57 protein-coding genes and 2 pseudogenes (1 of these 59 running past the window's edge) are annotated in these 56,387 nt (G+C 47.7%); 41 read left to right on the top strand and 18 right to left on the bottom strand.

All coding sequences use genetic code 11. The annotated features are described in order from the left end of the window. The first annotated feature begins 128 nt into the window (after positions 1–128). Together PRUB_RS16435 and PRUB_RS16430 are read left to right on the top strand one after the other, a co-directional pair. Positions 129–1,049 carry a 2-hydroxyacid dehydrogenase gene (locus PRUB_RS16435; RefSeq protein ID WP_010382499.1) on the top strand — a complete coding sequence of 307 codons (921 nt, stop codon included), beginning with the start codon at positions 129–131 and terminating at the stop codon, positions 1,047–1,049. A gap of 213 nt (positions 1,050–1,262) precedes the next feature. Then, the gene (locus PRUB_RS16430; protein WP_010382497.1) at positions 1,263–1,418 is read left to right on the top strand and encodes a hypothetical protein; all 156 of its coding nucleotides are present in this window, start codon (positions 1,263–1,265) and stop codon (positions 1,416–1,418) included. Between the two features lie 25 nt (positions 1,419–1,443). Here PRUB_RS16430 and smrA read toward each other — a convergent pair whose 3' ends face one another. From smrA to PRUB_RS16415, 3 genes are all read right to left on the bottom strand, one after another. After that, complete coding sequence (smrA, locus tag PRUB_RS16425; RefSeq protein ID WP_010382495.1) at positions 1,444–2,025, bottom strand: DNA endonuclease SmrA; 582 nt, start codon at positions 2,023–2,025, stop codon at positions 1,444–1,446. Between the two features lie 126 nt (positions 2,026–2,151). Continuing rightward, entirely contained in the window at positions 2,152–2,391 is a 240-nt protein-coding gene (locus PRUB_RS16420; RefSeq protein ID WP_010382493.1) for a hypothetical protein, read from the bottom strand. Positions 2,392–2,493: 102 nt separating this feature from the next. Next, a complete protein-coding gene (locus tag PRUB_RS16415) occupies positions 2,494–2,961 on the bottom strand; it encodes a hypothetical protein (protein ID WP_010382491.1) in 468 nt (155 codons plus the stop codon). A gap of 89 nt (positions 2,962–3,050) precedes the next feature. Here PRUB_RS16415 and PRUB_RS16410 point away from each other — a divergent pair, with 89 nt between their 5' ends. Continuing rightward, the gene (locus tag PRUB_RS16410) at positions 3,051–3,434 is read left to right on the top strand and encodes a response regulator (RefSeq protein ID WP_010382489.1); all 384 of its coding nucleotides are present in this window, start codon (positions 3,051–3,053) and stop codon (positions 3,432–3,434) included. Between the two features lie 151 nt (positions 3,435–3,585). Here the strand turns inward: PRUB_RS16410 and rpsT are convergent, their stop codons facing one another. Further along, entirely contained in the window at positions 3,586–3,846 is a 261-nt protein-coding gene (rpsT, locus tag PRUB_RS16405) for a 30S ribosomal protein S20 (protein ID WP_010382487.1), read from the bottom strand. A gap of 454 nt (positions 3,847–4,300) precedes the next feature. Between rpsT and murJ the strand changes: the two genes are divergently transcribed. From murJ to PRUB_RS16325, 15 genes and pseudogenes are all read left to right on the top strand, one after another. Beyond that, positions 4,301–5,887: a murein biosynthesis integral membrane protein MurJ gene (gene murJ / locus PRUB_RS16400; RefSeq protein ID WP_010382484.1), complete on the top strand. Its 1,587-nt coding sequence runs from the start codon at positions 4,301–4,303 to the stop codon at positions 5,885–5,887. Between the two features lie 76 nt (positions 5,888–5,963). After that, positions 5,964–6,884, top strand: a complete 921-nt coding sequence (gene ribF / locus PRUB_RS16395) for a bifunctional riboflavin kinase/FAD synthetase (protein WP_010382482.1) — start codon at positions 5,964–5,966, stop codon at positions 6,882–6,884. Between the two features lie 31 nt (positions 6,885–6,915). Beyond that, the gene (gene ileS, locus PRUB_RS16390) at positions 6,916–9,744 is read left to right on the top strand and encodes an isoleucine--tRNA ligase (protein WP_010382480.1); all 2,829 of its coding nucleotides are present in this window, start codon (positions 6,916–6,918) and stop codon (positions 9,742–9,744) included. Between the two features lie 14 nt (positions 9,745–9,758). Then, positions 9,759–10,265, top strand: a complete 507-nt coding sequence (gene lspA, locus PRUB_RS16385; RefSeq protein WP_010382476.1) for a signal peptidase II — start codon at positions 9,759–9,761, stop codon at positions 10,263–10,265. Beyond that, entirely contained in the window at positions 10,262–10,702 is a 441-nt protein-coding gene (gene fkpB / locus PRUB_RS16380) for an FKBP-type peptidyl-prolyl cis-trans isomerase (RefSeq protein WP_010382474.1), read from the top strand. Before lspA ends, fkpB begins: the two co-directional genes overlap by 4 nt. Continuing rightward, positions 10,702–11,631, top strand: coding sequence for a 4-hydroxy-3-methylbut-2-enyl diphosphate reductase (ispH, locus tag PRUB_RS16375; protein WP_010382471.1), 930 nt, complete (start codon positions 10,702–10,704; stop codon positions 11,629–11,631). Before fkpB ends, ispH begins: the two co-directional genes overlap by 1 nt. A 12-nt stretch (positions 11,632–11,643) precedes the next feature. Next, positions 11,644–12,687 (top strand): sensor histidine kinase, encoded by a 1,044-nt coding sequence (locus PRUB_RS16370; RefSeq protein ID WP_010382469.1) that lies wholly within the window; start codon positions 11,644–11,646, stop codon positions 12,685–12,687. Then, on the top strand, positions 12,665–13,339 hold the full coding sequence (locus PRUB_RS16365) for a LytR/AlgR family response regulator transcription factor (RefSeq protein WP_010382467.1): 675 nt from the start codon (positions 12,665–12,667) through the stop codon (positions 13,337–13,339). Before PRUB_RS16370 ends, PRUB_RS16365 begins: the two co-directional genes overlap by 23 nt. A gap of 95 nt (positions 13,340–13,434) precedes the next feature. After that, positions 13,435–14,001: a type IV pilus modification protein PilV gene (gene pilV / locus PRUB_RS16360; RefSeq protein WP_010382465.1), complete on the top strand. Its 567-nt coding sequence runs from the start codon at positions 13,435–13,437 to the stop codon at positions 13,999–14,001. 1 nt (position 14,002) lies between these two features. Beyond that, complete coding sequence (locus PRUB_RS16355) at positions 14,003–14,980, top strand: PilW family protein (RefSeq protein WP_040645495.1); 978 nt, start codon at positions 14,003–14,005, stop codon at positions 14,978–14,980. Beyond that, complete coding sequence (locus PRUB_RS16350) at positions 14,974–15,468, top strand: pilus assembly PilX family protein (RefSeq protein ID WP_010382462.1); 495 nt, start codon at positions 14,974–14,976, stop codon at positions 15,466–15,468. Before PRUB_RS16355 ends, PRUB_RS16350 begins: the two co-directional genes overlap by 7 nt. 377 nt (positions 15,469–15,845) lie before the next feature. After that, a pseudogene (locus PRUB_RS16340) lies at positions 15,846–15,971 on the top strand (PilW family protein); the annotation flags it as partial. Next, the gene (locus PRUB_RS16335) at positions 15,965–16,459 is read left to right on the top strand and encodes a pilus assembly PilX family protein (protein WP_010382462.1); all 495 of its coding nucleotides are present in this window, start codon (positions 15,965–15,967) and stop codon (positions 16,457–16,459) included. The pseudogene PRUB_RS16340 and the gene PRUB_RS16335, both read left to right, overlap by 7 nt. Further along, complete coding sequence (locus PRUB_RS16330) at positions 16,459–19,593, top strand: pilus assembly protein (RefSeq protein WP_010382460.1); 3,135 nt, start codon at positions 16,459–16,461, stop codon at positions 19,591–19,593. The genes PRUB_RS16335 and PRUB_RS16330 overlap by 1 nt, the downstream gene beginning before the upstream one ends. Then, complete coding sequence (locus PRUB_RS16325) at positions 19,580–20,002, top strand: type IV pilin protein (RefSeq protein ID WP_010382457.1); 423 nt, start codon at positions 19,580–19,582, stop codon at positions 20,000–20,002. Before PRUB_RS16330 ends, PRUB_RS16325 begins: the two co-directional genes overlap by 14 nt. Positions 20,003–20,052: 50 nt before the next feature. Here PRUB_RS16325 and PRUB_RS16320 read toward each other — a convergent pair whose 3' ends face one another. Next, positions 20,053–20,568 carry a GspH/FimT family pseudopilin gene (locus tag PRUB_RS16320; RefSeq protein WP_010382455.1) on the bottom strand — a complete coding sequence of 172 codons (516 nt, stop codon included), beginning with the start codon at positions 20,566–20,568 and terminating at the stop codon, positions 20,053–20,055. Positions 20,569–20,743: 175 nt separating this feature from the next. Further along, on the bottom strand, positions 20,744–21,283 hold the full coding sequence (locus tag PRUB_RS16315) for a GspH/FimT family pseudopilin (protein WP_010382453.1): 540 nt from the start codon (positions 21,281–21,283) through the stop codon (positions 20,744–20,746). A 135-nt stretch (positions 21,284–21,418) separates the two neighbouring features. Between PRUB_RS16315 and glnB the strand changes: the two genes are divergently transcribed. Beyond that, positions 21,419–21,757 (top strand): nitrogen regulatory protein P-II, encoded by a 339-nt coding sequence (gene glnB, locus PRUB_RS16310; protein WP_010382451.1) that lies wholly within the window; start codon positions 21,419–21,421, stop codon positions 21,755–21,757. Between the two features lie 85 nt (positions 21,758–21,842). Here the strand turns inward: glnB and PRUB_RS16305 are convergent, their stop codons facing one another. After that, the gene (locus tag PRUB_RS16305) at positions 21,843–22,604 is read right to left on the bottom strand and encodes an outer membrane protein assembly factor BamD (RefSeq protein ID WP_010382449.1); all 762 of its coding nucleotides are present in this window, start codon (positions 22,602–22,604) and stop codon (positions 21,843–21,845) included. 121 nt (positions 22,605–22,725) lie between these two features. On the opposite strand from PRUB_RS16305, the gene rluD reads away from it, so the two are divergent. From rluD to PRUB_RS16275, 6 genes are all read left to right on the top strand, one after another. Next, positions 22,726–23,703, top strand: a complete 978-nt coding sequence (gene rluD / locus PRUB_RS16300) for a 23S rRNA pseudouridine(1911/1915/1917) synthase RluD (RefSeq protein WP_010382447.1) — start codon at positions 22,726–22,728, stop codon at positions 23,701–23,703. A gap of 1 nt (position 23,704) precedes the next feature. Next, positions 23,705–24,430, top strand: coding sequence for a peptidoglycan editing factor PgeF (gene pgeF, locus PRUB_RS16295; protein WP_010382445.1), 726 nt, complete (start codon positions 23,705–23,707; stop codon positions 24,428–24,430). A 253-nt stretch (positions 24,431–24,683) separates the two neighbouring features. After that, complete coding sequence (gene clpB / locus PRUB_RS16290; protein ID WP_010382442.1) at positions 24,684–27,257, top strand: ATP-dependent chaperone ClpB; 2,574 nt, start codon at positions 24,684–24,686, stop codon at positions 27,255–27,257. A gap of 118 nt (positions 27,258–27,375) precedes the next feature. Then, entirely contained in the window at positions 27,376–28,311 is a 936-nt protein-coding gene (locus tag PRUB_RS16285; RefSeq protein WP_010382440.1) for an NADP-dependent oxidoreductase, read from the top strand. A 69-nt stretch (positions 28,312–28,380) separates the two neighbouring features. Beyond that, positions 28,381–29,958, top strand: a complete 1,578-nt coding sequence (gene gshA, locus PRUB_RS16280) for a glutamate--cysteine ligase (protein WP_010382437.1) — start codon at positions 28,381–28,383, stop codon at positions 29,956–29,958. 116 nt (positions 29,959–30,074) lie between these two features. Continuing rightward, complete coding sequence (locus tag PRUB_RS16275; RefSeq protein ID WP_010382435.1) at positions 30,075–30,683, top strand: transglycosylase SLT domain-containing protein; 609 nt, start codon at positions 30,075–30,077, stop codon at positions 30,681–30,683. Between the two features lie 63 nt (positions 30,684–30,746). Here PRUB_RS16275 and PRUB_RS16270 read toward each other — a convergent pair whose 3' ends face one another. Then, positions 30,747–32,030 (bottom strand): HlyC/CorC family transporter, encoded by a 1,284-nt coding sequence (locus PRUB_RS16270; protein ID WP_010382433.1) that lies wholly within the window; start codon positions 32,028–32,030, stop codon positions 30,747–30,749. A gap of 93 nt (positions 32,031–32,123) precedes the next feature. After that, positions 32,124–32,930: a cytochrome C assembly family protein gene (locus PRUB_RS16265; protein WP_010382431.1), complete on the bottom strand. Its 807-nt coding sequence runs from the start codon at positions 32,928–32,930 to the stop codon at positions 32,124–32,126. A gap of 162 nt (positions 32,931–33,092) precedes the next feature. On the opposite strand from PRUB_RS16265, the gene ffh reads away from it, so the two are divergent. After that, on the top strand, positions 33,093–34,472 hold the full coding sequence (gene ffh / locus PRUB_RS16260; RefSeq protein WP_010382429.1) for a signal recognition particle protein: 1,380 nt from the start codon (positions 33,093–33,095) through the stop codon (positions 34,470–34,472). 60 nt (positions 34,473–34,532) lie between these two features. On the opposite strand, the gene PRUB_RS16255 is transcribed toward ffh, so the two are convergent. Genes PRUB_RS16255 through PRUB_RS16240 form a run of 4 tightly spaced genes read right to left on the bottom strand, consistent with a single transcriptional unit; the run spans position 34,533 to position 37,917 of the window. After that, positions 34,533–35,273 (bottom strand): HugZ family pyridoxamine 5'-phosphate oxidase, encoded by a 741-nt coding sequence (locus tag PRUB_RS16255; protein ID WP_010382425.1) that lies wholly within the window; start codon positions 35,271–35,273, stop codon positions 34,533–34,535. After that, positions 35,266–36,063, bottom strand: coding sequence for a heme ABC transporter ATP-binding protein (locus PRUB_RS16250; protein ID WP_010382422.1), 798 nt, complete (start codon positions 36,061–36,063; stop codon positions 35,266–35,268). Before PRUB_RS16250 ends, PRUB_RS16255 begins: the two co-directional genes overlap by 8 nt. Continuing rightward, positions 36,056–37,102, bottom strand: a complete 1,047-nt coding sequence (locus PRUB_RS16245) for a FecCD family ABC transporter permease (RefSeq protein ID WP_010382421.1) — start codon at positions 37,100–37,102, stop codon at positions 36,056–36,058. Before PRUB_RS16245 ends, PRUB_RS16250 begins: the two co-directional genes overlap by 8 nt. Beyond that, on the bottom strand, positions 37,099–37,917 hold the full coding sequence (locus PRUB_RS16240; protein WP_010382419.1) for a heme/hemin ABC transporter substrate-binding protein: 819 nt from the start codon (positions 37,915–37,917) through the stop codon (positions 37,099–37,101). Before PRUB_RS16240 ends, PRUB_RS16245 begins: the two co-directional genes overlap by 4 nt. A gap of 240 nt (positions 37,918–38,157) precedes the next feature. Here PRUB_RS16240 and PRUB_RS16235 point away from each other — a divergent pair, with 240 nt between their 5' ends. The 9 genes and pseudogenes from PRUB_RS16235 to tyrA all read left to right on the top strand — a co-directional run bounded on the left by PRUB_RS16235 (position 38,158) and on the right by tyrA (position 45,057). Further along, positions 38,158–40,248, top strand: coding sequence for a TonB-dependent hemoglobin/transferrin/lactoferrin family receptor (locus tag PRUB_RS16235; protein WP_010382417.1), 2,091 nt, complete (start codon positions 38,158–38,160; stop codon positions 40,246–40,248). Between the two features lie 286 nt (positions 40,249–40,534). Beyond that, positions 40,535–40,783 carry a 30S ribosomal protein S16 gene (rpsP, locus tag PRUB_RS16230; protein WP_010382415.1) on the top strand — a complete coding sequence of 83 codons (249 nt, stop codon included), beginning with the start codon at positions 40,535–40,537 and terminating at the stop codon, positions 40,781–40,783. Between the two features lie 17 nt (positions 40,784–40,800). Beyond that, positions 40,801–41,334, top strand: a complete 534-nt coding sequence (gene rimM / locus PRUB_RS16225) for a ribosome maturation factor RimM (RefSeq protein WP_010382412.1) — start codon at positions 40,801–40,803, stop codon at positions 41,332–41,334. Beyond that, positions 41,334–42,098, top strand: coding sequence for a tRNA (guanosine(37)-N1)-methyltransferase TrmD (trmD, locus tag PRUB_RS16220; protein WP_010382409.1), 765 nt, complete (start codon positions 41,334–41,336; stop codon positions 42,096–42,098). Before rimM (PRUB_RS16225) ends, trmD (PRUB_RS16220) begins: the two co-directional genes overlap by 1 nt. A 33-nt stretch (positions 42,099–42,131) precedes the next feature. After that, complete coding sequence (rplS, locus tag PRUB_RS16215; protein ID WP_010382405.1) at positions 42,132–42,491, top strand: 50S ribosomal protein L19; 360 nt, start codon at positions 42,132–42,134, stop codon at positions 42,489–42,491. 6 nt (positions 42,492–42,497) lie between these two features. Beyond that, positions 42,498–42,605: pseudogene (gene rimM, locus PRUB_RS26695) on the top strand (ribosome maturation factor RimM); the annotation flags it as partial. Further along, positions 42,605–43,369 carry a tRNA (guanosine(37)-N1)-methyltransferase TrmD gene (gene trmD, locus PRUB_RS16210; RefSeq protein ID WP_010382409.1) on the top strand — a complete coding sequence of 255 codons (765 nt, stop codon included), beginning with the start codon at positions 42,605–42,607 and terminating at the stop codon, positions 43,367–43,369. The pseudogene rimM (PRUB_RS26695) and the gene trmD (PRUB_RS16210), both read left to right, overlap by 1 nt. Before the next feature lie 33 nt (positions 43,370–43,402). After that, on the top strand, positions 43,403–43,762 hold the full coding sequence (rplS, locus tag PRUB_RS16205; protein ID WP_010382405.1) for a 50S ribosomal protein L19: 360 nt from the start codon (positions 43,403–43,405) through the stop codon (positions 43,760–43,762). Between the two features lie 161 nt (positions 43,763–43,923). Beyond that, complete coding sequence (gene tyrA, locus PRUB_RS16200) at positions 43,924–45,057, top strand: bifunctional chorismate mutase/prephenate dehydrogenase (RefSeq protein ID WP_010382402.1); 1,134 nt, start codon at positions 43,924–43,926, stop codon at positions 45,055–45,057. 41 nt (positions 45,058–45,098) lie between these two features. Here the strand turns inward: tyrA and PRUB_RS16195 are convergent, their stop codons facing one another. Further along, positions 45,099–46,253, bottom strand: a complete 1,155-nt coding sequence (locus PRUB_RS16195; RefSeq protein ID WP_010382400.1) for a chorismate mutase — start codon at positions 46,251–46,253, stop codon at positions 45,099–45,101. 316 nt (positions 46,254–46,569) lie between these two features. On the opposite strand from PRUB_RS16195, the gene PRUB_RS16190 reads away from it, so the two are divergent. Further along, the gene (locus PRUB_RS16190; protein ID WP_010382398.1) at positions 46,570–49,563 is read left to right on the top strand and encodes a bifunctional diguanylate cyclase/phosphodiesterase; all 2,994 of its coding nucleotides are present in this window, start codon (positions 46,570–46,572) and stop codon (positions 49,561–49,563) included. Positions 49,564–49,610: 47 nt separating this feature from the next. Here the strand turns inward: PRUB_RS16190 and PRUB_RS16185 are convergent, their stop codons facing one another. Continuing rightward, positions 49,611–49,940 (bottom strand): SUI1 family translation initiation factor, encoded by a 330-nt coding sequence (locus tag PRUB_RS16185; protein WP_010382397.1) that lies wholly within the window; start codon positions 49,938–49,940, stop codon positions 49,611–49,613. Between the two features lie 145 nt (positions 49,941–50,085). On the opposite strand from PRUB_RS16185, the gene PRUB_RS16180 reads away from it, so the two are divergent. The 4 genes from PRUB_RS16180 to PRUB_RS16165 all read left to right on the top strand — a co-directional run bounded on the left by PRUB_RS16180 (position 50,086) and on the right by PRUB_RS16165 (position 54,129). Beyond that, positions 50,086–50,391 carry an STAS domain-containing protein gene (locus tag PRUB_RS16180; protein ID WP_010382395.1) on the top strand — a complete coding sequence of 102 codons (306 nt, stop codon included), beginning with the start codon at positions 50,086–50,088 and terminating at the stop codon, positions 50,389–50,391. A gap of 18 nt (positions 50,392–50,409) precedes the next feature. After that, complete coding sequence (locus PRUB_RS16175) at positions 50,410–52,056, top strand: fused response regulator/phosphatase (RefSeq protein WP_010382393.1); 1,647 nt, start codon at positions 50,410–50,412, stop codon at positions 52,054–52,056. Positions 52,057–52,170: 114 nt separating this feature from the next. Then, positions 52,171–52,830, top strand: a complete 660-nt coding sequence (locus PRUB_RS16170; protein WP_010382392.1) for a GAF domain-containing protein — start codon at positions 52,171–52,173, stop codon at positions 52,828–52,830. A gap of 105 nt (positions 52,831–52,935) precedes the next feature. Next, entirely contained in the window at positions 52,936–54,129 is a 1,194-nt protein-coding gene (locus tag PRUB_RS16165) for an amino acid aminotransferase (protein ID WP_010382391.1), read from the top strand. Positions 54,130–54,197: 68 nt separating this feature from the next. On the opposite strand, the gene PRUB_RS16160 is transcribed toward PRUB_RS16165, so the two are convergent. After that, the gene (locus PRUB_RS16160) at positions 54,198–54,509 is read right to left on the bottom strand and encodes a YebG family protein (protein ID WP_010382390.1); all 312 of its coding nucleotides are present in this window, start codon (positions 54,507–54,509) and stop codon (positions 54,198–54,200) included. 371 nt (positions 54,510–54,880) lie between these two features. On the opposite strand from PRUB_RS16160, the gene PRUB_RS16155 reads away from it, so the two are divergent. Then, positions 54,881–55,174: a ComEA family DNA-binding protein gene (locus tag PRUB_RS16155; protein ID WP_010382387.1), complete on the top strand. Its 294-nt coding sequence runs from the start codon at positions 54,881–54,883 to the stop codon at positions 55,172–55,174. A 55-nt stretch (positions 55,175–55,229) separates the two neighbouring features. On the opposite strand, the gene PRUB_RS16150 is transcribed toward PRUB_RS16155, so the two are convergent. Then, entirely contained in the window at positions 55,230–56,141 is a 912-nt protein-coding gene (locus tag PRUB_RS16150; RefSeq protein ID WP_010382385.1) for a hypothetical protein, read from the bottom strand. A gap of 11 nt (positions 56,142–56,152) precedes the next feature. Continuing rightward, positions 56,153–56,387: the 3' portion of a TonB-dependent receptor gene (locus PRUB_RS16145; RefSeq protein WP_010382382.1), read on the bottom strand. Its footprint extends 2,117 nt past the window's final position; only the last 235 of its 2,352 coding nucleotides appear in the window; its start codon lies off the right edge, out of view — the gene reads right to left on this strand; its stop codon occupies positions 56,153–56,155.

Raw genomic sequence — 56,387 nt, 5'->3', positions numbered from 1 at the left:
AGATTAAGAACTCTCTATGACAAGCAAGTTGCAACTGTATGTCAGTTTGATGGCCATCGCGTAAGTACACGTATAGGCGAGAATTTTGATACAGTGATGTCAGATAAAAACAGAACAAAGGGGATCGCATGGCATTATTAGTCTGTGTAACAGGCAGAGACAACAGTAGACTGATCGCTGGATTACAGGAAAGTATGCCTGATACAGATATCAGAGAGTGGCCACAAACGGGTGATCTGGCAGAGATTGAGTTTGTGTTGGCCTGGAATGCGCCTGAGTCTTTGTGGCAACAGCTGCCCAATTTGAAAGTGGTTCAATCGTTTGGGGCGGGTGTAGATGGCATACCGTTAGCTGCGTTGCCTGCAGGGGTCCAGGTGTGTCGAATTGTGGATCCTGCGCTTGCGGATGATATGGCTGAGTATGTGTTGGGGCATGTGCTCGCGCATAAGCTACGTTTGAGTCTGTATTATCAACAACAGCAGCATCAGGTCTGGCGTCCTAAGCGGGCCTGCAGTGGCCGTCGTGTGGGTATACTGGGGCTTGGGCAACTTGGACAAGTGGCCGCTACAAAGTTGAAGCAAAATGGCTTTGAGGTACTGGGTTGGTCAAGGAGTGAAAAAAAAATCTCGGGTATCACCACGTTTTGGGGGCAGACGCAGTTGACTCGATTTGCCTCGCAGTGTGATTACCTGATCTGTTTGTTGCCCCTGACGGCTCAAACCCGCGGGATTTTAGATGGCTCGCTGTTTGAGGCGATGCCATCGCATGGTGTGCTGATAAATGTGGCCAGAGGCGCGCATCTCAATGAAGCCGATCTGCTCCATGCGCTGGATACTGAGCAAATAGCAGCGGCTACGCTGGATGTCTTTGTATCAGAGCCAGTCGAACCGGAGCATGCGTTTTGGCAGCATCCGAAAATCACGATGACGCCCCATGTGGCGGCGTTAACAAGTCTGAAAACGGCCACGGCACAAATCGTGTCGAACATGCAAGCGATGCAAAAAGGGGCGCCATTGTCGCATTGTGTGGATATTGGCCTGGGCTATTGAGCTGGCCATTGTGCATACTCATAAAAGCAAGTGAGTGTTGCTCTGAGCCCGTTGAGGCGTTAATGATTGCGTAACCCGGAGCGTGAGGGGATCATTTTCCGGGTCATTTGACGCTGGATTGGCGAGCTACAAAATACTGTATAAAAAAACATCTTGTGACATCTAATTACATTCAGTAAGTTATGAAAAAATAATAATAAAGAGTCGCTTTTCATGAATGGTAATCAAGGTGGCGTTAAGCTCTCCGTTGTTCTGTTTACAGTTATTATATTGGGTGTCATGGCGTGGTTTAATCAGGCCAAAGCGGAGTCTCCTGAAACGGCTCACCAAGATAATGAAGAAACAGTAATAACGCCCTCAGAAAGCTAACAAAGGATAGCAGCACGGGCTGCTATCATCGTTTTGCATGTCGTTCTCTGTTTTCTACTTTTTTCTCTTCGCTTTTTTTCAGCAGCACGTAGGTGGCGCCATTTCCCCCATGGCAACTCAGCGCTGAATGAAAGGCGAGTGTTTGCGGCATTTCCTGTAGCCATTTATTGCAGTAGCTTTTTAGGATAGCCGGAAAGGGTTTACTCTTCAGACCAATCCCATGTCTTATCAACAAAACCCGAATGCTGCGTTGGTGGCAGTCGATGATGAAATCAAAGAGCGACTTTCTGGCTTCACGGAAAGGTTTGCCGTGTAAATCCAGAGTAGCGTCAATTTGATACTTACCCAACCTGAGATTTTTGAATACACCTTGTTGCACCCCATCTTTTTTGTAACTAAGGAGGTCATGGGGATCAAGCAAGTCTACATACTCAGTGGAGAGAAAATTCGGGTCGAAATCTTGTTCCTGTTCAGCGGCTTCTCTACGTGCAAGTTGTGCCAGTGTGGGCTCGTTTTGTTGACGTTTGAGCTCTGCTTTTTTGTCTTGTGCTAAGGGGACGACGTCCCCCATTGAGGCGAGAAAAAGTTCTTCATCTGTCATGGCCATACTGCGTCTCCAAAACCAATGGGTGTGGCCAGATTGTAGCGCAGGCTCAGAAATTAGAAAATATCTTTAAGCTTCGTTGCTCAGTTTACGTCCTGCCGTCAAAATGATGCGGCAGGACTGCCTACACTAAGGCGTATTATACTGCTCGTGGGTAAAGAGCTTAAACAGATAAAATGAATTAATCAGAATCAAACCCAGGTTTGAGATCACCGACGTGTTCATCAGATCGAGGCTGAACAAAATAAACAGGATGCTACAGGTCGCCAATGCCGCGCCACGCAGCAAGGTTTTATGGTTAATAAAAAAGGCACCAAATCCTAGCACTAGCAGTAATAAATTAAGTAGCCAGTCAAATTCGTTCGGCATGATCGTCAAAGTACTCCAGGTTGTTCAATAAAGGGGCGCCATTATGCGCCCCAACCTGCGCCTATTCAAACGAGTATTTTTATATTTTTCGGATTAGTTTTTCTAATCAAAAATCAGCTTCATGAGGGCAGAGATAAAACCTTGCTGTTCGATGATTTGGTATTTCTGACAAGAATCCGGGTCGCGCTCATCCTGACACAGATAAAGTGTGTTTCTTTCCAGGGCTGGCCGGATGTGCAGGTTTGAGTCGAATAAAACGGGGTCGACCCCCGGTAAGCCGGGCCAATAGACACTTTGCGCGACCAGTCCGAGCTTTTCATAGGTAATAAGTTTAGGCTTGGGAAAAACAATTAGAAGGAGTAAGACCACAGCGGTGATTATCCAGCGGGTTTTGTTTGGTTTGGCCTCTTCTTGTTGTGCTGCGGCAAGTTGTGCTTGTTGTTGAAGTTGCTGTTGTTGTAATGCTCTTTGTTGTTGAGGTGATAAGCGTTTTTTTTGTGTAGGTCGTTTGTTTTTGGACCTGGCATCTACCTGATTGAGCAATGCCTGTTTTTTTGGTCTTTGTGCCATGCTTTGCTATAGCCTTTTGTTTGCAGGACTCTATAATAGTTCTATGCTAATAATAGCGCATTTCAATTGACTAGCCCACGGGAAAGGATATGGAACAACAAATCTCTATATTAATTGTTGATGACGTAGGCACTGTTCGCAGTTTCTTGCATCAGACTCTGATGCACTTGGGCATCGATAACGTAAAAGAAGCGTCAACGGCGAAGCAATGTATTACTGCCTGTGAAGAGCAGCACTTCGATATCGTGTTTTTGGATATTGAACTCCCGGATGGAGATGGTAAAGAGCTGATCGCAGAGCTGGCTGAAATTAATCCGGATATTAATGTAGTGATGGTGTCGGCACACTCAACGGTTGATAACGTGAAAGATGCGATCGAGCGCGGGGCCAAAGGGTTTGTGGTTAAACCATTTTCACCCAAGAAAATTGCCGCAATGTTGAAAAAGTTCTATCCCAAGCTTGAATTAGCTTAACCTGTATTGTTACAGGGTAGTGTGCATCATTCACCCTGTGACGCTGCCGATGGGCGGCGTGACTGCATTTGAGCTTTCATCTACTTCAAGCCCTGACACTCAGGCATAAAAAAACCGACTTACGTCGGCTTTTTCATATCCAAATCCACAATTATAGTGCTTTGATTTTAGCAGCTAGGCGGCTCTTATGACGAGCAGCTTTGTTTTTGTGGATAAGACCTTTAGTTGCGTAACGGTCCAGGATAGGTGTAGCAACAGCGAAAGCTTGCTGTGCAGCTTCTTTGTCACCAGCTTCAATTGCAGCGATTACTTTTTTGAAGTAAGTACGCATCATTGAACGACGGCTTGCGTTGTGCTGACGACGTTTTTCGCTAGTGATAGCGCGTTTTTTTGCAGACTTGATGTTAGCCAAGGTATGCTCCTAACAATCTTAAAATAAGCTTAGTTTAAAGGCCGAGGAATATGCCCTTTTTATTCTTTAAAGTCAATAAAAATTACCCTCGGCTGGTCAATTTGTTTGCATATCGTGCTTGTCCCTAGCCCCTCGCAGCCATAAGTGGCTAGTTGGGTTGCACGACAGCGAGTCTGAAACGATTGGGGCAACCGCAATCTCAGATCTTATACCAAGTTAGCACCTGTCAGGGCACACCACTTGGCACACTGCCGACATTGTAGCAAATCCCCTACCGCTCTACTAGAGTGTTTGTGTTGTTCCTTCAGAGCGGCTTGCGTTGGCATCGCTTATCAGACCCATATCTATGTCTATCCTGGGGGATTAAAGTTAGCTATGTCTAACAGGTGTATGAGTATTTATCTGGACTGGCTTATGGCATAATCCCGCGCAAAGAATACTGTGAGGAAATCGAGTGGCAAAGGGGTTGTTTAAATCGGGCATGATAGTGAGTGCCATGACCATGATATCCCGGGTGATGGGACTGGTCAGAGACGCTGTAGTGGCAAATTTGTTGGGGGCCGGGCTTGCGGCCGATGTATTTTTATTTGCTAATCGTATTCCGAATTTTATGCGTCGCCTTTTTGCCGAAGGTGCTTTTGCCCAGGCATTTGTGCCTGTACTCGCCGAGATAAAAGAACAACATGGGGATGACAAGGTTCGGCTGTTTGTTGCGCAAGCCGCAGGTACCTTGGGTACTATTCTCATGCTGGTGACCTTAATTGGTGTCATTGGTTCACCTGTCATAGCCGGGCTGTTTGGCACAAGCTGGTTTATTGATTGGTGGCAGGGGGGAGAAAATGCAGAGAAGTTTGTATTGGCCAGTGCTTTGTTAAAGCTGACCTTTCCCTATTTATTCTTTATTTCTCTGGTTGCACTGAGTGGTGCAGTACTGAATGTGTATAACCGCTTTTCTGTGGCAGCATTTACACCTGTGTTATTGAATATTTCTATCATTGCCAGTGCACTTTTGCTACATGACCAGTTTGAGCAGGGCGCTTATGCTTTGGCCATTGGGGTGTTTTTGGGTGGGCTGGTGCAATTTTTATTTCAACTGCCATTCCTAGCCCGGCTCGGGATGTTGTCGTGGCCCACATTTGCCTGGCATGCGCCCGAGGTAGTGAAAGTACGTAAACTGATGCTCCCGGCAATGTTTGGAGTATCGGTCAGCCAGATCAACTTGTTGCTTGACACTATTATAGCGGCGGCGTTGGCAACTGGCTCTATTGCCTGGTTGTACTATGCAGACAGGCTCATTGAGTTTCCACTCGGATTGTTCGGCATTGGTATTGCCACTGTGATTTTACCCGCATTATCTAAGCTCCATGCAAAAGATAGTATTCAGGAGTTTCAGCAAACACTAGACTGGGGTGTGCGGTTTGTCATCTTTTTGGGGATCCCTGCGATGGCGGGGTTGGTGCTCATCAGTCCGATCATTATTTCTGTTTTGTTTGGTCACGGTGCGTTTGTTGAGAGCGGGCAGGATAACATTGGCGCTGTAAGTGGTGCCGTTACGGCTTACTCGGTCGGTCTGGTCAGTTTCATGTTAATAAAAGTACTGGCCCCCGGTTTTTTTGCTCGCCAGGACACCAAAACACCCGTGAAAATCGGTATCATTGCAATGTCACTCAATATGCTGTTTAACCTGATGCTCGCGCCTTTTATTGGCTATATTGGACTAGCGCTGGCAACGGCATTATCAGCCACCTGCAATGCCGCTTTATTATATCGCTCCCTCAATCAGGCCGGTGTATATCGGGTGTCAGGCTTTACTCTGACATTTGCTGCCAAATGTTTGCTTGCAAGCCTTGTGATGTCGGGTGTGCTGATGTGGTTGGATCGGATGTTGCCGTGGCAGGGGCGAGCGTTCATGGAACAAGTCGGCATATTGGGTCTACAATTGGTGACCGCAATACTAACGTACTTCGTTGTTATGTACTTGACAGGGGTTCGGCTCAGCACGATTCGGGACAGTTCAGCAGTTCCTGCAAGCACTGCATAGGCATTATTCGCATTTGCCGGGAACTTGGGTATAATCGGGCTTTTATACTGCTTTAGTAATCACAGGTGTTAGTTGTATGCAATTGATCAGAGGGATCCACAATATTCGACCCCACCACTATGGCTGCGTGTTGACGATAGGGAACTTTGATGGCGTACACCTGGGGCACACCGAAGTACTAAAGGGCTTAGTGGAAGATGCTCGGGTGCATAACTTGCCAAGCACGGTTATGCTGTTTGAGCCACAACCACAAGAGTTTTTTGCTAAGCAGCAAGCACCAGCTAGATTGACCCGATTGCGAGATAAACTCGCGTTATTGGCAGACATTGGCATTGAACGTGTGATTTGTGTCAGTTTTAACGCGCGATTTGCTAACTTTCAGGCCGAAGACTTTGTCCGTGAAGTGCTGAGTGCAAAACTGGGAGTCAGGGCCCTGACCGTTGGTGATGATTTCCGCTTTGGTAAAGGCCGGGTCGGGGACTTTTCGATGTTGCAGCGACTGGGTCGCGAGCTGAACATGGAAGTGACGGACACGCAGAGTTTCAGACAAAGGAATAGCCGGGTCAGTAGCACATTGATCCGTGCTGCACTGGCCGAAGGTGATGTTGGGTTGGCCCATGAAATGCTTGGCCACACTTATGCGATTTCAGGACGGGTGATCCATGGCTGGAAGAAAGGTCGTGAGTTGGGATTTAAAACTGCCAATGTGGCGCTTAAACGCCAGGTCAGTCCCGTTCAGGGCGTGTTTGCAGTGCGTGCCAGGGTGCACGATACTGACTACTGCGGTGTTGCAAACGTTGGTACAAAGCCCACCTTGAATGGTAAGCGAGCCTTACTAGAGGTACATATTTTCGACTTTGACCAGGACATTTATGGTCAATTTATAAAAGTGGAGCTGCTCCATAAGCTCCGTGATGAACAAAAATTTGAGTCATTGCAGCAGTTAACTGAGCAAATTGCTCAGGACGTCATTGCTGCAAAACACTTTTTTCAATAATTTTAAGTAGCCGATACGGAAAGTAAAGTAAATGAGCGACTACAAGCATACGTTAAATCTACCGGAAACTGAGTTTCCAATGCGTGGCAATTTGGCACAACGCGAGCCCAAAATGCTTAAAAAATGGTACGAACAAGATCTGTATGGTCAGATCCGCAATGCCAAAAAAGGTAAAAAGCCATTTATTTTGCACGATGGTCCTCCTTACGCGAACGGTAATATTCACTTAGGTCACTCTGTAAATAAAATCCTTAAAGATATCATTATTAAGTCAAAGACACTTTCCGACTTCGATGCACCGTATGTACCGGGCTGGGATTGTCATGGATTACCGATTGAGCTACAGGTTGAGAAGAAAGTTGGCAAACCAGGTAAAAAAGTATCTGTTGCTGAGTTTCGTGAAAAGTGTCGTGACTACGCGCGCAAACAGGTAGACGGACAAAAGACAGACTTTAAACGTCTGGGCGTTTTGGGTGACTGGGATCGCCCCTACCTGACAATGAACTTCGATTTTGAAGCCAATGCACTACGTGTATTAGGTCGCATCATTAAAAATGGTCATCTGCATAAAGGGGCTAAGCCAGTTCATTGGTGTACAGACTGTGGCTCGGCATTGGCGGAAGCGGAAGTAGAGTATCAGGACAAACAGTCTCCTGCGATTGACGTAAAGTTCGACTTTGTTGATGAGCAGGCGCTGGTGAGCGCGTTTGCATTGGCTGACGAACATCAGGGTAAGGGTGCTGTCAGCACTGTGATCTGGACAACCACGCCTTGGACTCTGCCTGCTAACCGTGCAGTTGCTGTCCATGGCGGTCTGGAGTACGCGCTGGTGCAAATCGAAGATGAAGGCCAAGAGCAGCGTATGGTGCTGGGTTCTGAACTGGTTAAAGATGCGATGGACCGATTTGGTTTTAATCGCTACCACGTGCTGGGCTATGCCAAAGGTGCGGTACTGGAAAACCTGCGTGTTGCGCATCCTTTCTATGACTTTGATGTACCAGTGATCCTGGGCGAGCACGTTACAACTGATTCAGGTACGGGTATTGTTCACACAGCACCTGGCCATGGTCCGGAGGATTTCGCAGCTGGTCAGGCTTATGATCTGGAAGTGGCAAATCCAGTGGGTGCAAATGGTGTATTCCTGCCAGACACACCGGTGTTCGCAGGTCAGCATGTGTTTAAGGCAAATGAAGCCATTATTGAGCATTTAAAAGAAAAGGGTGCTTTAGTTCATCATCATGCGATGACTCACAGCTACCCACACTGTTGGCGTCATAAAACGCCGATTATCTTCCGCGCGACACCACAATGGTTCGTGAGTATGGATCAGGCGAACCTGCGTCAGGATTCTATGGCAGAAATTGGCAAAACTCAGTGGATCCCAGAGTGGGGTGAAAACCGTATTGCAAACATGGTTGAAGGACGTCCGGACTGGTGTATCTCGCGTCAGCGTACCTGGGGTGTTCCAATCGCGCTGTTCGTCGACAAAGATACAGGCGCACTGCATCCGCAAACTGAAACCTTGATTGAAGAAGTCGCAAAGCTGGTTGAACAAAAAGGCATTCAAGCCTGGTATGACCTTGAGCCTGCCACTTTACTGAATGAGGCCGATGCGCAACAGTATGTCAAAGTACAAGATACGCTGGACGTGTGGTTCGACTCGGGTGTAACACACGCCTGCGTTGTTGATGCGCGCGAAGAGCTGAGCGGTCCTGCTGACCTTTATCTGGAAGGATCGGACCAGCACCGTGGTTGGTTTATGTCGTCGATGATGACATCAGTCGCCATTAACGGCCATGCGCCTTACCGTCAGGTTTTGACACACGGTTTCACCGTGGATGAGAAAGGCCACAAAATGTCAAAGTCTCTGGGCAACGTGATTTCGCCACAGGACATCATGAATAAGCTGGGTGCTGATATTCTGCGCTTGTGGGTCGCTTCAACTGATTACACCGCTGAAATGACCGTCTCAGATCAGATTTTCAAACGTGCCGCAGACCGATATCGCCGTATCCGTAACACCAGCCGTTACTTGCTGTCGAACCTGAGTGGTTTTAATCCGGCAACGGACTTGGTGGCTGTTGAAGATATGATTGAACTGGACCGCTGGATTGTCAGTCGTGCCGCCCAATTACAGCAAGAGATCGTAGAAGCGTACGATAACTACCAAATGCTGGTTGTGACACAGAAGCTCATGAACTTCTGTACCGGTGAACTCGGTTCGTTCTATCTTGACGTTATTAAAGACCGCCAATACACAGCTAAGAGTGACAGCCATGCGCGCCGTTCTTGTCAAAGTGCGCTGTATCATATTGCAGAAGCGATGACACGCTGGATGGCACCTATCATGAGCTTTACTGCGCAAGAAATTTGGGAAGTATTGCCAGGTGAGCGTGGCGAGTTTGTCTTTACAGATGTCTGGTACGACGGTCTGACACAGGTGAGTGAAGGTCAGTTGAGTAATGATTTCTGGCAAGAGCTGTTGGCTGTCCGTGACGAAGTAAACAAGGTGCTGGAAAGTGCGCGTAAAGAAGAGACCATTGGCGCAACTTTACAGGCGGAAGTGACGCTGTACACAGGCGGCGACCTGGCAGAGAAACTACAAACCCTGCAAGATGAACTGCGATTTGTATTGCTGACATCGAAAGCTCAGGTGGAAGTGGTGAATGCTAAGCCAGAAGGCACGGTTTCAACAGAGATTGACGGCTTGTTTATCTCAGTAAAAGCAACACAGGCACCTAAGTGTGACCGTTGTTGGCACCATTGTGAGGATGTCGGTCAGCACGATGCACATCCAGAGTTGTGCGGCCGTTGTGTGACCAATGTTGACGGCGCTGGTGAACAGCGTCAGTTCGCTTAATCTAGGAGTATTACATGACCAAATCGACCGAGCGAAGTGGTCTGGTGTGGTTGTGGCTGAGTCTACTGCTTTTTGCAGTAGACTTCGGCACGAAAGCACTGGTAGTCGAAAACATGCGGCTCTATGAGTCTATTGAGTTACTGCCATTTTTTAATTTTACCTATATGCACAACTATGGCGCGGCGTTTAGCTTTTTAAGTGAAGCGGGCGGTTGGCAACGTTGGTTTTTAAGTGCAATTGCCGTGGCCATCAGTGGCTTGCTTGTGTATTGGTTGAAGAAGTTACCTGCTAATAACTGGTTGCTGTGTAGTGCGTATGCGCTCGTCCTGTCTGGTGCCTTAGGCAACCTGTATGACCGGGTTACACTAGGCTACGTAGTGGACTTCTTACACTTTTACTATCAGGACTGGCACTACCCGGCATTTAATGTCGCAGATATGGCCATTGTTGGCGGTGCTGGTTTATTGTTATTTGACGCCATTTTTGGTGACAACGTAGATTCGCAGGAGAAAAAGGCATGAGTGAGCAGCTAATAGGCCCACAATCTGAAGTTTTATTTCATTTTTCGATAAAACTGGCTGACGGATCTGCAGCGGACTCAACGAAAGTGCATGACAAGCCCGCAAAGCTCTTTATGGGCGATGGCAGCCTGACGGAGAACTTTGAAAAGTGCTTATTAGGACTGCAAGCGGGTGACAGCAAATCATTTGAACTTGAGCCACAAGATGCCTTTGGGATGCCAAACCCGGACAATATTTATTATGTCGATCGCAGCAAGTTTGGCGCCGATACGCCCGCGGAAGTGGGTAGTATTATTGCGTTTACTCAGCCTGATGGCACTGAACTGCCAGGTCTGGTACGTGAAGTTGCCGGCGATTCAGTGACCGTTGACTTTAACCATCCACTGGCCGGACAAAAAGTGACCTTTGAAGTCGATATTTTAGAGGTAAAAAACTAATGGAGATCTTACTCGCCAATCCGCGTGGCTTTTGTGCCGGGGTTGATCGCGCTATTAGTATTGTTGAGCGTGCACTCGATATCTTTGAAAAACCGATTTATGTTCGTCATGAAGTTGTACACAACAAGTATGTGGTTGATGGATTGCGCGCTCGTGGGGCAGTGTTTGTGGAAGAGCTGGACCAGGTGCCTGACGACAGTATCGTTATCTTTAGTGCGCATGGTGTGTCACAACAAGTGCGTCAGGAAGCCAAACGTCGTGAGCTGAAAGTGTTCGATGCCACGTGTCCTTTGGTAACCAAAGTACATATGGAAGTGACACGTGCGAGCCGAAAAGGCACTGAATGTATCCTCATCGGACATCATGGGCACCCGGAAGTTGAAGGCACTATGGGTCAGTACAATAACTCGGCGGGCGGAATTTATCTGGTTGAAACACCAGAAGACGTCGCAACGCTTGAAGTAAAAGACCCCAGTAACCTGTTTTATTGCAGTCAGACAACACTGTCAGTGGATGATACCTCTGATGTGATTGAAGCACTGCGAGAGAAGTTTCCTCAGATCCATGGCCCACGCAAAGATGATATTTGCTATGCCACGCAAAATCGTCAGGATGCAGTCAGAGATTTGGCGAACAAGGTCGATTTGCTGCTTGTAGTCGGGGCAAAAAACAGCTCCAATTCAAATCGCTTGCGTGAGCTTGCTGACAAGATGGGTACTCGCGCCTTCTTGATTGACGACGACCAGTGTCTGGAAGCAAGTTGGTTTGAAGAGGTCAACAAAGTAGGTGTGACTGCTGGCGCATCAGCGCCTGAAGTGTTGGTACAACAAGTGATTGCTCGCCTTAAAGCCTTGGGTGGGGAAACCGTTGTAGAAAACCCAGGCCAGGAAGAAAACGTGGTTTTCGCTGTTCCTGTTGAGCTTAGGTAATACCTCATCACCATGGATAAGTCGGAGGCAATAGGCCTGGGACTGTTAAAAGCCATGGTGTCTGAGCGAGGTGTATTGGCCATGCTGATCGCCTCGCAGTCTCTTTCTTTTATTTATACACTCGCCGATTATGATGACTTCTGGCTGACCCTGGGCCTGGTGAGTTTGTTTACCCACAGCAATGCCCTAATATCTTTGGCCATCATCTCACTTATCAGTGTGTTAAATGTATCTAAACCCCAGCACAATGGGGTGCTTGAGCTGAGCATCGTCTTCGTGGTTTTCATCAGTGTGTGTATTGGCTTGAGTATTGGGATCCAGTTTACTCCTCTCACTTCTCACGTGCCGATAGACTGGGGACCAGTGTTTAGTCATAGTGCAATTTGCTGCTTTGTCGTGGTTATCCTGCTGTATTTTATGTCTATCTATATTGATAATGTGAATGCACTTGAACTGGCCGCGCGAGCAGAAATCGACGCATTACACGCCAGGATCAGACCGCACTTTTTGCACAACACGCTCAACACTCTTGCCGAGTTGACACACGAAAACCCACAAGACGCGGAGCAGGCGGCTTTGTTATTGGCACGCCTGATGCGCGTGTCGCTGGCCGAGAAAAAATGGCACACCATTGCGGATGAAGTGGCATTAACAAAAGATTACCTCAACCTGGAGCGCTTTCGTTTTGAGCAAAGGTTACAGGTGCAATGGATAATGGACGACGCTTTATTGACCGTGCCGATCCCAACATTGACGCTCCAGCCTTTGGTCGAGAACGCGGTATTGCATGGTATAGAAAAACGTGTCCAGGGTGGAACTATCACTATCCAAATTGAGCAGATCGGCGATACCATTTCATTATGTGTCACTAACCCGTTGCCTCACTCCACACATCATTCCAGCGGCAATGGGATTGCAACTAAAAACATAGATAAACGGCTGTCTCTGTATTATCAGCGCCGGGCTAGTTTGAGGATTGCGCGAGATAATGATAAATTCGTAGCAACCATCCTTTTACCTGACACCGGAGCTTATGAATTATCTGATTTTGGATGATGAGCCGATCGCCAGACGGCGATTACGGCGCTTGATGTCGGAGTTTGATCATTTCAATTGCGTGGCGGAAGCCGCTGATGGCACACAGGCAATAGCGCTGTGCGAGCGCACTGCACCAGAACTGGTATTTTTAGATATTGCGATGCCTGGTATCGATGGGCTTGAAGTTGCTGGTGTGCTCAGACAGCAAATGCCTGAATGCAAGATCGTGTTTGTGACTGCCTTTGCAGAGCATGCTTTGCAGGCATTTGATTTGCTTGCTGAAGGCTACCTGGTCAAACCCATAGATAAAGAGCGTCTGGTCGCCTTACTGGAGCACATATACGGTGAACAAATGCAGCGCTTGCAATATCAGGTTGGCCATGACACACGTTGGGTCGCCGTATCGGATATTTTGGTTGCCAGGAGTGACGAACGCTACACACACATTTATTTTAAGGATGGTGAAGCGCTGATTGATATTCCTTTGAAGAAACTTATGGCCACTTATCCACGACACTTTGTGCAGGTGCACAGAAACACTCTGGTAAAGAAACAGGCTGTGCTGAGTCTGGAATCTGTTGAAGGAACCCACAGAGTCAGGCTGGATGGCTTTGCTGAACCCATTACAGTGAGCCGACGTGCTGCAGCTAACTTCAAATCACTATTCTGACCATTAAACCCGACTGATTGACCGTTGAGCCCACGACCAGGTTCATGACGAAGTGATTCATTATATTATGTAGTGGAGCAAACTGACTTTGAAAAATGATGGCAAACACTGTGTGCATTAACACTAATCGTGGATTTACCCTTTTAGAATCGCTCATCGCGTTTATGGTGCTGAGCTTTGGCCTGCTCGGTGCTGTAGCACTTCAGGCAAAAGCCAAGCAAGCCAGTTTCGATTCTATGCAACGCGCAGCAGCAGTCGCTCTGGCTGGTGATATCATGCAGCGGATCCGCAGTAACGATACCCTGAATCTTGATAATCAGTACCAACAAGTGTTTAGCAGCACAGCAACGGTGAATGGTAACAATAGCTGTTTTAGTAATATATGCAGCAATGCTGACATTGCAGCAATGGATCTGGAGCAATGGATCATGGCCATCCAGGCCAAAGAAAATACCGGTTCACTCGATGACACAACGGTGTGTATTACCACCGCTTCGGTTGCAGGCACGCAGGGCCGAGGGTTCAATGTGACCGTAAGTGTGGCATGGGCTGGCCGCCAGGCTTTCGAAATGAATGATACTAACCAAGCCATCAACTGTGGTGAGAACAATGACTATCGGCGTGTTGTTAGTATTAATAGCTATATTTTGGTGAGGGATTGAGATGATGCGCTCCGGTTTCACCTTGGTCGAGTTACTGATCTCCATGTTTATTGGCGCATTGTTACTTGGCGGTGTCGTAACAGCATACGTCAGCATGAAAGTCACCACCCGAGATACTATGGCCATTGGCGAGCTTCAGGAAGTTGGGCGTTTAACGCTTACTTTACTACGACGCGATCTTGAACAGGTGGGGTTTTGGGGCACATTTTATGATAAGGGCCTAACGTCAGCCAATTCAGTGAGTCCAGCAAACCCGAGCAATGACTGCTTTGGTGGTTTAAACAATGGTAGTTTCCCGAATGCAGTGCAAACCAATTTTCGTTCTATTTACGCCGAAAAGACCAGTGGCGCTGCTTTGAGTTGCATCTCAGGTGCTAAAAACAATACAGAAGTATTACAACTTAAGTTTCTTGAAGGGCGGCAGATCACAGACGATAACGATGTAGAAAATAATCGTTACTATTTTATTGCCCAGCAGGAACAGGGCACGTTTGTGGCGGGGAATAGTTATGGCGGGCAGCCGACTAATAACTCGACTTTATGGCCATACAGCCACCATGCTTATTATATTGAAGAGCAACCTATTCGGATTAATAGCCAAACCATCACGACCCCAATTTTAATGCGTCGGCGTTTGACAGTCAGTGGTGGCATGACCACAGAGGCGGTGATTGAGGGAGTTGAGGATATCCGCTATTTGTTTGGTTTGGACACCAATGGTGATAGTCGGGTTGACACCTATCGCAGTACCCAGGATATGACAGCAAGTGACTGGGAGCGCTCGGGTGGCATTTTGACGGTTCAGATCATCGCTTTGGTTCGGGTACTGGAAGCCGATGCCGGTCTGGAGTTAAAGAGCCAAACCTATACGCTTGGTAACGACCCGGACAGGCGTACTTTGACTTTTAATGATAACTATCGGCGTACAGTGTTTTCGACCACCATCCAGCTTTATAACATGGGGATCTCGACATGGTAATGGCACACAAACAGCGCGGCATGGTGTTGATCGTTTCTATGGTACTGATCGTGGCAGTAATGAGCGTTGCTGTGACGTTAATGAGCAGCAGCACCATAGACATTAAAGTGACTAACGCGGCGCAGGAACGAGAAGCGGCGGAGGCCTTACTCATGGGCGAGGTGCAGCGGATCATCTCTCAGGAGAAGGCACGTGTGAATGAAAGTGTATTTCAGTCACGTAATGGCGAGTTCACAAATGATGAGGGTGAGTTGGTGAGAAGGACCATCCACATTGATGAGGACCTTGAGCTTGAAAGTATGCAGGCAAACCTCAACAGTGGTCAGTTATTGCTAGAATGTCCGCGCGTTTTTAATTTTACTGAGGGGCTCAGCTGTGTCATTACTGAAGTGGAGAGCAGTGTCCAGTATGGCGACCAGTCCCGACATCAGGTGACTGTGGTGATCGGCGTTGCGCAGGAAGTCATTGGTAATCTGGGGAATCAATAATGTGGTATAGAATCATACTGGCCCTGAGTAGTTTACTGGTATTCAGCACACAGGCCGAAGACATTGAGTTATTTGTAAAGCATGATATTTCGAATTCGGAAAAATCCCGGGTCCTGGTGGTGTTTGACACCTCGGGCAGCATGGCGTGGGATGTTAAAGATGGCCAGCGATGCTACGAGTATCGTAGTGGTCGGTTCCGCAGTATCAACTGCTTTGATTCATCGCAAACCAGCAAACGATGTTATAAGGTGCGTAATGGCTGGTATCGGGAATCAAACTGTGGTGATAGCCGTTTAAAAGTTGCACAGGATGCCATTACCAAGCTAGTGGAGGATAACGACGACTTTGATATTGGCCTGATGCGGCTTTATTCAAGAAAGAGCCAAACCTATACGCTTGGTAACGACCCGGACAGGCGTACTTTGACTTTTAATGATAACTATCGGCGTACAGTGTTTTCGACCACCATCCAGCTTTATAACATGGGGATCTCGACATGGTAATGGCACACAAACAGCGCGGCATGGTGTTGATCGTTTCTATGGTACTGATCGTGGCAGTAATGAGCGTTGCTGTGACGTTAATGAGCAGCAGCACCATAGACATTAAAGTGACTAACGCGGCGCAGGAACGAGAAGCGGCGGAGGCCTTACTCATGGGCGAGGTGCAGCGGATCATCTCTCAGGAGAAGGCACGTGTGAATGAAAGTGTATTTCAGTCACGTAATGGCGAGTTCACAAATGATGAGGGTGAGTTGGTGAGAAGGACCATCCACATTGATGAGGACCTTGAGCTTGAAAGTATGCAGGCAAACCTCAACAGTGGTCAGTTATTGCTAGAATGTCCGCGCGTTTTTAATTTTACTGAGGGGCTCAGCTGTGTCATTACTGAAGTGGAGAGCAGTGTCCAGTATGGCGACCAGTCCCGACATCAGGTGACTGTGGTGATCGGCGTTGCGCAGGAAGTCATTGGTAATCTGGGGAATCAATAATGTGGTATAGAATCATACTGGCCCTGAGTAGTTTACTGGTATTCAGCACACAGGCCGAAGACATTGAGTTATTTGTAAAGCATGATATTTCGAATTCGGAAAAATCCCGGGTCCTGGTGGTGTTTGACACCTCGGGCAGCATGGCGTGGGATGTTAAAGATGGCCAGCGATGCTACGAGTATCGTAGTGGTCGGTTCCGCAGTATCAACTGCTTTGATTCATCGCAAACCAGCAAACGATGTTATAAGGTGCGTAATGGCTGGTATCGGGAATCAAACTGTGGTGATAGCCGTTTAAAAGTTGCACAGGATGCCATTACCAAGCTAGTGGAGGATAACGACGACTTTGATATTGGCCTGATGCGGCTTTATTCAAGCTCAGGCGGATATGTATTGAATGGCCTTGGGGCAGATAAAACGACTTTGAAAAGTAAAATTGCCAACCTGCCCGCCAGTGGTAATACACCGCTTTCAGAGACTTTATGGGAAGCATACCTCTATTTGACAGGCAAAAAAGTTCTATATGGTCAGAATAAGAGTGACCGGGACCGCAGCATTGAAAGCAATGGGGTATATATTTCGCCGTTTAAGCCGGACCCGCTTGCCCCTAAACGCTGTGATACCTCCACCAATATTATCTTAATGACGGACGGGGACCCCACGAGTGACTCGTCGCGTAACACAGATATCTACAACAAATATGTGTCTACATTTGGCTCTGCGCCGAGCAGAGTATCAAATAATTATTTGAATTCACTGGCGAAGGTGATGAGAGGTACGCCAGAAACTCAGGTTGATCTGTACCCTAACACACCTCAGGAACAAGACTTTGCCCGTACCTATACCATCGGATTTGGCACCGGGATGTCGAATGCGGGTAAAGCTTTGTTGGAGCAAACTGCGCTGGATGGTGGGGGTGAATACAAGCATGCAAACACAGCTTCTCAGTTATCTGAGGCATTGAAAGCCACAATCACCAATATTCGTGAGAAAAGCGATAGTTTTTCGTCACCGTCCGTGTCGACCAGCAGCTCAGATTTGAGCCGCAGTGGTGATTCTATCTATTACACTATGTTTTACCCGGAAACCCACACTCGTTGGCGTGGCAATCTGAAGAAGCTCAAAGTTAAAGGGTCCGTGATCCATGGTATGGGCAGCAGCAGCCATGCTATCAGTGAAGAAGGCACCATCGCTGACAATGTGACGACGTACTGGTCTCAGCCTGGTTCAAAAGACGGTTCTAAGGTCGGCGTTGGTGGTGTTAACTATCAGCTCTCCAGACAGACAACTCGCAAAATCTACTCGGATTATGGCAAAGGCACCTTAATGTCGTTTGATTATGCTACTGCACTAATCGCCGCGGGCGGAGATTTGTCAAAACTCAGCACCTTGTTTTCTGTGGACAATGCAGGTGTCGTGCCTAATGTGATTAGCTGGGCCAGAGGGATTGATGTAAATGATGAAAATAGCAATAACTCGAGACAGGACAGACGCGAAACCATTTTTGGTGATCCGTTGCATTCCAGACCGGTAACCATAGATTATGGCAATGGTGACCTGCGCGTGATTGTGGGGACCAATGCTGGCTTTTTGCACATGTTCAAAGACCATGGTGAGACAGTGAGTGAAAGTTGGGCATTTGTACCAGGGTCCCTATTGGATGTCCTCAAACCGCAAATGGATCGGCTGGATGACACTAAGCTCTATGGCGTCGATGGCCCCATTACCGTGTATTTTTGGGATAAAGACGATAATGGTAAGGTTGGCAGTGGTGAGCGCGTTTGGCTGATTGTGGGTTTACGTCGTGGTGGCAACGAATACTACGGTTTTGATATTACCTCGCCGGATAGTCCCCGGCTGCTATGGGGCGGCCCCATCCGTGGTGGTGTGGCACCTTATGAGCAGTTAGCACAGAGTTGGTCCAAGCCTCAGGTCACTTTTATTAAGGCCAAACCGGATATGCCAGTGATGATATTTGGTGCAGGTTATGACACAAATAAAGACAATGCTTTGTTTTCAAATGACAGTATCGGTCGTGGCATATACATTGTTGACATTGAAACCGGAAAGCCGTTTTGGAGTTTAACAGCTGAGAATGGCTTTAAGGGTAAACACAGTATAGCTTCCGATCTGAGCACGGTTGACTCTGACTATGATGGCTATGTGGATCGTATTTATGCTACAGATACCGGAGGCGGTGTGTGGCGGTTTGATATGCCAGGTACCAATCCGAATGACAGAGAAAACCCCTGGACGCATTTCCGGCTAGCTAATCTCAGTGGCGGCACTGACAACAACAAACGGCGCTTTTTCTATCGCCCCGTGGTGGCGCGTACCTACTTTTCTAAGGTGTCAACCGAAACGGTGAACGGGCAGACCATTACTATACGTCGGGATATTCCATACGAGGGCCTGTTGATCGGCAGTGGTAACCGGGCTAAGCCCACGTCAACTTCAGTGCAGGATTTTCTGTATATGGTTCGGGATGAAAATACCAAAACCCGTTCGTTTGATAGTGAGACGGCACCAGATGTTATTCGCGCCTCAGATTTACTGAATGTGACAAGTGACCCTTTCTATTCTCGTCTTGATGACTTCGATAGATTTGTTGAAAAAGAGGTGGAGTTAGGCTCGGCGAAAGGCTGGAAGTTAAAACTGGGCGACGGAGAGAAGTCTATGGCTGCTGCGACGGTTGTAGCGGGTGTTGCCTATTACACGACCTTTACGCCGGCAAGTGTGGAGGTGAACGAGTGCTCAATCACTGCGGGTAAGGGCAGGCTGTATGTCTTGCACTTAAATTATGGTATGCAGATGTTAGATCAGCGCAGCTACCAGACCACCGCTGAAGTGCCGGATACACCCAGAGTTCATTACAGTGAGCACACTAATGAAGACGGTAGTACCACAATCAAAGCACAGCTTATCAGTCCGATCGTTTCTTTGTCGGACGATGGAAGCTCAGGAGGAGATGTGGTTGATGGCAAAGTGACGTTAAAAGAACCACCTGCTGCAGCGCCCTACGAAAACGCAGATGGCTCTACTGGCGGCGTAAAAGCTGAGAATGAAGTCGAAATCAAAATGCAAACGCGGTTATTGTACATATACAAAAAAGAAGAGCATGATGAAAAGAACTAGTAGCACTGTGCTGGGGTTTACCCTGGTTGAGATGATGATCACTATCGCGATCCTGGGGATCCTGGCCAGCATTGCCTACCCCAGTTATTCGGAGTATGTCAGGCGAGCGGCCAGAGCGGAGGCTGCGGCAACCTTGCTGGATGCAGCCAATAAGCAAGAGCAATATTTTGTCGATAACCGCGAGTATGCCAGTTCTCTGGCTGCGCTCGGATTACCAACAACTACGGAAAATGACTACTTTTCGCTGGAAATTGAGCTAGGCGATGATTTAAACACCTTTGTGATCAGAGCATCAGCTTCTGGTGGACCGTTAGAGGATGACACTGAGTGCACTACACTGACCATAAATAACCTCAATATTCGCGGTAGTACAGGCAGTTTCGCTGCCGATCGTTGTTGGGGCCGTTAAACCCCAGCGCCTTCAGGACGTATTAATGCGTCCTGTGTGAGCGCAGTAGTTCAGATACATTTTTTGGTCTCTCTGAGTCGGCTTCTGCCAACCACACTGACCGACAAAGCCAGCCCGATAGGGGCACCAGAAAGTCGCTGTGTACAATACACAAACGTGCCGTTGCCAAATCCTTTCAGTGTACCAGTGTGCTTAAACGTGATAGCCGATCTGGGATAATCCAGGGTATCGCTGTCACGGATCCCCGAGAGCACCATGAGTTTCACATCCTGTTTGTCAAACGCAGCGCGTTCGTGGCGGTCCATGAAGACCGTCAACTCCTGATGCCAAAGATGCGTACATTGGTTATTGACCAGGGGGCAAATGGTCACTGGCGCCTGGTGGGTCACCGCGTGCAGTCGTGTTAAAGTCAGGTGTCTGTCGAGTGCGACTAGTGCTTGTTTGGCTCTGTCTAATTCGGTAATAGAGTGTACAGCGGGAGCCGCCAGTAGCAAAAGCACGCTAAAAAGTGCCATGCAAACGAGTAATTCAAACAGAGTAAACCCTTGTTGCTTCCCTATTTTCATGAGTATGCATCCGTGCATGAGTCATAGGGTTAGCCTAGCTGCCAAAGTTTGAACAGCAAGGTTTATGAATAAATATCACTTCAATAACCTGCTTGTGTAATCTGGCTTACTCATTTTTGGTTCTGCAGACGCAATAGTCGGTATATCTGAGATATTTCTTTATAGGGGACGTTCTTTAGTCGCAAGTCAGGGTTGTATCACCCCGATATAGTGCAGAGCCAACAACGCTTACCTCCAGTTGTTGATTTGGAAAGTCCGTGGCGGCAGGGCAATAAACAAAGCTGCTGGCCTGGAGCATCGCAGTACGGCCACTTGAGTCAAAGCGTAAGCTGGATGCCGGGAAGGTCAGGCCATCATTACTCGGGACTCGCTCCATGACACGGAGCAAGTCATCGGTGCCTGTATTGTAGTTACCATTATTGTCCCTATCGAGAAAAACGGTAACGCGGTTAGCCTGCCAATTGTCCTGGCAGACGAAGCTACTGTTGGTTTCAACCAGTGTTGCAGTGGCCGGGCACAGAATGATGATCTCATCCGTCGCCGTTGCTTGCGCTCGGGCAAAGGTCACTGTGCGTTTTAATTCTCTCAGGTAAGATTCAGCGCGGGTTGAGGTAGTCAGGCTGCCGCTGAACGAAAAGGCCAGCGTGGCCAGTACACCTAAAATAGCAATAGTGATAACTAACTCAAACAGTGTAAAGCCTGTATTTTTTTTCATGGTATACAGCCAAGGACAGGAATAACTACTATCTAATATAGTGCGTCTTTTTGTTTATTTATTCAATCGCTTTGTTTGCCTTGTTTTGTGGGATTGTCTAAAATCGACGCATTACCAAAGGGATAACAATCAACCATGAAAAAGATAGAAGCCATCATTAAACCATTTAAGCTGGATGACGTTCGCGAGGCGCTGTCCGACATAGGTATTACCGGCATGACCGTGTGTGAAGTCAAGGGGTTTGGTCGACAAAAAGGGCACACCGAGCTGTATCGTGGCGCAGAGTATATGGTCGACTTTTTGCCAAAAGTGAAGCTGGATATTGTGCTTGCTGAAGAAGACGTAGATCGGGCTATCGACGTTATTTTGAAAACAGCGCAAACCGGTAAGATTGGTGACGGTAAAATCTTTGTCACTGAAGTGGAGCGGGTTGTCCGTATTCGTACCGGAGAAGAAGACGAAGAAGCGATCTAATCTCTTGATGTTTATTCGCAGAATAAAAAACGCCGGATGCTTGATGTCATCCGGCGTTATTGTATTCAGTCCTGATGTTTCACAGTTAGCGCTGTTGATTTAACTCTTTTGCTTTGCGCGCATTGTCGCTCAGTTCATCAAGGCCTAACATAGCGTAACTCTTTTCCATCATTTCAAGTGCTGGCACCAGATAGCTGCTCTGTGAGAAATGCTCAACCACATACTTACCCCGATTGGCTGCCGCCAGGTAGGCTTCACGTTCAAAGTAATAGTTGGCCACTTTCAGCTCATAACGGGCCATTTTGTTAAGCAACCAGGCCAGGCGTTTTTTGGCTTCCGGTACATAGGCGCTTTGCGGGTAGTTTTTAACCAGGGTTGATAAGTCCTGAAAAGCAACACGTGTACGGTTCGGGTCTCGATCTGCGCGATCGATACCGAAATATTCCTGAAAGCCGTTCTCATCCGCTTTAATATTAATTAAGCCCCGCATGTAATACATGTAATCGAGGTTTTTATGATTGGGGTTCAGGCGTAAAAAGCGGTCAACTGTCGCCAGAGCTTGCTCGGTGTTGCCTGTTTGATAAAAAGCATAGACCAGGTCCATTTGTACTTGATGAGAGTATGGACCAAAGGGGTAACGAGAGTTAATGGCGCTTAAGAGCTCAATGGCACGTGCATACAGGCCTGAGTCGAGTGTTTGCTTGGCGTCTTCGTACAATGCCTGCACAGATTTATTTGGTACGCGTTCGATTTCTTCTTGTTCTGGGGCGGATGAGCAAGCGGCTAACCCTAATACAGATGCGCTCAGTACTATTGCAAAAGCGCGTTTTCCCAACGTCTTTATCATTTTATTTTACTACCTTCGTTATCAGGCTAGGCCAAGTCGGCAAAACCGAGTAAACTATGCATTTATGCGATTCTAACCCAGTCGAGCATGGCTTGCACTGGTATTTTAGGTAAAGTTACACATGTCTGAGCAAATTTCTCTACAAGCCGATGTGCCAGTGGAACTGGGCGGTAAACGTCTAGACCAGATTTTGGCGCAATTGTTCCCCGATTTTTCACGTTCTCGAATAAAAACCTGGATCCTTGATGAAAAAGTCACCGTCAATGGTGACGTACTGGCGATCCCTAAGGAAAAGTTGCTGGGCGGTGAAGTCGTTGCGGTGGAAACACAAATTGAGGCAGAGCGGGAATACGAAGCGCAGGACATCGCGTTGGACATCGTTTATGAAGATGATGACATCCTGGTAATTAATAAGCCGATGGGCCTGGTGGTGCACCCTGGAGCGGGTAACCCAAATGGGACTGTGCTGAATGCGCTGTTACACCACCACCCTGAGATCATCAATGTGCCGCGTGCGGGTATTGTCCACCGTCTTGATAAAGACACCACAGGATTAATGGTGGTGGCTAAAACTATTGTGGCGCAAACCCACTTAGTGAAAAACTTGCAGGCACGTGAAAACTTTACCCGTGAATATGAAGCCATCTGTAACGGCACCATGACTGCCGGTGGTATGATAGAGAAGCCCATTGGTCGTCACGCGACAAAGCGTACACACATGGCTATCCATGAAATGGGTAAACCCGCGATAACCCATTATCGTGTGGCCGAAAAGTTCCGTGCGCATACTCGCTTGCGTTTACGCCTTGAAACGGGTCGTACCCACCAGATCCGTGTTCACATGGCGTATCTTAAGCACCCGCTGATTGGTGATCAGCTTTACGGCGGTCGTCCTTGCCCACCACGCAATGCGTCGCCGGAATTCCTCGACACCTTGCGTGGCTTTAAGCGCCAGGCACTGCACGCCGTCAAGCTGCGCATAGCGCACCCGGTGAGCGGCGAAATCATGACCTGGGAAGCACCTATCCCGGAAGATATGCAGCAACTGACAGCTGCATTGCGTGAAGACTTTAAGCTTAATCCACAGATAGATTACTAATATGCTGCGCCCGGATTGGCCATTAAAAGAGGTTGTCGGCGCCTTGTCGACAACGCGTCAGGGGGGCGTTTCGGCGGCCCCTTTTGATGGTTTCAATCTGGCTTGTCATGTTGGAGACGAACCGCACGCTGTTGCACACAACAGAGCACAGTTGCAGGCTCAGGTCCCGGTGCCTATCGTATGGCTTGAGCAGGTACACGGCAATACCGTGATCCTGGCAGATGATCAATACGATATCACGCATACGCCGCAGGCAGATGCAATCTTTACCCGCTCTGGTCAAATTGCTTTGGCAATTATGACTGCCGACTGTCTGCCTGTGCTGCTGGCCAGCGACGATGGCCAGGAGGTCGCCGCGGTCCATTGCGGCTGGCGCCCTTTGGCGGCGGATATTCTTGCTGAGACAATAGCACTCTTCAGCGCACCTAGGTCCCGAATACATGCCTGGTTAGGTCCGGCAATTGGTCCTCGGGCTTTTGAAGTGGGCGAAGAAGTGCGTGAGCAGTTTGTTGCCCGACATCAGGCGCATTTGAGTGCCTTTAAAGCACAAGCAAATGGTCGCTATCTGGCTAATATTTATACTCTGGCAACACAACAATTGACGCAGCTTGGCGTGCAATCCGTATCTGTGCATGCGCAATGTACAGTGTCCAACCCTGAACATTTCTTTTCTTATCGTCGTGATGGAGGGTGTGGTCGCATGGCCAGTTTGATTTGGCGCAAGTAATACCAATTTCACTTAATACCTGTTCAATTTGACGGAGCAAAGATGACGCTAACTGTGTTAAAAATTTCTCATTTAGAACAACTAAATATCAAAATTTTTGCCTAGTTATCGAATATATTTTCTCGCCTCAAAATAGAACACTTAATTAAGCAAATTGGTATAAATCCCGCTCTTTTACCATCTGCACCTTGATCAAACTCCCTCTGATACCCATTTTATAGATAACTAAGTTATTTATAAGGTTATTTCGTGTATGCGAATTGATAGATTTACCAGTAAATTTCAAGCGGCGCTGTCTGATGCGCAGTCTCTCGCATTAGGTCGTGACCATCAATTTATTGAACCCGTACATTTAATGTACGCATTATTACAGCAAACTGGCTCCAGTGTCCGGGCGCTGTTTGCGCAGGCCGGTGTGAGCGCAGATGAACTCAACACTAAACTCTCTCAGGCCATTGAAAAATTGTTCAAGGTAGAGGGCGTTGGTGGCGACGTGCAGCTGTCGAATAACCTCATCTCATTAATTAACCTGTGTGATAAATATGCTCAAAAGCGTAAGGACAAGTACATCTCCAGTGAGCTGTTTGTATTTGCTGCATGTGAAGACAAAGGGCCATTGGGTGAGATCTTTCGTTCACTGAATATCACCCAGGAAAAAATCGAAAAGGCCATCAAGGCCATTCGCGGTGGGCAGAAAGTGGATGACCCGAATGCGGAAGATACCCGCCAGGCGCTGGAAAAGTACACCATAGATCTGACTGAGCGAGCGGAGCAGGGTAAGCTTGACCCGGTGATTGGCCGTGATGATGAGATCCGCCGCACGGTACAGGTATTGCAGCGCCGTACCAAAAATAACCCTGTGTTGATCGGGGAACCGGGTGTCGGTAAAACCGCGATCGTCGAAGGTCTGGCCCAACGTATTATCAATGGTGAGGTGCCTGAGGGGCTCAAAGACAAGCGTGTGCTTTCGCTGGACCTCGGGGCACTGGTCGCCGGTGCTAAGTACCGTGGCGAATTTGAAGAGCGTCTAAAATCGGTTCTTAATGAGCTGGGCAAAGAAGAAGGCCGGGTGATTTTGTTTATTGACGAGATCCACACCATGGTAGGGGCAGGTAAAACCGATGGCGCTATGGATGCGGGCAATATGCTTAAACCCGCACTGGCACGAGGTGAATTACACTGTGTCGGTGCCACAACGCTGGACGAGTATCGTCAGTATATTGAAAAAGACGCGGCGTTGGAGCGCCGTTTCCAAAAAGTGTTTGTCGCAGAGCCCAGCGTGGAAGACACCATTGCCATTTTACGTGGCTTAAAAGAACGCTATGAACTGCATCATTCTGTGGATATTACCGATCCGGCGATTGTGGCCGCTGCTCAGTTGTCGCATCGTTACATCAGTGACAGACAATTGCCAGACAAAGCCATAGATTTGATAGATGAAGCAGGTTCGTCGATTCGCTTGCAGATTGATTCAAAGCCAGAGCAGCTGGATAAGCTGGAGCGTCGTATTATCCAGTTAAAGCTGGAAGACAATGCGCTGGCAAAAGAAAAAGACGAGGCCAGCCAGAAACGCCGCAGCGAAATGCAGACACTGATCCAGCAACTCGAAACGGAATACCGCGAGCTGGATGAAGTCTGGAATGCGGAAAAAGCGTCGTTGCAGGGCACACAAGTGATTAAAGCTGAACTTGAGCAGGCAAGGCTTGACCTGGAGGTCGCTCGTCGAGCCAGTGATTTACAACGCATGTCTGAGCTTCAGTATGGTCGTATTCCGGAACTGGAGCGCAAACTAGATCTGGCATCTCAGGCAGAAATGCAGGAAATGAGCCTGCTGAAAAACCAAGTCGGAGAAGACGAAATTGCAGAAATTTTATCGCGCTGGACCGGCATTCCGGTGGCTAAGATGCTACAGGGAGAGCGCGATAAGTTATTACAGATGGAAGATGAACTGCATAAAAAGGTCATTGGTCAGGATGAAGCCGTGAGCGCTGTGGCCAATGCCATTCGCCGTTCTCGTGCGGGGCTGGCCGATCCGAATCGACCGATTGGGTCATTCTTATTCCTGGGTCCGACCGGCGTAGGTAAGACTGAGCTGACCAAAGCACTGGCAGGCTTTATGTTTGATACCGAAGATGCCATGGTGCGCATTGACATGTCTGAGTTCATGGAGAAACACTCCGTCGCACGGCTGGTGGGGGCACCCCCAGGATATGTCGGGTATGAAGAGGGCGGTTATCTGACTGAAGCGGTTCGCCGTCGCCCTTACTCTGTGATTTTGCTTGATGAAGTGGAAAAGGCGCACCCGGATGTCTTTAACATTTTGCTTCAGGTGCTGGACGATGGGCGTTTGACAGATGGCCAGGGTCGCACCGTTGATTTTAAAAATGCGGTGATCATTATGACCTCTAACCTGGGCTCAGATGTGATCCAGGAGCAGGCAGGCAGCAATGATTATGCAACACTGAAAAAACGTGTGATGGATGTGCTGGTCACTCAGTTCAGGCCTGAGTTTATAAACCGGATTGATGAAACTGTGGTGTTCCACCCGTTGATTAATGAACATATCAAGCAAATTGCTGATATCCAGCTGGCGAAATTACGCCAACGTTTACATGATAAAGGGTTTGGTTTTGAATTGACTGACGCCGCACTGGATAAAATAGCAGCCAGTGGCTTTGACCCTGTATACGGTGCGCGCCCCCTTAAACGAGCAGTGCAGCACTATATTGAGAATCCGCTTGCGCAGCAGCTATTGCAAGGGGATTTTGAGGCAGGCGATGTGATTAAAGTGGATGTAAACGCAGACGACATCGTGTTTACGCGTTAGCAAACACGCACGGGCAGCAGTTGGCTGCCCGTGCGTTTCCCAATTTCAACGTGCTGAGGTTGGGGGTTTTCCTGCGATATGTTAGAGTGCCTTATCAGCACCTAAACCTGCATTTTCCATGGAAAAGTACTTTCGCCAGTATGGCATCTTTCAATTTGGTGGCAGCACTGAACTGTGTGCTCAGGAGCTACCGCTGACATCACCTGATAATCAGCAGGTGCTACTCAAAGTAATTTCAACGTCTGTTAATCCTATCGATATCAAAACCCGTAGTGGCCTGGGCTATGTTGCAGCCGGAAAACCTGCTGACGCCTTCTTACCCCTGGGCTACGATGTGCTGGGTGAAGTCGTGCAAATTGGCGACGATGTGACCGGCCTGCACCCGGGTGACAGGGTAATTGGTATGGTTGGCTTCGCTGCACACCCTGGATGCTATGCAACCTATACTTATGCCAAGGCCAGTGAGTTAATTAAGGTCGAACAGAAAGCGGATGTGAGTTTAGCCGGTCTGTGTTTGGCAGGGCTGACTGCATGGCAGGCTCTGGCTGAATTCGAACCTGACAGTCGGCCTGTGTATGTCAATGCCGCAACGGGTGGTGTTGGCCATCTTGTGCTACAAGTCGCCAGATTACGCGGTTTTGAGGTGATTGCGGTGAGCCGCCGTATTGATCATGCACTGTTTGCTGAGTTGGATATACATGCCATCACGCCCGCAGATTATTTGGCAAAGCCCCGGGAAGGGATTCTGATAGATCTGGTGGGGGGAGAGTTTGGCCAGAGTATGACCAAAAACCTGCGGGCGGGTTCTGAATTAGTCACTGTGCCAACGGTAACCAAAGAGCAGGTATTAGAAACCGCCCGGGGGCAACAGGTTGCAGGGCGCGGAATATTGGTTGAAGCAAATCAGGCGCAACTGACCCAGTTGTATAATGCTGTGCAAGCTGGCCAGATAAAGGTTGTCGTTGATCAGAGTTATGAATTACACGACATTCAGCAGGCGCATGAGTACGCAGAACAAGGTATTCATTGTGGCAAAGTGATCATCACCGCTTGAGTATTCGTAATTTGCCCCAATTGACAGTAGCATTGAATTACTGAGCACCGGGCTTCGAGGTATTAGTTTTTGAACAAGTTAAATTTACAAGGCAAGTTAAAAGCGCTTGCGACACCGGCACATCTGAACTCTTTGCGTGGTATTAAGCGCGGGATTGAACGGGAAGCGCTGAGAATTAAGTCATCCGGAGAGATAGCAAAAACGCCCCATCCAAAGGGAGCGGGTCATGCATTGACCCATGGTGCAATCACAACCGATTTTTCCGAGTCTTTATTAGAATTCATAACGCCTGTGAGTGAATCTCCCGAAGAAACACTCGCTCAGTTAAAAGATCTGCAAAAGTACACCCTGAGTCATATGGGTGACGAGTTATTATGGCCAATGAGTATGCCATGTTATATCAAACAAGAAGACGACATCGTGTTGGCTCAGTTTGGTCACTCTAATATTGGCAGAATGAAAACCTTGTACCGGGAAGGTCTTAAAAACCGTTATGGAAGTATGATGCAGGCCATTGCAGGTGTGCATTTCAATATTTCCTTCCCGGATAGCTTGTGGCAGAGTTTGCAACAGTTGGAAGGCGATTCAGGTTCTTTACAGGATTTCATATCGGCTCAATACCTTGGCCTGATCCGTAACTTTAAGCGTGAGTTATGGCTTATTAGCTATTTATTTGGTGCATCTCCAGCCTTATGCAGCTCGTTTTTGCAGGGGAAAAACAGTCAGTTGCCTTTCAAGGAGTTAGGGCGAGGTACCTTGTATCTGGAGTATGGCACAGCGCTGAGGCTCGGCGATTTGGGCTATACCAACAGTGCTCAGTCCTCGCTGCGTGTCACTTATAATAGTCTGGATGAGTATATTACCGGTTTGCAAAAAGCGATCCGCTGTCGCTCTGATTTATATGATCATATTCCGGATTATCAGCATGAGACCCCGAAGCAACTCAACAAGAATATTTTACAGATTGAGAACGAATTCTACTCTCCCATCCGACCAAAGCGTAACGGACGCTCCGGTGAAACGCCAACTCAGGCATTAAGCCGCGGCGGGATCGAATATGTTGAGATCCGAGCGTTGGATGTAAATCCATTCAGTGAAACGGGCATAGATCTTGACCAGATTTTATTCCTGGATGTCTTTCTCAGTTACTGTTTACTCAAAGATTCTCCTGAGTTGGGTTGGGACGAACAGCAAACCTGTGACGCAAACTTACAGCAAGTGATTAATGAAGGGCGAAATCCGCAGGTTATGTTACAGCAAAATGGTGAGGCACGCTCACTACAGCAATGGGGTGAGGATATTTTCGCGCAATTAAGTGCAGTGGCTGCTTTGATGGATGAAGCGCACGGATCACCGCGCTATGCACCGATCATTGCAAAGTTGCATACCTGGGTTGCCCAGCCAGAATTGACCTTATCAGGGCGCCTTATCGCGAGCCTGGTTGAGCAGGATCAGGACAGCGGTGAACTAGCGTTGTTGCTGGCAGAGCGATACAAAAATAGCCATGCAGCAGATGACTATCAGACCTTTGGGGCTGAGAAGCTGGATACCATGAGTGCTCAGTCATTTTTGGATGAACAAGACGTAGTTACTGCCGATAGCGTGTCATTTAATGCGTTTTTGCGGGATTATTTTTCCCGGGCATAAAAAAACGCAGCCGAGAGGCTGCGTAAATAAATTTCAGGGATGAAACAATGCTAAACTGCTGCATTCAGAGAATAAGACCGGCACAATTTAGAAAAGTTCAACGAGTTCATAAAAAAATGAGAAAAAAAATAATTTTATTACCTTTGTTGGCTGCACTAACCGGCTGTGCGACGGCACCTCCGAAGCAGCCGAATGATATTTGTAAGATTTTTGAGGAAAAAGACGACTGGTATTTTGATGCAAAAGACGCACAAGAAAAGTGGGGATCGCCCAAACATGTGTTGATGAGCATGATGTATCAGGAAAGTTCTTTCAGACATGATGCTGCACCGCCAATGGAATACTTTCTATGGGTGATCCCTATCGGTCGTGCCAGCAGCGCTTATGGCTATTCTCAGGCAAAAACACTGACCTGGAGTGACTATATTCGTGAAACTGGCAACTCAGGTGCAGATCGTGATGACTTCGAAGACGCCATCGACTTCATGGGCTGGTTTGTTTATAAAACGCATAAAATTAATGGCGTTTCGAAGTGGGATGCTTATGCACAGTATCTCAACTACCATGAAGGGTGGGGCGGTTACCGCCGTGGTACGTATAAAAAGAAAAAGTGGCTGATGCAAGTAGCGAATAAAGTTAAGCATCGGGCTTCGCGTTATGGCGCTCAGCTCAAGCGCTGCGAAGCAGACTTAGACAAGAACTGGTTTGAACGTTTGTTTTCTTAGTAACGCCTTGCCTTCGCAAAGAAAAATAGTACATAAAAAAAGCCGCGTTAGCGGCTTTTTTTATTATTCAGCAATGGCAGATTTACTCTTCTTGTGAGGGTAAACCTTGACCACCTTGATCATGTTTTCCTTTATCTCAACTACCTCCATTGGGTAGCCAGCTATTTTCAGGCCTAGCTGAGTCTGAGGAATATCCTCGAGGTGTTCAACAATCAGGCCGCTGAGTGTTTTAGGCCCTTCTGTTGGCAGATGCCAATGCATTTCTTTATTGAGGTCACGTACGTTTGCACCACCGTCGACCACAACTGAGCCATCGTTCTGTACATCGACTTCATCACTCGGGGCAGGTGTTTTAGTCGTGGTAAAGTCACCCACCACTTCCTCCAGGATGTCTTCCAGTGTCACCAGGCCCTGGATATCTCCGTACTCGTCAACCACCAGGCCGATACGCTCTTTATTTTGCTGGAACTTCAAAAGTTGAGTATTCAGAGAAGTACTTTCCGGGATGTAGTAGATCTCTCGTACAGCACGTAACAATGATGGTTTATCAAACTGCTCTTTGGTCAACAGGCGTAATGCATCACGTGAGTGAATAAAACCAACGGCATCATCAATTTGATCCCGATATAGCAGAACCCGAGTGTGTTGCGCATTGGTCAGCTGTTTAGAAATGTCTTTCCAGTCGTCATTAATGTCGATGGCATTGATCTCACTGCGTGGGATCATAATGTCTTCAACCGTAACGTGATCTAAGTCCAGAATAGAAGTCATCATGTCCTGGTGATTAGTGGGTAACATGGCACCAGACTCATTTAATACTGTTTTGAGTTCTTCTTTACTCAGACTATGTTCTTCTATTTGCTCCGGTGATACGCCAATGAGCTTTAACATACCATTGGTGATCCAGTTGACTGTCACAACCACTGGGAAGAGTATTTTGAGTAGTATTTTCAGGATCACAGAGCTTGGGAATGCGATCTTCTCTGGGTATAGCGCTGCCAGCGTTTTAGGCGTGACTTCGGCGAAGATCAGGATAACCAGGGTCAGTGCAAAGGTGGCAACGACAATACCAGCGTCACCCAGCAGGCGCATACCTAACACAGTGGCTACTGCAGAAGCGGCGATGTTAACAAGGTTATTACCGATCAGGATCAGACCGATTAAGCGGTCCGGGCGCTTCAGAAGTTCGTCTACACGCTGTGCCGACTTGTGTTTTTCTTTTACCAAGTGGCGTAGTCGGTAGCGGTTAATAGACATGATCCCGGTTTCCGAACTGGAAAAATAACCCGAGAGCAGAACAAGCACGCCAAGAATAATAAACAAGGCGCTGGTTGATATGTCGTCCAACAGAGGATCCCTTTTTTGCTTACGAAGGAGTATTAAGCGTTAGCCAGTATTCAGAGTCAAGTCAAAAAGCATGAACTTAAGTTAAAACTTAGATTAAAACTTACCTAAGATCACTTCTTGAACAAATCGACTACCAAAATAGGCCAACGTAACGATACCTGAGGCCCCTAATACGGCGAATACGACGGATTTACCCCGCCAGCCAAACTGGTGGTGGCCAATGGTTACTGCACTGAACATACACCAGGCGATGAGTGACAGTACGGTTTTGTGCAAAAACTCTTTGGCAAACATGCCTTCAAGGAACACAAAGCCGGATAACAGTGCCAGGGTTAACAGAGCTGTGCCTACAGTAAGCAGTTGATAAAGCTGCGACTCAACCTGCATTAAGGGTGGCAGGTGGCTATGCATAATAGCCAGATCTTTTTCTTTCAGGCGACGGTCAATGAAATAAAACTGTACAGCGTATAGTGTGGCGATGATGAGTACACAATATGCCAGTAACGACAGAGAAATATGCACCACCAGGCCAATGTCGACTTCCAGTGACTTCATCACTATGTGGTGGGGTACAAACAAACTGGCAACGAGGAGTATCGCGGCGAACCCGTAGACAACGGGTAGCAATAAGGTCGCTGGGAACTTCAAGGAGACAGTCGTTACCGATACCACAATGACCCAGCAGGTGAGTAGGGCAACGTTGATGGTACTGAGGTCTTGTCCATCTTGCGTAAACACGGAGTTTACCAGCACCAGCATGTGGCTGAGGATCGCCACTGTGCTGAAGATAATGGTCAGCTTTTGGCTAGGGCCTTCCTTATGGAATAGGCGCGACAATACATGCCCTGTGGCAAGTACATAAAACAGACTGGCAAACAACGATAAACTGATGATCAACATGAATGGCTTTCTACTTACATGCTCCTTTTGTAGGCTATTGTATTTTAAGCTCGGGTTCTTGCATAGAGGCAGGGAAAAAGTTTCTTAACTGACTTGAATACTGTATTAGTGACGCGCATATCAGTATAATGCTGGGCAATTACGACATACTGGAAGCGATAAATGTTTGAGAACCTCCAAGAACGCTTAGGAAAAACGCTTAAAAACATCAGCGGCCGTGGCCGACTAACCGAAGACAATATTAAAGAAACGCTCCGTGAAGTGCGTATGGCACTGCTTGAAGCAGACGTAGCTTTGCCTGTGGTCAGAGACTTTGTGAAGCAGGTCAAAGAGCGTGCGGTTGGTGTTGAAGTGACTAAGAGCCTGAGCCCGGGCCAGGTTTTCATCAAGATCGTTCGTGAAGAACTCGAAAAAGCCATGGGTGAGGCCAACGAGGAGCTGAACCTGGCTGCGCAGCCACCTGCGGTCGTCATGATGGCTGGCCTGCAAGGTGCGGGTAAAACCACCAGTGTTGGTAAACTGGCTAAGTTTTTAAAAGAGCGTAAGAAAAAATCTGTGCTGGTAGTCAGTGCTGACGTATACCGTCCTGCGGCAATCAAACAGCTTGAAACGCTGGCTCAGGAAGTAGACGTTGAATTCTTCCCCAGTGATATTTCACAAAAGCCGGTGGACATCGCGACGAATGCAATTTCGCATGCGAAGAAAAAATTCATTGACGTGGTGCTGGTGGATACTGCCGGTCGTTTGCACGTCGACAATGAGATGATGGGCGAGATCAAAGATCTACACGCAGCTATCTCTCCGATTGAAACCCTGTTCGTTGTGGACTCCATGACAGGTCAGGATGCCGCAAATACCGCAAAGGCCTTCGATGAAGCTTTGCCATTAACAGGTGTGATCCTGACCAAGACCGATGGTGATGCGCGTGGTGGTGCGGCTTTATCTATTCGTCATATCACGGGCAAACCTATTAAGTTCATCGGTGTTGGTGAGCGTACGGATGCACTGGAACCCTTCCACCCGGATCGTGTTGCGTCACGTATTCTCGGCATGGGTGATGTATTGTCCTTGATCGAAGAAGTTGAGTCTAAGGTTGATAAAGACAAAGCGGCTAAGGTCGCTGAGAAAGTCTTTAAAGGCGATGGCTTTACGCTTGAAGACTTTGCTGAGCAGCTGCGCCAGATGAAAAACATGGGCGGTATGATGTCGATGCTGGATAAGCTCCCTGGCATGTCTAACTTACCGGATGCCGTGAAAGGCCAGGTGAACGATAAGACCTTTAATCAGATGGAAGCCATCATTAACTCTATGACACCACATGAGCGCGCGCGTCCGGAAGTGATTAAAGGCTCACGTAAAAAGCGGATTGCGGCCGGTTCTGGTACTCAGGTTCAGGATATCAACAAGTTGCTTAAGCAGTTTACCCAGATGCAGAAAATGATGAAAAAAATGAAGGGTAAAGGCGGCATGATGAAAATGATGAAGAACATGAAAGGCATGATGCCACCTGGCATGTTCGGTGGTGGGGGTCCGAAGTTTTAATTCAGACCCAAACTGAGAAAAGGACAGACTGATTCAAATCACTCTGTCCTTTTTTAATGTTCAGCTTTCTACGGCTTCATCAAATTGTGCGCGGGCGGCTTTGGTAAGGCGCACCAGCGCTTTACGCACTGCCGTGGCGTCTTCACAGCGCGCTTCGAAAGGGACGTAATAAGACTTGTCATTTGCTCTGAAATAGCAGCCTTCATTGAGGATCGTCGTCATAGTCACCTCTGCGGCATCAATATTATGCACCAGCTTGAGGATCAACTGATTGGCATCCTGATGATCGTCATTCATGTGCTTGACCATGTGTGCTTCACTGGCCAGATCCCAATTCGCAGCAGGCTGTGCCCATTCTTCTGCCTCTAACCAGAAAATCTGCCCAAAGCCAGCGATATAACGCACGCGTTTAATTTCCATGCGCCACAATTTGAAATCGTGTGCCTGTCGGTAGCTGATGGCTTCGGGAAAGTGGCGCTCATAGCGTAGCAGTAGCTCGGCTGCTTCCTCATCCGGAACCGGGGTTGCGTCGCCGACGATAGTGACACGAGCATGTTCATTTTGATCGCCACTTTGTGCAGCATCAAAAATTGTCGCGCAGACTCGGCTGTCTTCTGTCAGGTTTCGAGAATGCTGTGCAATGCCAGCAATGTAAAAAATCAGCCGACCCTGATCGTCACTCATAAATGGCGTGACCGAGCCAAAAGGGTAGCCCGCCAGGTTTTTAGACAGTGTTGACATGACACAGACGGTAGAATGTCTGAGTAGCTGGCGCGCTTCAAAAACAGCTTGTTCACGCATTGGGAGCTCCTGTTAGCGGTTCTGAGAATATCATAGGTATATTATATCCGGGATGCAGGTTAATCTGCATGCCTGTTTGGTAAATGGGTTGTAATACATCCAGCCTGAGTACGTCTTGTGGTGTGCCGTCACTGCGGATCTGGCCTTGATCTAACAAGAGTATCCGGTCAGCATACAACGAAGCCAGGTTTAAATCATGCAATACCGCAATCACGGTATTGCCCTGCCGGGCAAAGCGTTGTGCGGTACTCAGCACTCGGTGTTGATGGTGTAAATCGAGTGCGGAAGTGGGCTCATCCAGCAGCATCAGCTTGTTTTGGGTGGCCGGGTCATGCGCATTCAGTTGGGCCAGACAGCGGGCAAACTGGGCGCGTTGAAATTCGCCACCGGACAATTGGGTCACGTCGCGTCCGGCGAGCTTTTCTAGTGCCAGTTGTGTGATGAGTTCATCAACGACCCGAGCCTGTTCCGCAGTGCTTTCCTGATAAGGGTAGCGGCCCATGGCGATAAGCTCGGTAGTATTAAAAGCAAAATTGACCCGGTTATGTTGCAACAAGACTGCGCGCTCAGTGGCCAGAGTGAGTGCATCGCGCCTGTTGAGCGGTTCGCCGTGCCATAAGATCGTGCCCTGGTAAGAAATATCATCACAAATTGCACTGAGCAAAGTCGATTTTCCGGCGCCATTTTCTCCCAGCAGCACAATGAACTGGCCTGTTTCAAGCGTTAGTGACAAGTCAGTTAGTACCGGCTTGCCGCCACGGGTAACTGTCAGGTTAAGACATTCAAGCATGGGCACCTCGCTTTTGTTGTATCAGTAAATACACAAAAAATGGACTGCCAAACAGGGCGGTGATCACGCCAATTGGTAGCTCTGAAGGTGCAACAACCAGGCGGGCCAGCCAGTCTGCGATGAGTAATACTACACAACCCAGTAACATGCTCAAAGGCAGCATACGCCGCAGGTCCGGGCCGACCAGCAGGCGTGCCAGGTGAGGTACCAGCAATCCAATGAAGCCAATCATGCCGGACATGGCAACGGCGCCACCAACGCCCAGTGCCATCAGAAAAATCACTTCGTTTTTTAACCGACGGACATTCACGCCAAGATGTCTTGCATCCCGCTCTCCCAGCATCAGGGCATTGATCTGCTTGCGACGCATGAACAGCATCACGACGCAAATAAGGATAAGGGGCGCACCATATTGCATGGCAGACCAGCTTGCTCCCGCCAGAGCACCCATCTGCCAGTATGTCATCAGGCGCAAAGACGTGTCATCGGCAAAAAAACTGAACAATCCTATCAGGGCCATGGCAACGGCATTGATTGCCACCCCGGCAAGCAGTAATACAGTGATCTGGATCTGACCATTATGACTGGCTATACGATACAACAAAGAAGTGATAGCCAGGGCGCCCAGAAAGGCAGCCGGTGCGACCATGGCTTCGTTGATAAAAGCAACCTTGGGTGATAGTGCAATGACTGCTATAGCAGCAACAGCCGCACCGCCGGTGACTCCCATCAAACTCGGATCTGCCAGGGGATTGCGGCATAACGCCTGACTGGCTGCACCACTACAGGCCAGGACACACCCTACCAGCAATGCCAGCAGTAACCTTGGCAGACGGATTTGGGTAACGACGGTCATGTGTAATTCACTGATCCCTTCTATTGCCGAGTCAGGGAGGAAGACCGCCAGCGGGATGCGCCAGTCCCAGCCAACCGGCCCACTACTCAGAGACAGCCAGGCCAGTGCAATAAGTGTGGCGCCGCATAACCACAGCCAGACAGCGTGATGACGCGCAGTTAAAATCGCAAAAGTCTGACTCATAGCGCTGAGTTTTCACGATATGTCGCAAGTTGTGCAATCGCCTCAGGCAGACGCGTCGTCATGCCCATCGACATCAGTGAGTCCATGACTAACAGTTTGCATTGCTGTGCGGCTGGTAACAATGCCAGCGCACTTTGCTGACAAAATTGCTCGGGTCCACCGAGGCTGTAGACAACATGACTGGGTGCAACCAGAAAATCAGGGGCGCTGACCAGCATCGCTTCGCGATTAAAGGGCTTATATCCGGGTGCTGTTGCCAGGTTACGTATCCCTGTATAGCCAAATAAGAGGTCGGGTACTGTTTCTGGGCCTGCCACGGTCACACCCCGATCGCCGGCAGACAGGATAAACAGGGCACTGAGTGATGTGGCTGGTGCTTTGACTGGTAAGGTTTTTTTGAGGCCGGTGATTAGCCGTTGTGCCTGACTTTGGCGGTTCAGATCTCGGCCAAGCTGACCTATCAGGTTGAACAGTTCGCTGATAGTTTTCGGTTTGTCATACAGGTTCAGCTGTACCCCGGTGCTGCGTAACTGGGTTAATACTTCGGGTCGGCCACTGCCTTCTAATGCCAGGATCAGTTCCGGGTGCTGTGACAGCACGCCCTCAGCGGCCAGATCCCGGTAATAACCAACTTTAGGTAATTTAGTTGCATCAACTGGTGACGTGCTGGAGGTGTCAACAGCTACGACGTTCTCTCCGGCCCCCAAAGCAAATACGATGTCCGTCAATGAACCGCCAGCGACGACGATCCGTTGCGCGGCAAGCAGTGGCTGACTGATTGTCAGTACCAAGATTAAAAATACACATTTACGCATTGTTTATCCCGTTAATCTCAATGGTTTTAAACGAAAGTGTCGCCTTAGTCACACTTTCTTAATGCAAGGGCAACCGTTGCTAAAGAGGTATCTCCCTCGCGAGGGTTTGATTCTACTGAATGAATTCGATTTAATCTACATAAATATAAAAATGCAAACCATTATCATTTGCAATTGGGTTATCGGGACATTATAGTGCACAGCAAAATAGTTCTAATCAATTCTCTGAATGAGGTTTCTATGACTCTAAAGCACAGCAGTATTGCGCTTGGTATAGTGGCGGCGCTTCTTGGTACAACCGATGTAAAGGCCGATGAATTTGAAAAGTCCGCTGAGGTGATTGTCGTTAGTGGTTCGCGGATCGCGCAAAAGCTATCGGATGTGACTGGCAGCGTCAGCGTGGTGACAGAGCAGGCTCTGGATCAGGAAGTCAGTATTGACCTGGCAACGGCGCTTCGGTATCAGACCGGCATGACCACGCAAGGCAATGCCGGTAGTGCTCAGGCAATCACTGTACGCGGAGTTGGCGGTAATCGGATCGTATATATTAAAGATGGTCGTCGTCTCAATGATGCATACCAAGGGGGTCAGGGGCTGTTGATTGGGCGTGGCTATCTGGATGTAGAAGGTGTCAGACAAATTGAAATCGCCAAAGGGGCTGCCTCTTCATTATATGGCTCCGACGCACTGGGTGGCATTGTTGTCATATCCACTAAGTCGCCCACCGACTACCTGGCAGGCAGCACACGTTATGCGCACCTGAGCGCTGGCTATCATGGTGCCAGTGACGAGCAGAGTCTCAGTGGTGTATTCGCAACGCGTCTGGGTGAACATGCGATTTCAGCCCAATTAACCCGCCGTGAGGGCGAGCAGACACAAAACTATGACGAATCTCTTCCGAACTACGACTACACTGCGACTGCTGCGGTGCTCAAAGGTGAGCTCGCGCTGGATACGCAGTCCAGTTTATTGGTCACGCTGGACTACTATAAACAGAAAACCGATCAGGTGCTGGCAATACAACGCAATGAAACGGCTGAGATTAATGATAGCCTGGCGGTGTCGGCGCTATATAAAAGCAGTGCAGCAACTAAGCTGTTCGATAGTCTTGAAGCGCAGGTTTACCTCAGTGATTATGAACAAACAAGTGATCAAGTCCGCACAGGTGCAGATCGCACCGGGCCCTACGTGGATAACAATGACTACCGGTTTGAGCAAACCATTATTGGCACCCGCCTGGTACTCGACAAGCAGCTTAACCTGAGCAATGTACAGCATCAGCTGGTGTATGGCTTCGATGTTGATCGTTATGAAACGCAGCGTCCTCGTTATAAATCACGGCGCACGTTGCAAGGCGACCTGGTGAAAGATCGCGAAGCGCAAAAAGCTTTTCCCGGTGCTGATACAACGCTGCTGGGGATATTTGTGCAGGATAATGTAGCGTTGATCCCCGATACACTGACGGTGAATGCCGGGCTGCGTCTCGACAGCTACCGGATGACGCCAAAAGACAATGTACTATACACAGAAGGCGCATTTGGAAAAATCAATGAAACCGCGTTGTCGCCTAAGCTGGGGGTTGTGTACAGCATCACGGAGCAGCTGAATCTGATTGGCCAATATGCAAGGGGCTTTAAGATCCCGCCACATGACCAGGCTTACCAGAACCATGGCGTTGAGCCATTTTACCAGATCATGCCTAATTCAGACCTGGATCCGGAATCCAGTGACAGCCTTGAGCTTGGCTTAAAGGGGCACTTTGATAACAGCCAGTTTTCAGTGGCTGTATTTCACTCGACTTTCGATGATTTTATTGCCAATCAGCTGATCCGCACTGAGCCCACCTTTATTCCAAACGTCAGTAAGCAGGTATTCCAGTATCAAAATATTGAGGAAGTTAAAATCAAAGGGATTGAAGCCAGCATGACTCTGTGGCTGGATGATCAGATTGCCTTAGACAGTGGCCTGACTTATCTGCATGGGAAAAACGCACAAACCGATGAATATATAGAGTCTTTGAGCCCGCTCAACGGGTTTGTTAAAGCGCGGTACGACTCTGACAACTGGTCGTTAACCACTGCGCTGCGTGCTGCGAGCAACATGGACAAAGTCCCTTCCGATACGAACATTAAAACATCAGGTTGGGCGACTGTAGATGTGTTTGCTGACTATCAATGGCACAACTGGAAAGTGAATATGGGCGTGTTTAACTTGCTGGACAAAGAATATGTGCAGTACGAGCGTGTTGCGGGCAGTGCCTTAGACACGGACTTGTCTCAGTACACCATGCCTGGGCGACATCTGGCGGCCAAGGTAAAAGTGACTTTCTGATCTGCATGCTTTTATTACCTTATCTTTATAAAGAAGGGGGTTGTGTGTAAAACTCTTCTTTGTACCTGACAGGTAGTCTTACGTAGGCCTAAGTGAGTGGGTATGGCTCTGTAAATACATACCCACTAAGGCGTTACTCCCGGCCAACGGCACTAGGTCTTCATCATTTGGTAATAAAATGGATTTCACACTTGCAATGCGTGAAAAAAGACGTACAATTCCCCAGCTTCCCAAAGTGGGAAGCAAATCTTATTAATGAAAACAGTCAATCTATGTAGAGGACGGTATGGTAACTATTCGTTTGCAACGTGGCGGCGCTAAAAAGCGTCCATTCTATCAAATCGTGGTTGCGGATAGCCGTTTCTCGCGTGACGGTCGTTTCATCGAGAAAGTAGGTTTCTTTAACCCAATCGCTGCTGGTCAAGAAGAAAAGCTTCGTCTAGACCTTGCCCGTGTTGATCACTGGGTAGGTCAGGGCGCTGGTCTTTCTGATCGCGTAGCTAAACTGGTTAAAGACGCTCGTAAAGCGGCTTAATAGGCGTAAGTGTAACCATGAGTCAAGAAAAAACCTCGACAATCGTTGTTGGTAAACTTGGTGCTCCTTATGGCATCAAAGGTTGGCTTAAGGTGCATTCATTTACTGATGATCCCCAAGGGATCTTCGATTTCAGCCCATGGTTGATAGGTCAACAAGGTAAATGGCAAACCCTTGAAGTGAGCGACTGGCGTCGACATAGCAAGGGCTTTATCGCTAAGTTTGCAAACATCAACGACAGAGACGAAGCAATGGCATTGACCAATGCAGAAATCTCAGTGGATGTAGAGCAGCTTCCCGAATTACCAGAAGGGGAGTTTTATTGGCGAGATCTCATCGGTATGACAGTCGTTACGACAAAAGGGTATAACCTGGGTCATGTTGATGACTTGATGGAGACAGGGTCAAATGACGTTTTGGTTGTGAAAGCAAACAAAAAAGATGCATTTGGTCAGGCTGAGCGTTTAATTCCATTCCTGACAGATTCTGTTGTGATTGAGGTTAAACACGAAGAAAGAGAAATTACTGTAGACTGGGATCCGGCATTTTAATGAGTGAACAGCAAAAACTATGGGTTGGAGTGATTTCACTCTTTCCTGAAATGTTTGACGCGGTAACTCAGCAAGGTGTAACCGGTCGGGCCGTAAAAAATGGGCTGATCGACTTTCACTGCTGGAACCCGAGAGACTATGCGCTAGATAAGCACAGAACCGTTGATGACCGACCTTATGGTGGTGGTCCGGGGATGTTGATGATGGTCGAGCCTCTCAAGCAAGCTATCCTTGACGCCAAACAGGCAGCAGGGGAGGGCGCTAAAGTAATTTATATGTCTCCACAAGGGCGGAAGTTAGATCAACAAGGTGCGGCCGAGCTGGCTCAATCCGAAAAGTTGATTTTAGTCGCTGGTCGCTACGAAGGTATAGACGAGCGGATCATCGAGTCGTATGTCGACGAAGAATGGTCTATCGGGGATTTTATTTTAAGTGGGGGTGAACTGCCTGCCATGACATTGATCGACGCAGTTGCGCGATTGGTGCCTGGTGTGCTGGGACACAACCAGTCTGCAGAACAAGATTCGTTTTCAGACGGCTTATTAGATTGTCCACACTATACTCGGCCAGAAACGTTGGATGGAAAACAGGTGCCTGCTGTATTACTCAGTGGAAACCACCAAGCGATAGCCGAGTGGCGCTTAAAGCAGTCACTGGGAAGAACTTGGTTACGCCGTCCAGACTTGTTGCGTAACCTAGCTCTGACTGAGGAGCAAGTACGTTTGCTTGCTGAATTTCAGCAAGAACATGAAGCTTGTGGCTAGAAGACAGTTACTCCTAGGAATGTGAGAAATAAAATGGCAAAAGTAAACCAAAATATTATTAAAGCGCTTGAAGAAGAGCAGCTTAAAAAAGACGTACCTGCATTCGCCCCAGGCGATACAGTTGTTGTTCAGGTTCGTGTAAAAGAAGGTAACAAAGAGCGTCTACAGGCCTTTGAAGGTGTTGTAATCGCTAAGCGTAACCGTGGTCTTCACTCTGCATTCACAGTTCGTAAAATCTCGAACGGTGAAGGTGTAGAGCGTGTATTCCAAACGCACAGCCCTCTTATCAGCAGCATTGCTGTGAAGCGTCGTGGTGCAGTACGTCGCGCGAAGATCTACTATCTGCGTGAGCGTTCTGGTAAGTCTGCACGTATTAAAGAAAAACTTAACTAATACGTTGCATATACCAAGGCTGAGCGTTTAATTCCATTCCTGACAGATTCTGTTGTGATTGAGGTTAAACACGAAGAAAGAGAAATTACTGTAGACTGGGATCCGGCATTTTAATGAGTGAACAGCAAAAACTATGGGTTGGAGTGATTTCACTCTTTCCTGAAATGTTTGACGCGGTAACTCAGCAAGGTGTAACCGGTCGGGCCGTAAAAAATGGGCTGATCGACTTTCACTGCTGGAACCCGAGAGACTATGCGCTAGATAAGCACAGAACCGTTGATGACCGACCTTATGGTGGTGGTCCGGGGATGTTGATGATGGTCGAGCCTCTCAAGCAAGCTATCCTTGACGCCAAACAGGCAGCAGGGGAGGGCGCTAAAGTAATTTATATGTCTCCACAAGGGCGGAAGTTAGATCAACAAGGTGCGGCCGAGCTGGCTCAATCCGAAAAGTTGATTTTAGTCGCTGGTCGCTACGAAGGTATAGACGAGCGGATCATCGAGTCGTATGTCGACGAAGAATGGTCTATCGGGGATTTTATTTTAAGTGGGGGTGAACTGCCTGCCATGACATTGATCGACGCAGTTGCGCGATTGGTGCCTGGTGTGCTGGGACACAACCAGTCTGCAGAACAAGATTCGTTTTCAGACGGCTTATTAGATTGTCCACACTATACTCGGCCAGAAACGTTGGATGGAAAACAGGTGCCTGCTGTATTACTCAGTGGAAACCACCAAGCGATAGCCGAGTGGCGCTTAAAGCAGTCACTGGGAAGAACTTGGTTACGCCGTCCAGACTTGTTGCGTAACCTAGCTCTGACTGAGGAGCAAGTACGTTTGCTTGCTGAATTTCAGCAAGAACATGAAGCTTGTGGCTAGAAGACAGTTACTCCTAGGAATGTGAGAAATAAAATGGCAAAAGTAAACCAAAATATTATTAAAGCGCTTGAAGAAGAGCAGCTTAAAAAAGACGTACCTGCATTCGCCCCAGGCGATACAGTTGTTGTTCAGGTTCGTGTAAAAGAAGGTAACAAAGAGCGTCTACAGGCCTTTGAAGGTGTTGTAATCGCTAAGCGTAACCGTGGTCTTCACTCTGCATTCACAGTTCGTAAAATCTCGAACGGTGAAGGTGTAGAGCGTGTATTCCAAACGCACAGCCCTCTTATCAGCAGCATTGCTGTGAAGCGTCGTGGTGCAGTACGTCGCGCGAAGATCTACTATCTGCGTGAGCGTTCTGGTAAGTCTGCACGTATTAAAGAAAAACTTAACTAATACGTTGCATATACCAATGCTTAAAAACGGGCCACTCTTTGAGTGGCCCGTTTTGGTTTTTGTATCCTATAATATCAATCCGCTTTCTAATCCTATTTCTTCCTGTTAGACTGGCTGTATCTTTTAGTTTACTGAAGTAAATAATAGTTTACGCTATGGGAATGAGTCAAACATCTGAACTATCCTTGCTCAGGGAGAAAATTGACGCGTGTGACAGCGCGTTAGTTGACCTGCTCGCGCAGCGGCGTGAGTTAACTGAACAGGTGGGGAAAATTAAACAAGCCTCCGGGGCACCACTGCATGTGCCGCAACGAGAAGCGAGTCTGATTGAGGCCCGGCGAGCACAGGCTGAGCGCAAAGGGGTAAACCCGGATCTGGTTGAAGATATTCTGCGTCGTATGATGCGCGAGGCTTATGAAAATCAGCAAAGTGAATTGGCATGTGCAGCACCGCAATTGTCCCCTGTGGTGATTGTGGGTGGCGCGGGTGCGATGGGCCAACTTTTTGCTCGCCAGTTGCAACGCTCTGGGTATGAAGTACGGGTGCTCGATAAGGCACAGCAGGCCGATCAGGCAAGCATTCTAGCAGACGCCAGATTGGTATTGTTAAGCGTGCCCATTAATGCCTTAGAGCAAGTGATCCAGGGCCTGCCACCACTGCCTGATGAATGTATACTCGCTGATATTACATCGGTTAAACAAGCCCCGCTACAGGCAATGATGAAAAAGCACTCCGGGCCTGTGGTCGGATTACACCCTATGTTTGGTCCGGACATTTCACATTGGGTTAAACAGACGGTCGTAGTGTGCGACGGGCGAGGTAGTGAAGTTTACCAGGGGCTGCTTGAGCAATTACAGATCTGGGGCTGTCATTTGGCGAACATGGCGGCTAAAAAACACGATCAGGCGATGCAGATCATTCAGGTTATGCGCCACCTGACAACCTTTGTATATGGCCAGTTTTTGGCCCGGCAATGTCATACACTGGAAGAGCTAAGAAGCTGCTCATCGCCAATTTATCAGTTAGAACTCATGATGGTCGGTCGTTTGTTCGCGCAATCGGGAGAGCTCTATACCGACATTATGCTGGCTCAATTTGACGAGGTAGAAGGGTTGCTCGCGAGCTATCAGGATACGTTTGAGCAGACCCTGACCAGGCTTCAGGCCGGGGATAAAGCCGCCTTAATGGCCGCGTTTGAAGAAGCGAAGGGATATTTTTCGGACAGTGCCCAAACCTTTTTGCGCCAAAGCCGTGGTTTGCTGAACAAGGCTAACGACGCTAAGGTCATTTCATAATTGCTTCAGATCAGAGCGAGGCAGACCTCGCTCTGGATACCTTATACAACTTCGACAGCCTGCAAAGATTCACTTTGATAACAGCCCAGAATACGCACAAACTGAGTATGCTCTTTTAGCGATTCAAGGGCGCTTTGCACCAGCTTATCAGCGACATTGGCCTGTAGGTCAACGTAAAACACTTCTTCCCAGGGGTTACCCGGCACTGGACGCGATTCCAGCTTAGTCATATTAATGTTGTGCTCTTTGAATACCATCAGGGCGTCGGCAAGTGAGCCGACTTTTTGCTTGGTTGCCATGATCAGGCTGGTTTTGGTCGGGATCTGTGTCGATACTTGCAGTGGCTGACGTGCAACGACAATAAAGCGGCTGTGATTCTCAGCCTGGTTCGCGAGGCCCGTTTTCAACACTTCAAGACCGAACCCTTTCCCGGCCTGAGCTGAGCCAATCGCGGCACTATTCGGGGTATCGGCTGCCAGTTTAAGCGCACTGGAGGTGGAGTCGCAGGCTTCTTGCGTCAGGTCGCCAAGCCCTTCCAGGAAGCGACTGCATTGCGCGAAGGGTTGGTGATGTGCAAAGATTTTGTTGATGTCTTTGAGGGTTGTGCCTTCTTGCGCCAACAAACAATGCTCTACACTGTGCGTCACCTCGCCAATAATCGAAACCTGAGCGTGCTGGAGTAAATCAAAGACTTCATTGATACTGCCAGAGCTGGTGTTTTCAATGGGTAAAATACCGTAATCAGCCTGACCTTTTTCGACAGACTGGGTGATATCTAAAAATGTCTGGCATCCAAGTTCGACCAGGGTACCCGGGCGGCGGCTAAAATATTTATGGCAGGCAAGCTGGCTGTATGATCCTTGTCCGCCAAGGTAAGCCACTTTATGTGTATCGCTTAACGACTCCGGGTTCAGGCTTTTTTGTAGCATCGCTTGTTGATTCAATACTGAATCTTCCAGGATAACCTGAAAAACATTGTTGATATAAAAAGGGTCCAGGCCTAGTGATTTACCATAGTTGATGAGCTTTTCCAGTAGCGCGAGCTCGCGGGCTTCGTCTCGGATTGGTTTGTTATTGGTGATCTTATATTCCAATACGCTGTGGCTTAGTCTGCGGCGTTTTGCCAGCAGGATAAGCAGCTCAGAGTCAATTTCGTTGATGTCTTTACGCAGAGCATCCAAAGTATCTTGTGTCATAGGTCCTCACTCCCATTGTGCCAAAAAAAAGCCTCCCGGTGTGGGAGGCTTAGCTATCTGAACTTTTACACGCAAACAGTTAAGCCTCTTCACCTAAAGAAGCTAAAAAAGAAAAAATAGTTGCGTGTTGTTAAAGTCATAAATCTGTCTAAATTTTGGTGCTTAATTTAATTAACGCTATTATTAGCACAGATCATTTTAACTATACAAGTCCGAATTGAGACATATCTGGCAAAGTGTTTGGCGAGGTTCCCCATGATCTGGTATATTCTGCGCACTTATCTTGAAAAAACTATAACTAGCTAAAAGGTTTATCGTGGGCTATCGACGACCTGTGTCTCGCTTTGGTTTTAACTCGCTCAGTGTCAAACTTCCGGTGTTAACTGCCGCTGTGTGTTTGATTGCCGGGGCAATTGCTGCTGCCTTAATGTTGAAAACCGAAGAAAAGCAACTTGTTTATGAAGAATTTCATGAGTTGAGAGTGCAAAGCGAACAAACCCTGATGCACTTTTCCGAGTTTCTCACGTTAAAGAAAAAGCTCGCTCAGCAAGCCAACATGGTGGTGAGCAAATCTTTGTTTTCGGAGCAATCCGGGCAAACCTCATCTGAACAGCAGGTACAAATTAATCGCAACGATGAGCGCATCAATAGTATCGCGGCAAATGGTATTTCTGCGGCTTACTTGCCAGTAAAAAACCTGAACGAACAGACTCAGGCTTTGCTTACCGAATCAGAGTTTGTCTGGAACTCTCTGTCTCCTTTGTTATTACAGGACTTCTTTAATTTTTATCTTCACACCACAGATGATTTTGTGCGTATTTCGCCGCCAAACTCGTTGCTTGTGGACGGCAAAGGGAGCAGTCATTTCAGTATTCATGCATTGCCGCTGTTGCGTGAAGAACTAAATCCCACTCGTCAGGCACTGTGGTCTGGGATTCATTATGATGCAGTCTGGAGCAAATGGGTCGTTAGTGTACTCGTACCATTGTATGTTGACGATGTTTATCGAGGGTTCACGGGCAGTGATCTGGAGCTCGATGTGTTGCTTAGACGGCTGCCGAAAGCCACCGAAGAGTCTGCATATATAGTGTTTGATAAGCAAGGGCGGGTGTTATCTGCACCCAATATGGGCATCATTGCGCATAATAATCAACTGGCAAATAAGGACTCCTTACCCGCAGCTTTTCAGGAGATGATAGATAATACGTTGCGCGTTAACTTACCTAGTTTGCAAAGTGAATTCGGGTATCAGCAGGAGTCTTATTTGGCGAATGTCGTTCACCTGACCGAGCTGGACTGGTATATCGGTTATTATAAAAAACGAGATTCGGCTTTGTTTGCCTTGCATGATTTAAAGTGGAAGTTCTCAGGATTGTTTATCATTTATGGGCTGTTTGTGTCTCTGTTACTGCATCAGGTGATCTATCACTTGATCCTCAGACGCATTAATCAGTCTGTGGATGCGTTGGTGTCGTTTGGTAAGGGGCAGCTTGACCATCCCGAACTGCCAGATGCCAATGATGAGCTGGGTATGTTGAATGCTTCAATCAACGATATGAGCGATGAAACCCGTAAATTGATCCATGGGCTGAATACCCGGGTGTCAGAAAGGGAGTCCGCGCAAAAGCAAGCAAACCGGCTAGGTAAGGCGGTTGAGTTCTCGGGTACCGGGGTGTTGATCACCAATGACAGATTCAAGATTGAATATGTCAATCCCAAAATGATGGAAATGACCGGCTTTAATGAAGCACATTTCACCGGTGCGCCTTTGCTCGGTATTGTCTCTAAAGAGATGGCAATCATTGTCGATGACATAGACTTTGATCTTCGCAGTCGTAATTATTGGCGAGGTGATACACTGCTACAAGGCGTCTCTGATGAGCCGATCTGGGTGAGCTTGAGTATTTCCCCAATCAGAGAGGAGAATGGGCGCATTTCCAGCTATGTGGCGTCGGCTCAGGATATTTCCTTCGTTAAAGAAAGCCAGCGGAAAATGGAAGAGTTGGCTTATTTTGACACATTGACCGGGCTGGCAAATCGCACTTTTTTCCGCATGCAACTGCGTAAGTCGATGGCACTGGCAGAGCGCGGGCATTATGCCTTTGCACTGTTTTACTTTGATCTTGATGAATTTAAACGCATCAATGATACGCTGGGCCACGACGCTGGAGACCGGTTGTTGGTCGAAGTGGCTGACAGGCTAAAACAGAGGTTACGCGCAGAGGACACGATTGCACGTCTCGGTGGTGATGAATTTGCTGTTTTGCTCAGTGGGATTGAAAGTCGTGAAAATGCCATGGATGTAGCACATACCATACAGCGAACATTGGCAAAGCCAATCCGGCTTGGCAATAATGAAGTGATTGTCAGCGCCAGTATTGGGATAACACTGGCTCCTTTTGATAGTAAAGAAGAAGAGCAGCTACTGAAACACGCAGACTTGGCCATGTATGAGGCCAAAGCGAAGGGACGAAATACATTCCATTTTTACTCTCAGGAGCTGGACGCTGCGGCCAATGAGCGTTTGTATATTGAAAATGAACTGCGCCAGGCCATTAAGGAAGGACAGTTCAGTTTGCGCTATCAACCGCAGATTGACAGCATAACGGAGCAAGTGGTTGGTTACGAAGCCCTGGTGCGTTGGTATCACCCTGAGAAAGGCTTTATTGCACCCACAAAATTTATACCCATTGCCGAGGCAACCGGTATGATAGTGGAGCTTGGCGCCTGGGTATTGCGTGAAGCCTGCCAGTTTTCGGCCAGGTTACGCCGCAGTGGCCGTACCGCAGATATTTCCATCAACCTGTCAGCTCGTCAGTTTAAAGATGCTGAGCTGATTGACAACATTGCAATGACACTAAAAGAGACTGGCCTGTCACCTCAAATGCTGCATCTGGAGCTCACAGAGAGTATGCTAATGGGAGACGTTGAAGCCGCCATTGAGCAGCTCCTGGAAATGAAAAAGCTCGGTGTGTCTTTGTCCATTGATGATTTTGGCACTGGTTACTCGTCACTGAGTTATTTAAAGCGTTTTCCGGTTGATGTACTCAAAGTGGACCGCTCATTTGTGAAGGATATCCCCGAGGATTCTAATGATATGGAAATCACCGCGGCAATCATCGCAATGGCACAAAAGCTCAGTATGAAAGTGATTGCAGAGGGGGTGGAGACGCAGGAGCAAGTGGCTTTCTTACAAAGAAATAACTGCTTTATCGTGCAAGGTTATTATTACAGCGCCCCTTTGACTGAACATGAAATCTTAATGCAAAGTCAGCATCCAGACATTGGTCAGGGTAAACAGGCGCATTAAATTGGTCTGAGAAGTCAGCCCGGGACAGACTTCGCACTGCCTTCAGGTTAGCCGCCGGCTATTTTAACCTTAAAGCCCTGCGCTTCCAGCAAGGCTTTGAGCTTGTTGCGATCATCGCCCTGGATCTCAATGATGTTGTCTTTGAGTGCGCCGCCCTGGCCCATTTTACTTTTCAGGGTTTTGGCCAGTTTCTTCAGGTCATGCTCCGTCGGGTCGATACCCACGACCAGCATGACGCCTTTTCCTTTGCGGCCTTTTGTCTGTCGCTCTATTCGTACAGCGCCATCTTTAAATAATTTCACTTCTGGTTCTGGCTGGCTTTCGGTATGTTTGATCCGGCCAGACTCGGTGGAGTACACCAAACGACTTTCTGACATTTTGCCTCTCCTGTATAAATCTTAATACCCTTATGGTAACAAAAAGCGGTTTGAAGCGAGATAATTTTTTGGCTAATTTGACTTATCGGTTTATATTTAAAACAACATCATGGATACCAAAATTTAACCAAAGTAGGAGCTTGCGATGAGCCTGAGCAAAAATGCTTCAGCGGATGGAAAAACTCTAACGATTCAAATCAAAGGGAAATTTGATTTCAACTTGGTCCAGTCTTTTCGTCAGGCCTATGCCGACGTAGGTAATCAAACGGAGAAAGTGGTCGTTGATCTTCGCGACACTGACTACATGGATAGCTCCGCATTAGGTATGTTGCTCAATATGAAGAAGACCCTGGGTGATTCGGTATCAAGTATACAGATCAGTAATTGCAGACCCCAGCTGAAGAAGATCTTACAAATTTCACGCTTCGATAAAAAATTCGATATTGACTAATTCACGAGGGACTCGTGCATGTTAATTTTGGTTGTGGATGATCAGCCACTCAATTGTCGATTGCTACAAACTATGCTTGAGCACCAACACTATGACGTGCTGGTGGCAAATAATGGTCAGGAAGCGTTGAATTTGCTCTACGAGCATGATGTGGATATCGTTCTGTTGGACGTAATGATGCCCGTCATGGATGGCTTTGAAACTGCGCCCAAGATTAAAGAGCACGCGGGTGATGTATACTTGCCTGTGATATTCATCACCGCGCTGGAAGATCACGCCAGTTTCGAGAAGTGCCTCCATGTTGGGGGAGACGACTTCATACATAAACCGTTTGACAGGATTGTGCTGTCAGCAAAAATCCGTGCACATGCTCGGACAAGAAAGCTCAGTAAAGAAGCCCACGAGCAAAAGAAACAGCTAGAGTACCACTACAATCAAATCGAACGAGAACATGAAATCGTCGAACATATTTTCCGTAATGCTTTGTCCGGGCAGCAAGATTTTGCGGATTTATGTGACTATCACTTGTCACCCGCCTCAATGTTCAACGGGGATATGTTCCTGATGGCGAAAAGCCCGATTGGCGGCTTTTATTGCTTGTTAGGTGATTTTACCGGGCACGGCTTAGCGGCCGCAGTGGGGGCGTTACCTGCATCTAAAATTTTTTACACTATGGTGCAAAAAGGGATGGCGGTGAATGATATCGCAGCAGAGCTCAATAGTTCATTGAATACGCTGCTACCTGGGCATATGTTTTGTGCCGCAGCCATTATAGAAATCAGCAGTTCCGGGAGAAATTTGTCTGCCTGGTTAGGTGGATTCCCGGACATCTATCTAATAGATGGCCAGGGGCAAATACTTAAAACCATTGAGTCTCAGCACATGTCCCTTGGGATCCTCGATGAGGATGAATTTGAGCGCAATACGCTGCATTTTGAAGTGGATGTAGGCACCCGTATTGTGATGGCAACAGATGGTATTATTGAGAGTGAAGCGCCGGACGGTGAATTGTTTGGTGAGCAGCGTTTGATCGATGTATTGAGTTGCAAAGTCGATATCTCGACAAAAGATATTATCCAGCAAGTGCGCGAATACAGCGGACACAAAGAGCAGCAGGACGATTTGAGCATCGCAATTATTAACTGCCTGCCCGATACTTCTACTGAGGCCTTACCCCCTGAGTATTCAACTTTACCTTTTAACATTAGTATTTCGCTAAATGCACAACAGATGCGATATACCGATCCGGTACTGGAGTTGGTTGATATCCTGTCGCAAGTAGAAGGTCTGCACGCACACAGATCAAATGTGTTCCTATTACTGTCCGAGGCATATAACAACTCACTGGACCATGGGGTGCTGGGATTACAGTCGGATTTGAAAAATCAGGACGATGGTTTTATTGAGTATTATCAGCAAAGAGCACGCGCGCTGGAAAGTCTCAAAGATGCACTGATCATCATCAATGTGCGTTTTTGTCCGGATGAATTTTGTCTGGTTTTTAATATCTGCGACTCTGGAAATGGCTTCGACCACAGTTCAACGGCACTTCATCAGTCACAGCAGGAGCATGGCAGGGGCGTCGAGTTACTCTCTGAAATTGCAAAAAGTGTGACGTACAATCAGGTCGGTAACGAGGTTGAGCTGGTGTATTCGCTGCGATAACGAGACTTTTCTCTGTTGCCACTCTTGCTGAAAATAAAAAATTCTCATAACACGCTGGCATACCCCATTCGTCCATGTTAAATTTGATGGATATTTAGATGTTTGGATGGCCAAATGATTTCTACCTATCTTTCTCATTGTAATTTATCTATTAGCGAAGCCGTAGTGGCGGGTCAGCTCGCCGAGTTGGATGCGTATCTTGATACCCATAGCCTCAGTGCCACGTGGTCATACCAAATTCCAGAACTGGGCGAGGGGGGCAGTTGCAGTCTGTTCGGCAATTTACAGGAAGCGCCCTTTTTGCTGAGTGATTTTGTTAGTCGTAACAGTGAAAGTGAACGGCAGTTGTCGCGTTTACAAACGATTGCTGAATACGTTAAAACTGCCACGGGCGTTGACTGGTTTGGTATTTATCAGGCGCGCCCGGCCGAAGGCATACAACAGTTGCTGAAGCTGGCTTATTATGGTGCACCCAGTCGTCCTCTGTTTCCGATTACCGAGGCGTTTGCCGCTACATCAAACAATATTCAGACGTATATGTCTGAGCAGGCACGTGTGATCAATAACATCCCTGATTATGTGGCTCAGGGCGGGGAATATTATACCTGTGATCCAAAGGTACAAGCTGAGGTGTGTCTGCCACTGTTAAATCAGCAGGGTGAGTGCCTCGGGATTATTGATGCTGAAGCTTTCGAGCAGGAGTGCTTTGATGAATACAAGCTGGCAGTTTTAGTTGCCGCTTGCATTCGTGCGATTGAGTATCTTCCAAGTTAAGCGGGCTCGTCTTCGCGACAACTTATGTTAATATGAGCTCAGAGTTAACCCCGTGACAAACGAGTCAGAAAACCTCGTTTACGTTAATTAGGAAAAGAGAGAACCATGTTTTCAGAACTAAAACCACTTCCGACGGATCCAATCCTGGGCCTGATGGCCGCCTATAAAAAAGATACTAACCCAAATAAGATTGACCTAGGGGTTGGGGTGTATAAAGACGAGCAGGGTCATACCCCGGTTCTGAAGGCGGTAAAAAAGGCTGAAGCGTTTCGTCTGGAAAATGAAACAACCAAATCTTACATTGGTTTAGCGGGTAACCTGGATTACTGCGACAAGATGGAAAAGCTGCTGCTGGGTAATGAGCACCCGGCCTTACTGGCTAACCGCACCAGAACAGCTCAAGCGCCAGGTGGTACAGGTGCCTTGCGTGTTGCAGCGGAATTTATTAAGCGCTGTAATACAGATGCCACTGTATGGGTTACTACACCAACTTGGGCGAACCACATCAGCCTGTTTGAAGCTGCTGGTTTGACAGTCAAAGAATACCCATACTATGACTATGAAAACAAAGGCCTGTTGTTCGATGAAATGATCGAAGCGCTGAAGCAGGTACCAAAAGGCGATATCGTGTTGCTCCACGCATGTTGTCATAATCCAAGCGGTATGGATTTAAACGCAGAGCAATGGCAAATCGTTGCTGAGTTAGCGAAAGATGTGGGCTTTACACCACTTGTTGACATTGCTTATCAGGGTTTTGGAAGCGGCCTGGAAGAAGACGCTCAGGGCCTGCGTTTGTTGGCTTCAACGGTCGACGAGATGCTGATCTGTTCTTCATGCTCTAAGAACTTTGGGCTTTACCGTGAACGCATCGGGGCATGCTCATTCATTGCTAAGGATGCTGCTGTGGCGGATGTTGCCAACTCAGTGCTACTTAGCGTTGTACGCAGCATTTATTCAATGCCACCGGCACACGGTGCGGACATTGTTAACACGATTCTGGGTAGCGAGGAGCTGACTCAGGAGTGGCATCAGGAGCTGGCTGAAATGCGTGATCGTATTAATGGTCTGCGTAGCCTGCTTAAAGACAACTTGAACGCTAAAGGCACAGGGCAGGACTTCTCTTTCATTGAAAGTCAGAACGGGATGTTCTCATTCTTGGGCATAAACAAGGCACAAATCGACAGATTACGTGAGGAATACTCAATCTATATTGTGGGTTCCAGCCGTGTAAACGTGGCAGGTGTGAGCAAAGACAACATCAATTACTTTGCGGATGCAGTTGCGACTGTTCTGAAATAAGCTTATTTCTACTAAAAAAGCCAGCTCCTTCGAAAGAGCTGGCTTTTTTGTAGGTATGGTCTGAGACATTAGGCCTGTTTAATGGCCGTGACTTTATCGTCATCCCCTTTCTTGTTAGCGGGTTTTTCCTCAGTGTCTTTCTTTGTTGACACTTTTCCGCCTTTCAGGATGGCCACAAAATCGTCTTTTTGTTTGGCAATTTCCAATGCGAGCGACTCAACTTGTTGCTCACTGAGTGGAACATCCACTTTTTCTAACATGCCTTCAAGCGCTTCTGCAACATCCAGCATTTTATCATAAGCATCAGCCTCTTTTTTGCTGGTAAACGTCATACGCTCTACTCCATTTCTTTCTACCACATACTTAACGATAACCGCCATGATCACTCTCCACGAACACTGTTTTTATGTACAGTAGCTTGATTTGTCAAGAATTACAACTGATAAAGTGCTGTTATGTACCGATACCGCGGAACCAGGTGTCATTGATATACATAATGAGCACGTATCTAATGTCGACTTTATCAATAAAAACAAATTGATATTGATAGTCTGTTTGCTCTCATTGGATGGTGTCAGGTTGCCTTTAGCATAGTTTCTAAAAATTAGCATAACAGAGTGAGATGAAAAATTAGCAACAGAAAAAGCAGACATAATTTTGACATATTTCTCTGTGTTTACTTTATTTTAACTGTGCATGCACATTGCAATGCATACTTTAAAAATGGACATTTTAATTGAGGGATCTCACGATGAATATCAAAACACTTTTAGCGACATTGGCGCTGTCTGCGGCACTGCCAATTATGGCTCAACCCGAGCAAGCATCTGCTACAACCCAGCAAGTTGCTGATGCCGTGGTGAATGTAAACCACGCCAGTGCAGAAGAGCTAACCCGTTTACCTGGTATTGGCATGAAAAAAGCACAGGCGATTGTTCGCTCTCGCGAAGAAGCGGGAGACTTTCAGGATATGGATGCTTTGTTACGGGTAAACGGAATAGGTGTGAACATTCTTGCCAAACTTAAAGGCAGGGTATCATTTTAGCGTTGTTCCAGTTTAGTCTGGTCATCTCCAGGAGCAGCTTAGGCTGCTCTTTTTATTATCTTGCCGGGTACATGTCTTGATTATTCAATTGTGCTTTGGTGATTTGTTGTTCGAGTTGTAACTTAAAGTAATCACGCTCTGACTCAGGAAGGTAGCGTAGATGCAGCTCATAAAAACGCGCTGTTTGGTATAAGTGCCGCAGTGCGGTGTTGACAACTTTAAGAAATTGCCGGGTTTCGGGGGTATCAGAGCAGGCAATGTGGCCAAGAACAAAAGGCGGGTTGTTTGCGATTTCGATGCTATGTACCTGCTCAAGTGTCAACTTGCTCGCATAGCGTTGAATCGTTGTGGGGTAAGTCAGAATAAAACTCACCCGGCCTCGCTCGAACATGGTGATGGTTGCTTTATAGCTGTCACCGCCAGGACGCCTGATTAACTGAGTTTTATCAACCCTGGCCAGCTGTGTATCCAGGTAATCGCCGTATGAGCGCTGTGCCTCCGTGAGCAAGGTGGTTCTGGGGTGTGCCTGGAGTAGGGCAATAAGGTCAGTCAGTTGCCCCTGTTCATTGAGAAAAGGGGCAAGTTCAATATTCAGTGGTAAAAAGTACAACCTGTGGCTGGGATAAAGGTGCACAGGCAAACTGAATAAATATTGTTTTGCTCGCTGGCGAGTTTTTATCCGGTTTAGGGCGCAAAAGGGTAGGTTACTTTGGAGCAGCTGATCGATGCGTGTACCCGGCGCAAGCAGCAAAGGCGGGCGGAAAAATGAAGGGGCAGTTTTTAAGATGTAATTCAGCACCAGGTTGTTTGAGTCTGTGGATATATCCAGAGGCTGTTGTGAAAAAACCATCTCGATGTCGAGCGGGTCATCGCTAAGTAGCTGGACCTGAGCACTTGCTGAAAATGCAATCCAGCTATGTAAAACCATCATGATTATGAGTAAAACAGACTGCGTGATTGTCATCATAATGTACATCTTTAAAATTGGTAAGACAGGGAGACACCCCACTCTCTGGGAGGAGCCAGGTAATGCTCCGCGACCCCGAATACTTCGGTAAAGTCATTACCACCAATCAATACCCGTTTATCTGTGAGGTTGCGTACAAAGAGTGCAACTTCCATTTGGGCTGTGATGGCATGGCTGATACGTGCATTTAACAAAGCAAAACTGCCTTGCGCACCAAGTTCAGTATTATAAACATCGTTATACGTT

The organism is Pseudoalteromonas rubra, assembly GCF_000238295.3.
Taxonomy (GTDB): Bacteria; Pseudomonadota; Gammaproteobacteria; order Enterobacterales; family Alteromonadaceae; genus Pseudoalteromonas; species Pseudoalteromonas rubra.
This window is presented reverse-complemented; position numbering and strand designations above follow the sequence as displayed.

Excerpts from the sequence above, each read along its gene's own strand:
- PRUB_RS16430 (WP_010382497.1), top strand. The coding sequence starts at position 1,263 with ATGAATGGTAATCAAGGTGGCGTTAAGCTCTCCGTTGTTCTGTTTACA.
- PRUB_RS16235 (WP_010382417.1), top strand. The coding sequence starts at position 38,158 with ATGACTCTAAAGCACAGCAGTATTGCGCTTGGTATAGTGGCGGCGCTT.
- PRUB_RS16410 (WP_010382489.1), top strand. The coding sequence starts at position 3,051 with ATGGAACAACAAATCTCTATATTAATTGTTGATGACGTAGGCACTGTT.
- PRUB_RS16180 (WP_010382395.1), top strand. The coding sequence starts at position 50,086 with ATGAGCCTGAGCAAAAATGCTTCAGCGGATGGAAAAACTCTAACGATT.
- rpsP (WP_010382415.1), top strand. The coding sequence starts at position 40,535 with ATGGTAACTATTCGTTTGCAACGTGGCGGCGCTAAAAAGCGTCCATTC.
- PRUB_RS16325 (WP_010382457.1), top strand. The coding sequence starts at position 19,580 with ATGAAAAGAACTAGTAGCACTGTGCTGGGGTTTACCCTGGTTGAGATG.
- PRUB_RS16170 (WP_010382392.1), top strand. The coding sequence starts at position 52,171 with ATGATTTCTACCTATCTTTCTCATTGTAATTTATCTATTAGCGAAGCC.
- rplS (WP_010382405.1), top strand. The coding sequence starts at position 42,132 with ATGGCAAAAGTAAACCAAAATATTATTAAAGCGCTTGAAGAAGAGCAG.
- trmD (WP_010382409.1), top strand. The coding sequence starts at position 42,605 with ATGAGTGAACAGCAAAAACTATGGGTTGGAGTGATTTCACTCTTTCCT.
- ileS (WP_010382480.1), top strand. The coding sequence starts at position 6,916 with ATGAGCGACTACAAGCATACGTTAAATCTACCGGAAACTGAGTTTCCA.
- rimM (WP_010382412.1), top strand. The coding sequence starts at position 40,801 with ATGAGTCAAGAAAAAACCTCGACAATCGTTGTTGGTAAACTTGGTGCT.
- smrA (WP_010382495.1), bottom strand. The coding sequence starts at position 2,025 with ATGGCCATGACAGATGAAGAACTTTTTCTCGCCTCAATGGGGGACGTC.
- PRUB_RS16265 (WP_010382431.1), bottom strand. The coding sequence starts at position 32,930 with ATGTTGATCATCAGTTTATCGTTGTTTGCCAGTCTGTTTTATGTACTT.
- PRUB_RS16165 (WP_010382391.1), top strand. The coding sequence starts at position 52,936 with ATGTTTTCAGAACTAAAACCACTTCCGACGGATCCAATCCTGGGCCTG.
- clpB (WP_010382442.1), top strand. The coding sequence starts at position 24,684 with ATGCGAATTGATAGATTTACCAGTAAATTTCAAGCGGCGCTGTCTGAT.
- ffh (WP_010382429.1), top strand. The coding sequence starts at position 33,093 with ATGTTTGAGAACCTCCAAGAACGCTTAGGAAAAACGCTTAAAAACATC.
- PRUB_RS16315 (WP_010382453.1), bottom strand. The coding sequence starts at position 21,283 with ATGAAAAAAAATACAGGCTTTACACTGTTTGAGTTAGTTATCACTATT.
- PRUB_RS16330 (WP_010382460.1), top strand. The coding sequence starts at position 16,459 with ATGTGGTATAGAATCATACTGGCCCTGAGTAGTTTACTGGTATTCAGC.
- PRUB_RS16160 (WP_010382390.1), bottom strand. The coding sequence starts at position 54,509 with ATGGCGGTTATCGTTAAGTATGTGGTAGAAAGAAATGGAGTAGAGCGT.
- PRUB_RS16415 (WP_010382491.1), bottom strand. The coding sequence starts at position 2,961 with ATGGCACAAAGACCAAAAAAACAGGCATTGCTCAATCAGGTAGATGCC.
- PRUB_RS16320 (WP_010382455.1), bottom strand. The coding sequence starts at position 20,568 with ATGAAAATAGGGAAGCAACAAGGGTTTACTCTGTTTGAATTACTCGTT.
- PRUB_RS16155 (WP_010382387.1), top strand. The coding sequence starts at position 54,881 with ATGAATATCAAAACACTTTTAGCGACATTGGCGCTGTCTGCGGCACTG.
- fkpB (WP_010382474.1), top strand. The coding sequence starts at position 10,262 with ATGAGTGAGCAGCTAATAGGCCCACAATCTGAAGTTTTATTTCATTTT.
- tyrA (WP_010382402.1), top strand. The coding sequence starts at position 43,924 with ATGAGTCAAACATCTGAACTATCCTTGCTCAGGGAGAAAATTGACGCG.
- PRUB_RS16365 (WP_010382467.1), top strand. The coding sequence starts at position 12,665 with ATGAATTATCTGATTTTGGATGATGAGCCGATCGCCAGACGGCGATTA.
- PRUB_RS16185 (WP_010382397.1), bottom strand. The coding sequence starts at position 49,940 with ATGTCAGAAAGTCGTTTGGTGTACTCCACCGAGTCTGGCCGGATCAAA.
- ispH (WP_010382471.1), top strand. The coding sequence starts at position 10,702 with ATGGAGATCTTACTCGCCAATCCGCGTGGCTTTTGTGCCGGGGTTGAT.
- PRUB_RS16195 (WP_010382400.1), bottom strand. The coding sequence starts at position 46,253 with ATGACACAAGATACTTTGGATGCTCTGCGTAAAGACATCAACGAAATT.
- PRUB_RS16335 (WP_010382462.1), top strand. The coding sequence starts at position 15,965 with ATGGTAATGGCACACAAACAGCGCGGCATGGTGTTGATCGTTTCTATG.
- lspA (WP_010382476.1), top strand. The coding sequence starts at position 9,759 with ATGACCAAATCGACCGAGCGAAGTGGTCTGGTGTGGTTGTGGCTGAGT.
- ribF (WP_010382482.1), top strand. The coding sequence starts at position 5,964 with ATGCAATTGATCAGAGGGATCCACAATATTCGACCCCACCACTATGGC.
- PRUB_RS16275 (WP_010382435.1), top strand. The coding sequence starts at position 30,075 with ATGAGAAAAAAAATAATTTTATTACCTTTGTTGGCTGCACTAACCGGC.
- rluD (WP_010382447.1), top strand. The coding sequence starts at position 22,726 with ATGTCTGAGCAAATTTCTCTACAAGCCGATGTGCCAGTGGAACTGGGC.
- PRUB_RS16255 (WP_010382425.1), bottom strand. The coding sequence starts at position 35,273 with ATGCGTGAACAAGCTGTTTTTGAAGCGCGCCAGCTACTCAGACATTCT.
- glnB (WP_010382451.1), top strand. The coding sequence starts at position 21,419 with ATGAAAAAGATAGAAGCCATCATTAAACCATTTAAGCTGGATGACGTT.
- pgeF (WP_010382445.1), top strand. The coding sequence starts at position 23,705 with ATGCTGCGCCCGGATTGGCCATTAAAAGAGGTTGTCGGCGCCTTGTCG.
- PRUB_RS16355 (WP_040645495.1), top strand. The coding sequence starts at position 14,003 with ATGATGCGCTCCGGTTTCACCTTGGTCGAGTTACTGATCTCCATGTTT.
- PRUB_RS16305 (WP_010382449.1), bottom strand. The coding sequence starts at position 22,604 with ATGATAAAGACGTTGGGAAAACGCGCTTTTGCAATAGTACTGAGCGCA.
- PRUB_RS16420 (WP_010382493.1), bottom strand. The coding sequence starts at position 2,391 with ATGCCGAACGAATTTGACTGGCTACTTAATTTATTACTGCTAGTGCTA.
- trmD (WP_010382409.1), top strand. The coding sequence starts at position 41,334 with ATGAGTGAACAGCAAAAACTATGGGTTGGAGTGATTTCACTCTTTCCT.
- rplS (WP_010382405.1), top strand. The coding sequence starts at position 43,403 with ATGGCAAAAGTAAACCAAAATATTATTAAAGCGCTTGAAGAAGAGCAG.
- PRUB_RS16175 (WP_010382393.1), top strand. The coding sequence starts at position 50,410 with ATGTTAATTTTGGTTGTGGATGATCAGCCACTCAATTGTCGATTGCTA.
- pilV (WP_010382465.1), top strand. The coding sequence starts at position 13,435 with ATGATGGCAAACACTGTGTGCATTAACACTAATCGTGGATTTACCCTT.
- PRUB_RS16250 (WP_010382422.1), bottom strand. The coding sequence starts at position 36,063 with ATGCTTGAATGTCTTAACCTGACAGTTACCCGTGGCGGCAAGCCGGTA.
- PRUB_RS16350 (WP_010382462.1), top strand. The coding sequence starts at position 14,974 with ATGGTAATGGCACACAAACAGCGCGGCATGGTGTTGATCGTTTCTATG.
- PRUB_RS16435 (WP_010382499.1), top strand. The coding sequence starts at position 129 with ATGGCATTATTAGTCTGTGTAACAGGCAGAGACAACAGTAGACTGATC.
- PRUB_RS16150 (WP_010382385.1), bottom strand. The coding sequence starts at position 56,141 with ATGATGACAATCACGCAGTCTGTTTTACTCATAATCATGATGGTTTTA.
- PRUB_RS16245 (WP_010382421.1), bottom strand. The coding sequence starts at position 37,102 with ATGAGTCAGACTTTTGCGATTTTAACTGCGCGTCATCACGCTGTCTGG.
- PRUB_RS16285 (WP_010382440.1), top strand. The coding sequence starts at position 27,376 with ATGGAAAAGTACTTTCGCCAGTATGGCATCTTTCAATTTGGTGGCAGC.
- PRUB_RS16240 (WP_010382419.1), bottom strand. The coding sequence starts at position 37,917 with ATGCGTAAATGTGTATTTTTAATCTTGGTACTGACAATCAGTCAGCCA.
- PRUB_RS16370 (WP_010382469.1), top strand. The coding sequence starts at position 11,644 with ATGGATAAGTCGGAGGCAATAGGCCTGGGACTGTTAAAAGCCATGGTG.